This window comes from Nocardia sp. NPDC004415 (assembly GCF_053602435.1).
This window is the reverse complement of record NZ_JBSGDP010000056.1, coordinates 1-42419: the sequence shown is the minus strand read 5'-3', so window position 1 is coordinate 42419 and position 42419 is coordinate 1. Positions and strand designations below refer to the sequence as shown.

Genomic DNA, 42419 nt, shown 5'->3' with positions numbered 1-42419 from the left:
GATGTTGTCCTGACAAGACGACTCGGCTCGTCAAGGCGATCGGAGTACTGCAGGACCGCGAGCGTCAGGCCGAGGCAGCAGGATGAAAAAGGCTCAGTGATGACCGACATCGCTGTACCCACCATCTACAAGGGCCTGGCCGGAGTCGTGGTCGACACCACCGCGATCTCGAAGGTGGTGCCGGAGACGAACTCGCTGACCTATCGTGGCTACGCCGTGCAGGACCTGGCCGCGCACTGCTCGTTCGAGGAGGTGGCCTACCTGCTGTGGAACGGGGAGCTGCCCGATCACCGCGAGCTGGAACGGTTCTGCCAGCAGGAGCGCGCCTCGCGCCGGGCCGACCGGTCGCTGCTGTCGCTGGTGGCCAAGATGCCGGACAACTGCCACCCGATGGACATCGTCCGCACCGCCATCAGCTATCTGGGTGCCGAGGACCCGGCCGAGGACGACAACTCGGCCAAGGCCAACCGCGCCAAGTCGCTGCGGATGCTCGCGGTGCTGCCGACCATCGTGGCCGCCGACCATCGCCGCCGCCGCCGCGGACTGGACCCGATCCCGCCGCACTCGCACCTGGGGTACGCGGAGAACTTCCTGAATATGTGCTTCGGCAGTATCCCGTCGCGGGAGCTGGTCAAGGCCTTCGAGGTGTCGCTGATCCTCTACGCCGAGCACAGTTTCAACGCCTCCACCTTCGCCGCGCGCGTGGTCACCTCGACGCTGTCCGATATCTACAGCGCGGTCACCGCCGCCATCGGCGCGTTGAAGGGTCCGCTGCACGGCGGTGCCAACGAGGCGGTCATGCACGACATGCTCGAGATCGGCGATCCCGCGCTGGCCGAGGAATGGCTGCGTAACAAGCTGGCGCACAAGGAAAAGGTGATGGGCTTCGGCCACCGGGTCTACAAGAACGGTGATTCCCGGGTGCCCACCATGAAACAGGCGTTCCTCGATATCGCCGCCGCCACCGACGGCGACAAATGGGTGCGGATGTACGAGACGCTCGAACGCACCATGACCGAGGCCACCGGCATCAAACCGAATCTCGATTTCCCGACCGGCCCGGCCTATTACCTGCTCGGTTTCGATATCGAGGTGTTCACCCCGATCTTCGTGATGAGCCGGATCACCGGCTGGACCGCGCACATCATCGAACAGGGTGAGTCCAATGCCCTGATCCGTCCGCTGAGCGAATACGTCGGCGTGCCGCAGCGCACCGTCGTCGCCTAGCAGATCCCAGCTATCGGCGGCCCGCACCACCCGTGCGGGCCGCCGTTTCGTACCCGGCGCACCCTCGCTGACGCCCCGACTCGACAAGGTCGACATGTTCTCTCGAATCCTGGTAGCCAACCGTGGCGAGATCGCCATCCGCGCCTTCCGCGCCGCGTACGAACTCGGCGCGAGCACCGCCGCGGTGTTCCCGTACGAGGACCGCAATTCCCCGCACCGGCACAAGGCCGATCAGTCGTATCAGATCGGCGTGGAGGGTCATCCGGTTCGCGCGTATCTGTCGATCGAGGCGATTGTCGACGCGGCGAAATCCGCAGGTGCCGACGCCATCTACCCGGGATACGGGTTCCTGTCGGAGAATCCCGAACTGGCGGCGGCGTGCGCGCGCGAGGGCATCACCTTCGTCGGGCCCTCGGCCGAGGTGCTGGAAATGGCGGGGAACAAGGCCACGGCCATCGCGGCGGCGAAGGCGGCCGGACTGCCGGTGCTGACCTCGAGTGAGCCGTCGGCCGACATCGAGGAATTGCTCACCGCTGCCGCCGAATTGGAGTATCCGATCTTCGTCAAGGCCGTCGCCGGGGGCGGTGGCCGCGGAATGCGCCGGGTGGCGGAGCCCGAGCAGCTGCGGGAGGCGATCGAGGCTGCTTCGCGAGAGGCCGAGTCTGCCTTCGGCGATCCGACCGTGTTTCTCGAGCAGGCGGTGGTGAATCCGCGTCATATCGAGGTGCAGATTCTGGCCGACCAGTACGGCAATGTGATGCACCTGTTCGAGCGGGACTGCTCGTTGCAGCGGCGGCACCAGAAGGTGATCGAGCTCGCTCCCGCGCCGAATCTGGATCCGGCACTGCGCGAACGCATCTGCGCCGACGCGGTGGCCTTCGCCCGGCAGATCGGGTACGTGAACGCGGGCACCGTGGAATTCCTGCTCGACGAACGCGGCAATCACGTGTTCATCGAGATGAATCCGCGTATCCAGGTGGAGCACACGGTGACCGAGGAGATCACCGATGTGGACTTGGTGCAGGCGCAATTGCGGATCGCGGCGGGGGAATCCCTGGCCGAGCTGGGATTGAGCCAGGAGACGGTGACGATTCGCGGCGCCGCCCTGCAATGCCGGATCACCACCGAGGACCCGGCCAATGGTTTCCGGCCCGACACCGGGCGGATCACCGCGTACCGGACGCCGGGTGGTGCGGGGGTGCGGCTCGACGGTGGCGCCACCGTGGGCGCGGAGATCGGGGCGCATTTCGATTCATTGCTGGTGAAGCTCACCTGCCGGGGCCAGGACTTCCCGGCCGCGGTCGCGCGGGCACAGCGGGCGGTGACCGAATTCCGTATTCGCGGGCTCGCGACGAATATCCCCTTCCTGCAAGCGGTTCTGGACGATCCGGATTTCCGGGCGGGGAAGGTGAACACCTCGTTCATCGACGCGCGCCCGGATCTGGTGACGCGGCGGGTCTCGGCGGACCGGGCATCCAAGATTCTCGACTATCTGGCCGACGTGACGGTGAACAAGCCGCACGGGGAACGGCCCACCACGGTGTACCCGCACGACAAACTGCCCGCCATCGACCTGACCCCGCCGCCGCCGGACGGATCGCGTCAGCGCCTGCTGGCCCTCGGACCCGAGGGTTTCGCGCGCGCCTTGCGGGAACAGAAGGCACTGGCGGTCACCGACACGACGTTCCGGGACGCGCATCAGTCGCTGCTGGCCACACGTGTTCGGACCAGTGGCCTGCTCGGTGTGGCCGGGCATGTCGCGCGATTGACCCCCGAACTGCTCTCGATCGAGGCGTGGGGTGGCGCGACCTACGATGTGGCGCTGCGGTTCCTGCACGAGGACCCGTGGGAGCGGCTGGCCGCGCTGCGCGAGGCGGTGCCCAATATCTGCTTGCAGATGTTGCTGCGCGGGCGGAATACGGTGGGGTACACGCCCTATCCGGAACAGGTCACGCGGGCATTCGTGTCGGAGGCGGCGTCCACCGGTATCGATATCTTCCGGATCTTCGACGCGCTCAACAATGTGGAACAGATGCGGCCCGCCATCGAGGCCGTGCGCGAAACCGGCAGTGCTGTCGCGGAAGTCGCGTTGAGTTACACCGGTGATCTGCTCGATCCGAACGAGCAGCTCTACACCCTCGACTACTACCTCAAGCTCGCCGAGCAGATCGTGGACGCGGGTGCGCACGTCTTGGCGATCAAGGACATGGCCGGGCTCCTGCGCGCACCGTCGGCCGCCAAGCTCGTGACGGCATTGCGCAGCAACTTCGATCTGCCCGTGCACGTGCACACCCATGACACTCCCGGCGGTCAGCTCGCTACCTACCTGGCCGCGTGGCAGGCCGGTGCCGACGCGGTCGACGGTGCTTCGGCGGCCATGGCCGGTACCACCTCGCAGCCTGCGCTGTCGGCGATCGTCGCGGCCGCCGCGCACACCGAGCGCGACACCGGCCTGAATCTGCAGAACGTGTGCGATCTGGAGCCGTATTGGGAGGCGCTGCGGAAGGTATACGCGCCGTTCGAGTCCGGGCTTCCGGCGCCGACCGGGCGGGTGTACACGCACGAGATTCCGGGTGGTCAGCTGTCGAATCTGCGTCAGCAGGCGATCGCTTTGGGTCTGGGTGACCGGTTCGAGGAAGTCGAGGCCAAGTACGCGGCGGCGGACCGGCTGCTGGGTCGTCTGATCAAGGTGACGCCCTCGTCGAAGGTGGTCGGTGACCTGGCCCTGGCGCTGGTGGGTTCCGGTGTGGAGATCGAGGACTTCGCCGCTGATCCGGGTCGCTATGACATTCCGGATTCGGTGATCGGTTTCCTGCGTGGTGAGCTCGGTACTCCGGCCGGTGGCTGGCCGGAGCCGTTCCGTACCAAGGCGCTGGCCGGGCGCAGTGAACCCAAACCCGAAGTCGCGCTGACGGCCACCGATCGGGCCGGTCTCGACGGGTCGCCGGACGAACGCCGCGACACCCTCAACCGACTGCTGTTCCCCGGCCCGACAGCCGAATTCCGCGCTCACCGGGAGAAGTACGGCGACACCACGGGTCTGTCGGAGAACCAGTTCTTCTACGGATTGCGCCGGGGCGAGGAGCATCGGGTGCAGTTGGAGAAGGGTGTCACGCTGCTCATCGGGCTGGAGGCGATCTCGGAGCCGGACGAGAAGGGGATGCGCACGGTCATGTGCATCATGAACGGGCAGTTGCGCCCGGTCGCGGTGCGCGACCGTTCGATCGCCTCGGAAGTTCCGGTCGCGGAGAAGGCCGACAAGAACAACCCCCGCCAGCTCGCGGCCCCGTTCACCGGGGTCGTGACTCTCACTGTGGCCGAAGGAGATTCGGTTGCCGCCGGTGATTCGATCGGCACGATCGAGGCAATGAAGATGGAAGCGGCCATCACCGCGCCGCGCGCCGGTATCGTCGAACGGGTCGCCACGGCGAAGGTGCAGCAGGTCGAGGGCGGCGACCTACTCGTGGAATTGGGGGACGTCGATGACCGGTGACCGAGAGCCCGAGACGACCGGTGCGCCACCGGCATCCTTGCGCGCCCGCACCCGTTCGGTCGCGCAGCGCCTGCGCGACCACGGTGGCGGCCGCGTACCGTTCTCGGTCGAGTTCAACCCGCCCCGCGACACGGCCGGGGAGGCCCGGTTGTGGCGCACGGTCCGCGAATTCGAGCGCATGCACCCGGCCTTCGTCTCCATGACCTACGGCGCGGGCGGCTCCACCAAGGACCGCACGGTACGCATCACCGGTGAACTGGCCACCGAGACCACGCTGCTGCCGGTCGCCCACCTCACCGCCGTCGGGCACAGCATCGCCGAGTTGCGCTCGCTGGTCGGCTCCTACGCCGACTCGGGCATCCGCAACCTGCTCGTGCTGCGCGGCGACCCGCCCGGTGACCCGCTGGGCGCCTGGCGCAAGCACCCCGCCGGCGTCGAATACGCCGAGGAACTGGTGCGCATCGTGCGCGACCTGGGCGACTTCCACGTCGGGGTGGCCTCGTTCCCGCAGGGCCACCACCGCTCACCCGACCTCGACCACGACACCCGGTTCCTGGCCGCGAAACTCCGCGCGGGCGCGGACTATTCGATCACCCAGATGTTCTTCGACGTCGAGCACTATCTGCGCCTGCGCGACCGGGTGGTGGCCATGGACCCGGTCGAGGGCGCCAAACCGATCATCCCCGAGCTCATGCCCATCACCTCGCTGCGCACGGTGCGGCGCGCCGAGGAACTCAGCGGCCGCGCCCTGCCCCGATCGGTGATGGCTCGGCTGGAGAAGGCCGCGGGCACCGGGCCCGAGGAGGACCGGGCCGCCGTGCGCGCCGAAGGCGTCCGGATCGCCACCGAGATCGCCCAGCGCCTCATCGACGAGGGCGCCCCTTGCCTGCACTTCATCACCCTCAACTTCGCCAAGGCCACCCGCGAGGTCCTCACCAACCTCGGCTACGCCACCCACACCACCACCTCCGCCGTGGCCTGACCACCGATCAGCACGCTCCGGCCACGGCCGGGTAATTCACTCGACGGGTGATCGCGGCGTTGTTAGCGTGGTCGGCATGCACTTGTTCTTCCTCTGAGATTCCAGGGCCGCTTCCGCCTCGGCGGACAGCCGACGGCCCTCTCTTCGATGTTCCGTCGCGCGCTCGGCGCGCGTCCATCGACCAGGGCACCCCCTCCGTTTGTGACGGATGGTGCGGTGTGCCCGGAGGAAAACATGACCTCTCGAATTCGGCCTGCCCGTGCGCGGGCCCAACTGACCTGCACCGATATCCACCTCCAGCGCGGTGACCGCGTGGTGCTCGACGGCGTCGAGCTGACCGTCTCGCCCGGCGCGCGGTGGGCCGTCGTCGGCGAGAACGGGCGCGGCAAGTCCACCCTGCTCCACGTGCTCGCCGGAGAACTCGCCCCCGACCAGGGCACCGTCGCCCGTGTGGGCACGCTGGCGCTGGCCACCCAGGAGATGCCCGACCACGACGAACGCACCGTCGGCGCCGTCATCGACGAGCACCTCGCGGCCGCCCGCGCCGCCATGCGCGCGCTCGACGAGGCGACCGAAGCGATGACAGAAGGCCGTCCGGGCGCCGACGAGGACTACAGCGCGGCGCTGGACCTCGCCCAGTTGCTCGACGCCTGGGACGCCGACCGTCGCGTCGACATCGCCCTGGCCGGTCTCGGCGCCGTCACCGACCGCGACCGGCCGCTGGCCACCCTCTCGGTGGGGCAGCGCTACCGGGTGCGGCTGGCGGTGCTGCTGGCCGCCGGTGACGACTTCCTGCTGCTGGACGAACCGACCAACCACCTCGACCGGGCCGCGCTCGACTTCCTCACCGATCAGCTGCGCGCCTTCGCGGGCGGGGTCGTCGTGGTGAGTCACGACCGCGCGCTGCTCACCGATGTCGCGCAGTCGTTCCTCGATCTCGACCCCACCCGCGACGGCAGGCCCCGCGTCTACGGGGGCGGCTACGCCGGATACCGGGACGGGCGCCGGGCCGAGCGGGCGCGCTGGGCCGAGGACCACGACCAGCAGCAGACCGAACGCGCCCGCCTGGCCGAGGATCTCTCGGTGGCACAGAACCGCCTGGTCAGCGGCTGGCCGCCGGACAAAGGCACCGGCAAGCACGCCCGCGCCACCCGCGCGGGCTCGGTGGCGCGCGCGGTGCACCGGCGCCAGGACGAGCTGGAACGGCATCGCGTCACCGCACCCACCCCGCCCCAGCGGTTCGGGATGCCCGAACTGCCCGCACGGGCCGGGGTCACGCTGGTGCGCGCGGAGGACGTCACCGTGGACGGGCGGTTGCCGGGACCGGTCGCACTGGCGCTGGACTCCGGCGACCGGCTCGTGATCAGCGGAGCCAACGGCGCGGGCAAATCCACGCTGCTCGGCGTGCTGAGCGGGATCGTCGCGCCGTCGACCGGTCTGTTCCACCGGGCACGCAAGGCGCGAATCCACCTGCTGCGGCAGGAATCCCGGTGGCCGCTGCGGCGCCGGGCGCGCGAGGTGTACGAGACGCATCTCGCGGAGCTGGTCACCGCGGGGATGCTCGACGAGAGCGAACGGGTGGCGCTGAGCGCGCTCGGCCTGCTGACCGCGCACGAGGCGAACAAGCCGATCGGCGAGCTGTCCATCGGGCAGCAACGCCGCCTCGACCTCGCCTGCGCGCTGGCCGCCCGTCCCCATGCGCTGCTGCTCGACGAGCCGACCAATCACCTGTCCAGCGCGCTGGTCGACGAACTCACCGAGGCGCTGCGGGTCACCGAGGCCGCGGTGGTCGTCGCCACCCACGACCGGCAGCTGCGGCGGGATCTGCGGGACTGGCCCCGGCTGGAACTGGGCGCCACCTCCGCCGCACGATGCTGATCGGCGGGTGAACGCACCGGCCCCGGATGTCCGGGGCCGGTGCGCGGTCAGCCCCGCGCAGCCAGCGCGTCCACCTCGAACAGCATGCCGGGCAGGGCGAGCGCGGCGACGCCGAGCAGGGTCTGGGCGGGCGGCCTGTCACCCCAGATCTCGGCGATCTGCTCGCCGAGGACAGTCAGCTTGTCGAGATCGTGGTCGACGATGAAGGTACGCAGCTGGGCGACATCGGCGTAGTCGAGACCGGCCGAGCGCAGGGCCGTGCCGAGATTGGCGAACGCGCGCGCGACCTGTCCGGCGAAATCCTCGGTGGTGGTGTGGCCGTCGGCGTCGGAGTCGTACTGACCGGCGATCAGCACGAGCTCACCGGTCACCCTGGCGACGTGGCTGTAGCCGAATCCGGTCGGATCGTGCAGCTCGGCCGGGTTGCTGATGTGCACAGACATGGAACTCTCCTGATATCGATCGAATGGTCTCCCACGGTGGAGACGGGACACGCGGCCGGAGTGTGACAGGAGGGTCCGCCGATGTGGCGCGAGTGGCGGCGACGATACTGGGCGCAGTGCTCCATCTGAACCCGAAGCGGTAGGAGAGGAACTCACATGAGCGGCATCCGATCGGTCATGGCGGTGGTCGCCGCCGTCGGGCTCGGCGCCGGGGTACTCGGCGCGGCACCCGCCACGGCGGCCGAGCAGCCCACCGTCGTCCTGGTGCACGGCGCCTTCGCCGACACCACCAGCTGGGACGGGGTCGCCGCGAACCTGCGCGCCGACGGCTATTCCGTGGTGGTCCCGGCCAACCCGCTGCGCGGCCCGGCCAACGACGCCGCGGCGATCGAGCAGGCCATCGCCGGGATCGACGGGCCGATCGTGCTGGTCGGGCACTCCTACGGGGGCACCGTGATCACCAATGTGGACGATCCGGACGTCACCGCGCTGGTCTACATCGCCGGGTTCGCGCCCGTCGAGGGCGAGCCGGCGCAGCTGGCGCTGGACCCGATCCGGTTCCCCGGCAGCCGGTTGCTGCCGCCGGTCCTGCAGCTCACCGTCGTCGACGACAGCCACGGCGTGAACGGCAAGAACCTCGACGCGTATGTCGACCCCGGCTCGTTCCACGAGGTGTTCGCCGGTGACGTCAGCGATGCCACCGCCGCCGACATGATCGCCCACCAGCGCTCCATCGCCGTCGCGGCGAACATCGAACCTTCGGGCCCGGCGGCGTGGACGCGGCTGCCGAGCTGGTACCTGGTCTCCGGCGACGACCTGGTCATCCCGCCCGCCTCCCAGCGCTACATGGCCCAGCGCAGCGGCGCGCGGACCTCGGAGATCGCGGCCTCGCACGCCTCCCTGGTGTCCGAACCCGCGGCCGTCACCGCCGTCATCGAAACGGCTGCCGCGGGCTGAGTCAGCGCGCGGGGGCGGACAGCACCGTCGACATGGCCGCGCGCCAGTCGGCGAGCAGCTGGTCGCGGTGGTTGGTGCTGAGGATGGTGGTCAGGGCCAGGCCGCGGAAATAGGTGAGGGTCATCTCGAAGACGGTGTCGAAGTGCGCCGGGAGCGGGTCGGGGACCCGGCGCACGATCGACGCGCGGACGGTGGTGTGCAGATCGCGCTGATGACGCAGCAGGGCCGCGCGCAGGTCGGCGTCGGTGCGCGCCGCCACCCACAGTTCCAGCAGCGCGCCGAACAGGGGCGTGGCGAAACTGCGCCACAGCGCCGCCATCCAATCCGGTTCGCCCACAGGCTCTTCGGCGGTGCGCACCTCGATGATCTGCTGATCGGACAGGTGACGCACCGCGTCGACGAGCAGATACGCCTTGTTCGGGTACTGGTGCAGCAGCGCGCCGCGCGAGACGCCCGCCCTGGCCTGGATGGCGCCGATGCTGGTGGCGGCGTAACCGTCCTCGATCAGGCTGGCGACGGCGGCGGCGAGAATGCGCTCACGCGTGCTCTGGCTGCGTGCGGCGTCGCTGCGCCGCCGGCCTTCGGTGGGGGGAGCCATGCGGGTATCTTCGCAGGTCTTGACAACAGTCCGAGTGGACTGTTTCATTGCGGACATGACCGCCCCCACCGTTCTGGTCGAACGTGACGGCCCGCTCGTACTCATCGGCATCAACCGTCCCGAGGCGCGCAATGCCGTCGACGGGCCCACCGCCGCCGCACTCGCCGCCGCCTTCCGCGACTTCGACGCCGACCCCGACGCGGCGGTAGCCATCCTGTACGGCGTGGGGGAAACCTTCTGCGCGGGAGCCGATCTCAAGGCGATCGGCACCGAGCGCGGCAATGTCGCCGGGGTCGAGGGCGACGGCCCGATGGGCCCGACCAGGATGCGGCTGAGCAAGCCGGTCATCGCCGCGATCTCCGGCTACGCCGTGGCCGGTGGGCTGGAACTGGCCGTCTGGGCCGACCTGCGGGTCGCCGACGAGGACGCGGTCCTCGGCGTGTTCTGCCGCCGCTGGGGTGTGCCGCTGATCGACGGCGGCACCGTGCGCCTGCCCCGGCTGATCGGGGAGAGCCACGCCTTGGACTTGATCCTCACCGGCCGCCCCGTCGACGCCGCCGAAGCGCACCGGATCGGCCTGGTCAACCGCGTCGCCCCGCGCGGTCGGGCGCTGGTGGCGGCCCGCGACCTCGCCCTGGAACTCACCCGCTTCCCGCAGACCTGCCTGCGCCAGGACCGCCTGTCCATGCTCGAACAGGCGGGCCTCGCCGAAAACGACGCCCTGGCCAATGAATTCGCGCGCGGCATGACCTCGCTGCAGTCCGACACCCTCGCCGGTGCCGCCCGCTTCACGGCGGGCGCGGGCCGTCACGGCGACTTCACCTCGGAACGACAGGACTGATCACCCGCCCCCGACGAGGTGTGTACCTTGTCGGGGCGGGACGTTCGGCGGAGATCAGCCGAGCAGTTTCGCCTTCGCCGCGGCGAATTCCGCGTCCGAGAGCGCCCCGGCATCGCGCAGCTGACTCAGTTTCGTCAGCTCGGCGACCACATCCGTGCCGCCCGCGGGTGGTGCCGGGGGCGGGGGAGGCGGCGGCGCGTAGGCCGGTTGCGGTGGGGGCGCCTGCTGTTCGGCGTAGGCCTGCTGTTCGGCGGAGCGCCTGCGGGCACGATTGTTGACCGCGTTGGAGGTGGCTTGCGCGGTGCCCGCGACGACCGCGGTGCGGGCCACCGTGCCCAGCAGTCCCGGCCGCCCGACGCGGCCCATCCGAAGTGGCATCTCGATTCCTCTCTAGACGGTGGCCGCGGCGACGGCGGCCTCGACCGCGTCGCGCGGCACCTGCACGTGCAGGGCCACTTCCCCGTCGGCGCCGCGGACCGCGGCGGCCAGGCGGGTGGCCCAGGTCTCCTCGAATACCACCACGACGGCGGTGGATTCCGGTGCCATCGACGCGCGGACCACGGCGAGGTCCTCGTCGCTGACCAGGTCGATGTCGGCGGCGGTCAGGCCGGTCAGGCCCACCTGGTCGAGATCGTCGTCGATCTCGAGCTCGGTGACCGCGCCCGCGGCGTCCATCGACAGCACGATCAGATCGAGCAGCGTCACCGTGCCGTTGCCGACGACCTCGGCGAGCGCGTCGGTGACCGCCGCGTCGACGGAGGTGCCGGGAAAGGTCAGCACGATGAACTCGACCGGGCCGAGTACTGGAGTTGCTCCCATATCCGCATCGTGCGCGGGACGAGCCCGGCGCGCTTCACCCGAATCGGGTGAATCCTCCGCCCGAGTTCACCCGTCGCGGGTGAGGTGCGCGCCGCGACCACGACGAATACTGCGGAGGGGATCGTCTCGGCCTCGGGCCGGACCGCACAGTCTTCGTCGCCAGGAAAGGGAACCGATGAGCGGCCAGAACAGCGCGACCGACAGTATCCGACAGGGCAACGACAGCCTGCTGACGCGGCTGCCGTTCGACGACAGCCAGGATTTCGCCGACGCCGAACGCGGATTCGTCGCCGCGCTGACACCGGGGATCGTGAAGAACGACGCGGGCGAAGTGGTCTGGGACAGCGACGGCTACGCCTTCCTCGACGAGGACTGCCCGCCCACGGTGAACCCGAGCCTGTGGCGTCAGTCGAAGCTGTGCGCGATGCAGGGGCTCTACGAGGTCACCGACGGGATCTACCAGATCCGCGGGCTCGATCTGTCGAACATGACTCTCGTCGAAGGCGAGACGGGCGTGATCGTCGTCGACCCGCTCATCTCCGCCGAGACCGCCGCCGCCGGACTGGCCCTCTACCGTGAACATCGTGGCGAGCGCCCGGTGACCGGGGTGATCTACTCGCACTCCCACATCGATCACTTCGGCGGCGTGAAGGGCGTGACCACCCAGGAGGCGGTCGACGCGGGCAACTGCCCGATCATCGCGCCGGTCGGGTTCACCGAGCACGCCGTCGAGGAGAACGTCTACGCGGGCACGGCGATGGCCCGGCGCGCGGCCTACATGTACGGCGCCGCCTTGCCGCGTGGCCCGCTGGGCGCGGTGGGCGCGGGTCTGGGACCCACCACCTCGACCGGCACGCCGACGCTGATCTCGCCGACGGTGTACATCGACCACACCGGCCAGACCGTCACTGTCGACGGCGTCCAGATCGAGTTCCAGATGACCCCCGGCACCGAGGCTCCCTCGGAGATGAACTTCTACTTCCCCGCCCGCCGGGCCCTGTGCATGGCCGAGAACGCCACCCACACCCTGCACAATCTGCTGACGCTGCGCGGCGCGCTGGTGCGCGACCCGCACGTGTGGGCGAAGTACCTCACCGAGGCGATCAACCGCTATGCCGCGCGCGCCGATGTCGTGTTCGCCTCCCACCACTGGCCCACCTGGGGCACCGAGCGGCTCACCGAATTCCTCTCGGTGCAGCGCGATCTCTACGGCTACCTGCACGATCAGACCCTGCGCGCACTCAACAAGGGCGCCACCGGCATCGAGATCGCCGAGGACATCCAGCTGCCACCCGCGATCGAGAACGCCTGGTCGACGCACGGCTACTACGGCTCGGTGAGCCACAATGTCAAGGCGATCTACCAGCGCTACATGGGCTGGTTCGACGGCAATCCCTCGACGCTGTGGCAGCATCCGCCCGCCGAGGGCGCGCGCCGCCACCTCGAGTACATGGGCGGTGCCGACGAGGTACTGACCAAGGCGCGAAAGTCCTACGCCGAGGGCGACTTCCGCTGGGTCGCCCAGGTGCTGAACTACGTGATCTTCGCCGACCCGGGCAATGCCGAGGCCAAGGCGCTGCAGGCCGACACCCTCGAGCAGCTCGGCTTCGGCGCCGAGAACGGCACGTGGCGCAACTTCTTCCTGATGGGCGCCTACGAGCTGCGCCACGGCAGTGTCGGCACCCCCACGGTCGCCGCCGCGCCCGACATCATGGCCGAGCTGTCGGTGGAGCAGGTCTTCGACGCCATCGCCCTGCGCGTCGACGGACCCAAGGCCTGGTCGGCGTCGATCGTGCTGGACTGGCGGATCACCGACACCTCGACCGTGCACCGCACCCAGTTGCGCAACGGTCTGCTGGTGCACTTCGACGTGGACACCGACCTGCCCGAGCCCGACGCCACCTTCGCCCTCACCGCGGCCGATCTGCGCGCCGCGTTGCTGGGCGGCCAGGGCCTGCAGCAGATGATCGCCGACGGCCGCGTGAAGGTCACCGGTGAGGCGGGCAAGCTGGCCGAACTGGTCGGCTACCTGGACGTTCCCGACCCGGATTTCGCCATCGTGACGCCCTGATCCCGCTCCCGCCGGCCGGCTGATCCAGCCCGGCCGGCGGCCGGCCGAAGGAGCGTGCGATGCGAAACCCCTTCGCGGGACAGCGCATGACCAAAGCCGACGTCGGCGCCGGCGTGCCCGGTGCCATCGCCGGGGTGCCCGACGGCATGGCATCGGGTCTGCTGGCGGGCGTGAACCCGGTGCACGGGCTGTACGCGAGCATGGCGGGCCGGTTCTTCGGCGGGTTCGGGACGAGTACGCGGCTGATGGTCGTCACCACCACCAGCGCGTCGGCGCTGGCCGCGGGTTCCACGCTCACCGAGATCGCGCCCGAGGACCGCTCCGCCGCGCTGGTGCTGCTCACCCTGGTCGCCGGAATCGCCATGATCGTCGCGGCGGTGCTGCGGCTGGGCCGCTACACCCGGTTCGTCTCGCACTCGGTGATGACCGGGTTCCTGCTCGGCATCGCGGCCAATATCGTGCTCGGGCAGCTGCCGGTGCTGCTCGGGGCGCCGTCGGAGGGCTCGGTGGCGGCGCTGAAGGCACTACACGTGCTGACTCATCCCCGTGGGATCGACTGGCGTTCAGCGCTGGTAGGGGTCACCGCGATCGTGCTGTTGGTGCTGCTGAGCCGGGGCCGGCTGCGCAGCGTCGCCTCGCTGGGTGCGCTGGTGGTGCCCACCGCGGTGGTCCTGGCGTTCGGGTGGGACGAGGTCGCCACCGTCGCCGACGCGGGCGCGATCCCGACCGGCGTCCCGCTGCCGCACCTGCCCGATCTGAGCGTGTTGTCGCCGTCGCTGCTGGCCGGTGCGCTGGCGGTGACCGTCATCGTGCTGGTCCAGGGTGCCGGTGTCGCCGAATCGGCACCCAACCCGGACGGTTCCCGGTCCCGGATCGACCGCGACTTCTGCGCGCAGGGCATCGGCAATATCGCGGCGGGACTGTTCCGGGGGATGCCGGTGGGCGGATCGCTGGGGCAGACGGCCATCAATGTCACCTCCGGCGCGCGCACCCGCTGGGGCTCGGTGTGGTCGGGGCTGTGGATCCTGGTGATCCTGGTGGCACTGACCGGGCTGGTCGGCAAGGTCCCCATGCCGACGTTGGCCGCCATTCTCATCGTGGCCGCCGCGGGCGCGTTCGACATCGACCGGCTGGTGGCGATCTGGGGCAGCGGCTCGATCTCGCGCACCGCGCTCGGCGTCACCTTCGTCGCCACACTGCTGCTGCCGGTGACCGCCGCGGTCGGGGTCGGAGTGGGACTCTCGCTGCTGCTGCAAATCAATCAGGAAGCGATGGACCTGAAGGTCGTGCGGTTGCGGGTGGAGGGCGACCGGCTGGTCGAGGACACCCTGCCGAAACGGCTGTCCGACAACGAGATCGTCATCATGGACGTCTACGGCAGCCTCTTCTACGCCGGGGCGCGCACCCTGCAGACCCGGCTACCCGACCCGGCCGGGGCCCACGATCCCATCGTCATCCTGCGATTGCGCGGCCGCACGAGCGTCAGCGCGACCTTCCTGCACGTGCTCGCCGACTACGCGCGCCGCCTCGACGAGGTAGGCGGGCGCCTCTACCTCAGCGGCGTCGACCCGCACGTCCGCGCCGTGTGGACCGATCAGCTGCTTGCCGGACAGGGCGTCTCGATCGAGTTCTTCCCCGCGACCCACACCCTGGGCGAATCCACCCTGGCGGCCTACGCCGACGCCGAGATCAGGCTGCACGGAGAAGGGGGCACACAGAACAGTCCCCGGTAGTCTCCATCGAATCCATGAATCGCAGTCGTCGCTGCGAATCCGGTACTCGACTGGCTTGCCGGGGGCCTGGACCAGATCCTGAAAAACAATCACTCGATGGGCAAACGTCTCTGTCTACCGTGTGGTTCTCTTCCGGTGCTCTGGTGTATATCCAGTGTGCTCCGGATTTGCCAGGAGTCAATACCCCGACCACACAAATCTTCGGAAAACGCCCATACCCACCATTCCGAGTCGAATCAGCGCCGCCCATGGCCGGATCTCACGGTCCGGGGGTTGGTGGGGGAGAGGTGGTTGTTACACGTGGGGCGGGTCGGGGTGATCCGTGCGCAACAGGATCTCCTTACGGTTCCGGATTGCCGTAAGTGCGGTGAGGTGGAAACGGCAGGCTCGCAGAGGTCGGGGCTGAGGAGGTCGGGTTTCGTGGCGGGTGATGGGCTTCGTGGGCGATCCGCAGCTGCGCCACATAGACTGCTCGATGTGTCGAATCTGCGGATCAGTGAAGTAGCAACTCTCATGGGTGTCAGTGATGACACCGTCCGGCGGTACATCGACCTGGGCAAGCTCGCGGCGATCCAGCTCGACAACGGCCGCAAGGGCGTCGAGGGACGCGAACTCGCCGAATTCCTGCAGCGGGAGCGCGAGGCCGTGCCACCCGGTGCCGCCGTGGCCACCTCGGCGCGCAACCGGATGCAGGGCATCGTCACCCGGGTCGTCAAGGACACCGTCATGGCGCAGGTGGAGATGCAGGCGGGCCCGTTCCGGCTGGTGTCGCTGATGAGCCGCGAATCCGTCGACGAGCTCGGTCTCGAGGTCGGCAGTGTGGCCGTCGCTTCGGTGAAGTCCACGCACGTTGTTGTTGAAATCCCGGAAAGTTGATGAGGTAGAACATGATTCGCACACTTCGCGCGGCGGCGATCGCCGGTGTGATCGCCGTGGCCGCGGTCGGCTGCGGCAACGACACCGACGCGGCGCCCGCGGGTGATCAGGTCGGCGGCACCGTCACGGTGTTCGCCGCCGCCTCGCTCACCGAGACCTTCACCGAGCTGGGCAAGCAGTTCGAGGCCGCGCATCCCGGCACGAAGGTGGTGTTCAACTTCGGGGCCAGTTCGGCGCTGGCCGAGCAGATCAAGCAGGGCGCCCCGGCCGATGTGTTCGCCTCGGCGGCGCCGAGGAACATGCAGCAGGTGGTCGACGCGGGCGAGATCACCGCCGCGCCGGTGGTCTTCGTGCGCAACCGGCTCGAGATCGCCGTGCCCAAGGGCAATCCGAGCCAGATCACCGGCCTCACCGATTTCGCGAATCCCGACGAGAAGATCGCGCTGTGCGCCGAGCAGGTGCCGTGCGGCGCCGCGGCCAAGACCGTGTTCGAGGCCGCCGGGATCACCCCGCAGCCCGACACCCGCGAGTCCGATGTGAAGGCGGTGCTGACCAAGGTGACTCTCGGTGAGGTCGACGCGGCGCTGGTGTATCGCACCGATGTGCAGGCGGCGGGTGACAAGGTCGACGGGATCGACTTCCCCGAGTCCACCAAGGCGGTCAACGATTATCCGATCGCTCCGCTGGCGAAGGCACCCAACAGTGCCGCCGCGGCGGCTTTCGTCGAGTTCATCGGCTCGGACAAGGCCCGCGCGGAGTTCGCCGAAGCCGGTTTCGACACCCCGTGACCGGCATCGCGCGGCGGCGGGCGGTCCGGGGTCGGCGACCGCTGATCCTGGTGCTGCCCGCCGTCTGCGCGCTGGCCTTCCTGATCCTGCCGATGATCGGCCTGCTGGTGCGGGCGCCGTGGCGCACCCTGCCGGAGCGGCTGATGAGCGCGGAGGTCGGGCAGGCGCTGCGGCTGTCGCTGGTGTGCGCGACCTCGGCCACGGCGGTGTGTCTCGTGCTCGGCATCCCCCTGGCGTGGCTGCTGGCCCGCGGTGAGGTGCCGGGCCTGGGCATCGTGCGCGCCCTGGTGACGGTGCCGCTGGTGCTGCCGCCGGTGGTCGGTGGTGTGGCGCTGCTGCTCGTGCTCGGCAGGCGCGGACTGGTCGGCAGCTATCTCTACGACTGGTTCGGTTTCTCGCTGCCGTTCACCACCGCCGGGGTGATTGTGGCCGAGGCGTTCGTCGCGATGCCGTTCCTGGTCATCTCGGTGGAGGGCGCGCTGCGGGCGAGCGACCCGCGATACGAGGAGGCCGCCGCGACCCTGGGCGCCTCGCGCTGGCTGACCTTCCGCCGCGTCACGCTGCCCGCGGTGATGCCCGGCGTCGTCGCCGGAGCCGTGCTCTGCTGGGCCAGGGCGCTGGGCGAATTCGGCGCCACCATCACCTTCGCCGGAAGCTTCCCCGGCACCACCACGACCATGCCACTGGCGGTCTACCTCGCCCTGGAGACCGACCCCGCCGACGCGATCGTGCTGAGCCTGGTGCTGCTCGCGGTCTCGGTCGCCGTGCTGGCCGCCCTGCGCGACCGCTGGACTCGAGGACCGTTGTGAGCCTGGACGCCGAACTGCGCATCGCCCAGGGCGATTTCACCATCGACCTCGCCTTCACCGTGGCACCGGGCGAGGTGGTCGCCCTGCTCGGCCCCAACGGCGCGGGCAAGACCACCGCCCTGCGCGCCCTGGCCGGGCTCACCCCCCTCACCGGCGGCCGCCTGCGGCTCGACGAGCGGATCTGGGACGAACCACCCGCCCGCTTCGTGCCCGCCGAGCACCGGTCGGCGGGTGTGGTCTTCCAGGACTATCTGCTGTTCGCGACCATGAGCGCCCTGGACAATGTGGCCTTCGGATTGCAGGCGCGCGGGATGCCGCGCAAGCTCGCCCGGCAGCGCGCGGCGGGCTGGCTGGACCGGGTCGGCCTGGCTCAGCACGCCTCGGCCAAGCCGCGTTCGCTGTCGGGCGGACAGGCCCAGCGGGTCGCGCTGGCCCGCGCACTCGCCACCGATCCCGCGCTGCTGCTGCTCGACGAACCGCTGGCCGCCCTGGATGCCAGCACCCGTCTGCAGGTGCGCGCCGAACTCGGCCACCACCTCGCCGACTTCCCCGGCCACACCGTGCTGGTGACCCACGACCCGCTCGACGCCATGGTGCTGGCGGATCGGCTCGTCATCATCGAGAACGGCCGCGTCGTACAGGAGGGCCCGCCTGCCGAGGTGGCCCAGCGGCCCCGCACCGACTACGTGGCCAATCTGGTCGGATTGAACCTGTATCGCGGTGTCGCCGAAGGTACTTCGGTGACGCTGGCCGGGGGCGGAACGCTCACGATCCCCGAATCCACCACCGGCCCGGTCCATCTCGCGTTCCCGCCGAGCGCGGTCGCCCTGTATCCCGAACCGCCCGTGGGCAGTCCGCGCAACACCTGGGAGACCACTGTCGCCGGGGTCGAGCAGCACGCCCATCTGACCCGCATCCGCCTGGCGGGCAGCCCGGCGGTGCTCGCCGAGGTCACCCCCGCCACGGTCGCGGATCTGCGGGTGCAGAGCGGTATGCGGCTGTGGGCCTCGGTCAAGGCGACCGAGATCCGCACCTATCCGGCCTGAGCCGTCCGGCCCGGCGCGGCGGCCGCCAGCACGTACACCCACGCCTCGTCGCCGGACCGCAGTGGCAGCAGCACGCGGGTGTAGTCGTCGACCTCGTAGGCGTCGGCGGCCAGCAGATCGTCGTCGCCGACCTCGAACGCCGTTCCCGGCACGCCCGCCGCCGGGTCCGCGGGCACCAGCACCGGATGCACCGCCGACCCGCTGGTGGCGATCACCGCCGGATCGGTGATGGTCACCTCGGCCAGCGCGAACCCGGCGATCTCGGCGGCCCGCCCGCGCAGCAACCGCCCGAACACGGCCCGCTGGACCTCGGGCTGACGCAGGGTGCCGTAGGAGAACAACAAGGACTCGGTCATACCGGGGAATCGAACGCATCCGCGTCGCGCACCGCAAGGTGATCTATCCCTCATCGGCCTGTGCCGGGGTCGTGCCACGGCTCGCGTCCGGGCGGTTCGTCGCGCTGACCTGGGGGTTACGGCTGTCCATCGCGAACGCACAGCACTCCGTAACTGCGGGTGAGATATCGGTGATCAACCGGCAATTGCGGAGACACTGTGGGGCAATAACCGAAAATGAGGATATTTCCATGGTTGGAGGTGGTGGGTTGACCGAGATCGTGCCCGGTGCTGCGGAGGTCGCGCCGGCGGTGCCGTCGGCTGTCTATGTCTCGGTCCTGAGCCTGTCGCGCATCCTGCGCCGCGGCCTCGCGCCGCTCACCCCGGTGACCAGGGTGCTGGCCGACGCGGTCGGCGCGACCCTGGCCGCCCCGCTGGTGGCGACCGCGGCCGAGCCGCCGATGGACGCCGCCGCCCTCGACGGCTACGCGGTCAGCGGTCCCGGACCGTGGTGGACCGTGCGCCCCGAGCGCGTGCATCCGCGCATGGCCGCCCTCAACGACGGTGAGTCGGCGCGCATCGCGCACGGCACGCCGACGCCGATGGGCGCGACCGCCGTCATGCGCGCCGAGGACGTGATGTTCTCCCGGGTCTCGGGCCGCGTCGTGCTGATGCGCGCGCCGCACGCGCCCCTGCGCGACGACACCCGCGTGCGCGGCGAGCAGTGGCACGCGGGCACGGTGCTCGCCGCCGCGGGCACCCGGGTCGGTCCCGCGGTCGTCTCGGTGGGGTCGAGCGCCGACATCGTCACCGCCACCGTGCGCGGGCCGGTCTCGGCCGACGTGCTGGTCACCGGCAGCCGGTTCGCCCCCGGCCCACGCGGCGAGGACGCGGTGACCCCGGTCGTGGCCAGCTTCCTGGCCGCGGGCGACATCCGCTGCCGCAAGGTCTGGCAGATCGCCGACGGGGAACTGCTGCGCGCCTGGTTCGCCATGCCCGCCGACGCCGAACTGGTGATCGTGGTGGGCGCGCTCGACGAGATGCGCTGTCTGCTCACCGAGGTCGGCGCCGAGATCGTGGTCGACGGCGTGATGATCCGGCCCGGCGGCGAACAGCTGATCGCGCGGCTGCCCGACGGCCGCACCCTGATCGTGGTGCCCGCCAACCCCTTCGAGGCGATCACGGCATTGATGGTCACCACCCGCTGCGTGGTCGACGCGCTGACCGACCGGGTGCCCGGCAAGATCCGCGGCAGGCTCGTCGACCGGTCCTCCCCGCCGGGCCAGACCACCGACATCGTCCCGGTGACCCAGGTCGACGGCGGGGTGTGGCGGGCCACCGGCGCCGTCGGCATCCCGCACCTGGCGCACCTGGTCACCGCCCAGGCGCTGGCGGTGCTACCACCGGGAAGCGCGCGCGGCACACTGGCCGAGCTGATCCTGCTCCCGCGATGAGCGGCACCGAGACCGTGCGCACGGTGTGCTCCTACTGCGGCGTCGGCTGCGGCATCGCCCTCGAGGTCGGCACCGGCGCCGACGGCGCCAAGATCGTGCGCAAGGCGCCGGGCGACAAAGCGCACCCGGCCAACGGCGGACGGCTGTGCACCAAGGGCGGCAGCCACGCCGACCTGCTGAAGGCAGGCGAGGGCAGGCTCGGCACCGCCCTGGTCCGCGCCACCCGCGGCACCGAGCCGATCGCCACCGCCGTGGACAAGGCCATCGCCGAAACCGCTGCCCGCCTGCGCGCGATCATCGACGAGCACGGCCCCGACGCGGTGTCGTTCTACGTCTCCGGCCAGATGACCCTGGAAGCCCAGTATCTGGCGAACAAACTGGCCAAGGGTTTCGTCGGCACCAACCAGATCGAGTCGAACTCGCGGCTGTGCATGGCCAGCGCGGGCAGCGGCTACAAGCTCTCCCTCGGCGCCGACGGCCCGCCCGGCTCCTACGAGGACTTCGATCACGCCGAGGTCTTCTTCGTCATCGGTGCGAACATGGCCGACTGTCACCCGATCCTGTTCCTGCGCATGATGGATCGGGTCAAGGCGGGCGCGAAACTGATCGTGGTCGACCCGCGCCGCACCGCCACCGCCGAGAAGGCCGACCTCTACCTCCAGATCACCCCCGGCACGGATCTGGCTCTGCTCAACGGCCTGCTGCACCTGCTGGTGGAGGCCGGGCATGTCGACAGCGAGTTCGTCGCGGAGTTCACCGAGGGCTACGACGGCCTGCCGGAATTCCTCGCCGACTACGACCCCGCCACGGTCTCGGCGCTGACCGGCCTGGCCGTGGAGGACCTGCGCGCGGCCGCCGAGCTGATCGGCACGGCGAAGGAGTGGATGAGCTGCTGGACGATGGGCCTCAACCAGTCCACCCACGGCACCTGGAACACCAACGCCCTGGTCAACCTGCACCTGGCCACCGGGGCGATCTGCCGGCCGGGCAGTGGCCCGTTCTCGCTCACCGGCCAGCCCAATGCCATGGGTGGGCGCGAGATGGGGTACATGGGCCCGGGTCTGCCCGGCCAGCGCGCCGTGCTCTCCGACGCCGATCGCGCCTTCGTCGAGGACCGCTGGAACCTCGCGCCGGGGACGCTGCGCACCGAGGTCGGGACCGGCACCATCGACATGTTCTCGCGCATGGCCGAGGGACAGATCAAGGCGTGCTGGATCATCTGCACCAATCCCGTTGCCACGGTGGCCAATCGCAAGACCGTGCTGGCCGGGCTGGAGGCCGCGGAGCTGGTGATCACCCAGGACGTGTTCGCCGACACCGAGACCAATGCCTACGCCGACGTGGTCCTGCCCGGCACGCTGTGGATCGAGCACGAGGGGGTGATGATCAACTCCGAACGCAATCTCACCCTGGTGCAGAAGGTCATCGACCCGCCCGGTGACGCCCTGCCGGATTGGCAGCTCATCGCCCGGATCGCCTGCGCCATGGGCTATGCCGACGCGTTCACCTACGACGGCGCCGAGCAGATCTTCGAGGAGATCAAGGGCTTCTGGAACCCGCGCACCGGCTACGACCTGCGCGGAGCCACCTACGAACGGCTGCGCGAAGGGCCACTGCAATGGCCGGTCGCCCCGGACGGTCCCGCCCGCAACCCGATCCGCTACCGCAACGACGGCATCAGCCAGGAGTTGCGCACCCGCGAGGACGGCACCACCCCGCGCCTGTGGTTCCCGACCGCCTCCGGCCGCGCGGTGTTCTTCGCCCGCCCGCACCTGGAACCGGCCGAACTCCCCGACGACGACTACCCGTTCCTGCTCAACACCGGTCGCGTGCAACACCAATGGCACACCCTCACCAAGACCGGCCGCATCGCGAAACTCAACAAACTCAACCCCGGCCCGTTCGCCGAGATCCATCCCGAGGACGCCGCCCGGCTGTCGGTGGCCGAGGGCGACTGGCTCGAGATCGCCTCCCGGCGCGGCCGGGCGGTGCTGCCCGCGGTGGTCACCGACCGGGTGCGGGTGGGTGATGTGTTCGCGCCGTTCCACTGGAACGACCTGTTCGGCGAGTACAAGGCCGTCAATGCCGTCACCAACGATGCGATCGACCCGATCTCGCAGCAGCCGGAGTTCAAGGTGTGCGCGGTCCGGCTCGCCAAGGTGCCCGCGCCGATCGTCATCGAACCGCAGGAGCCGCGCGCGGTCGATGCGCCGCCGACCGTGAGCGCGCCGCCGGTCGAGGTCGGCGGATCGGTTCCCGCGCCACGGCCCGCGGTGCCCGGCCTGGCCCACACCGCGGCCGACCTGCTCGGTCTCGGGAGCCTGGCCACGCCGGAACTCTCGGCCACCGAACAGGGGTACCTGGCCGGATTCCTGGCCGGTGTGTCCCGGCACGAGACGGCCGTGGTCCCGGTGCTGCCGCCCGGCAATCCGCTGCACCCGGCGACCGCGGCCTGGATCGACGGCATGCTCGCCGGTGTCTTCGGCGCCCATCAGCCGATCCCGCCCGCCGTGGTCTCGGCGGCACCCTCGACCACCACGCCGCCGGCGACAGCGGGTGCGCCCGCCGTGCGTCCGCTGCTCGTGCTGTGGGCCTCGCAGACCGGCAACGCCGAGGATTTCGTCACCGGCACCGCCGTCCCCGCCCTCGGCGCGGGTGGGCGCGAACCGGTCCTGCGCGCGATGGACGGCATCACCGTCGCCGAGATCCCCACCGACGCCGACCTGGTGATCGTGTCGAGCACCTTCGGCGACGGCGACGCCCCCGACAACGGCGCCGCCTTCTGGGAATCACTCACCGGTGCGGGCGAATCCGCCCTCGCGGGACGACGTTTCGCGGTCCTGGCCTTCGGCGACTCGAACTACGACGCGTTCTGCGGGCACGGCCGCCGCCTCGACGAACGGCTGGCCGAACTCGGCGCGCAGCGGCTGATTCCCCGGGTCGACTGCGAACCGGACTTCGAGGAGGCGGCCGGGAGCTGGCTCACCGCACTGCTGCCCGCGCTGGCCGCCGATCAGCCCGGTCCGGTCGCCGCGCCCCAGGCGGGCTCGACACCCGCGCGACCCGCACCCGCCGCGACCATCTCCGCCGCGCCGGTGAACCGAACCGGTGCCGCCGCACCGGGTTCCGCGGCGACGGCGGTGCGCGCCGAGACCCCCACCGGGCGGCTCGTCGGCAACCGGCTGCTGAGTCTGCCCGGCGCGCAGAAGGAAGTCCGCCAGTTCACCTACGACCTGGCCGGTTCGGACCTGACCTACGACGTCGGCGACGCGCTCGGTGTCCGCCCGGCCAATGACCTGGGCCTGGTGTGGGAGTTCCTCGCCGTCACCGGCATGGACCCGGCCACCACCGTGGAGGTGCCCAAGGCAGGCGCCATGCCGTTGTCGATCGCGCTAGAGGGCTACCTCGACCTGACCAGGACCACCACCGAACTGCTGCGTTTCGTCGCCGACCACACCGGCGACCGCACCGTGAAGACCCTGCTGCGCCCGGACAACAAGGGCGAGCTGGCCAAATGGCTGTGGGGGCGCCAGCCCGCCGATATCGCCGCCGAGTTCGCGCTCACCGCCCAGGCGCAGGAGTGGGTCGGACTGTTCAAGCGGCTCCAGCCCCGGCTGTACTCGATCTCGTCGAGCCCGCTGGTCGACGCGACGCGCGTGTGCACGACGGTCTCGGTGATCCGCTACGAGAGCGTCACCGGGCGGGCGCGTGGCGGGCTGTGCTCGTCGTATCTGGCCGACGCCGAACCCGGCCAGCCGCTGGTGCTGCACGTGCAGTCGGCGCCGCACTTCCGGCCGCCCGACGACCCCACCGTCCCGGCCGTCATGATCGGGCCCGGCACCGGCGTCGCGCCCTTCGTCGGTTTCCTCGAGCACCGCCGCGCCCGCGGCGACCAGGCCGCCAACTGGCTGTTCTTCGGCGAACAGCACGAGGCCACCGACTTCTACTACCGCGACGAACTCGAACAGCTCCAGCGCGACGGCGTGCTCTCGCGACTGGATGTGGCCTTCTCCCGCGACCAGCGCGCCAAGATCTACGTCCAGGACCGGATGCGTGAACACGGTGCGCAGCTGTGGAAGTGGATCGCCGACGGCGCGCACTTCTACGTCTGCGGAGACGCTTCCCGCATGGCCAAGGACGTCGACGCCGCGCTGCGCGAGATCGTCGCCCACCACGGGAACATGGCCGAGGACGACGCCGACGCCTACGTCAAGAAACTGTCCACCGACAAGCGCTACGTGCGCGACGTCTACTGAACGGCGAAAGCCCGTGCCCCCGGCAGGAGGGCACGGGCTTTCCGGCGGGGATCAGGCCGCCTCGACCACCTCGCGCTTGGGCGCGGTCTTGTAGTGGGTCATGTAGATCATCAGACCGGTGAAGAACAGCCCGCCGACGATATTGCCGAGCACCGTCGGCAGCTCGTTCCAGACCAGGTAGTCGGCCCAGGTGAAGTCCGCGCCCAGCAGGATGCCGACCGGGAACAGGAACATGTTGACCACCGAGTGCTCGAAACCCATGGCGAAGAACAGCATGATCGGCAACCACATCACCGCGATCTTGCCCAGCACGTCCTTGGCCAGGAACGCGCCGACCACTCCGGTCGACACCATCCAGTTGCACAGCACACCCCGCACGAACACCGTGATCCAGCCCGCCACACCGTGATCGGCGTAGCCGAGCGTGCGGTCCGAACCGATGTGCGACAACTTCTGCCCGTAGGCCGCGAAGGCGTTGGCCGCGTCGGTGATCGGGGTGTCGAAGCAGTAGGTGACATACACCGCGGTGAGCAGCGCGACGGTGAAGGCGCCCGCGAAGTTGCCCAGGAACACCAGCCCCCAGTTGCGCGCGATGCCGCGCAGCGTCACGCCCGGCCGCTTGGCCAGATACGCCAGCGGGGTGAGCACGAAGACACCGGTCAGCAGGTCGTAGCCGAGCAGATACAGCAGGCAGAAACCCACCGGGAACAGCAGCGCGCCGATGATCGGCTGGCCGGTGTCCACGGTCATCTTCACCGCGAACGCGGCGGCCAGGGTCAGCAGCGCACCGGCCATGTAGGCGCGGATCACCGTGTCCCTGGTCGACATGAAGATCTTCGACTCACCCGCGTCGATCAGCGCGTGCGCCAGCTCCGACGGTTTCACATAGGTCAACGGTGCCTCCTACGACAGCGGTCACCATCGCGGTGACCGCTGAACAACGTAGAGAGCGGGTGTTTCGCCGGTGCGAACAAAATAGTTTGCCGGGTTAAGGACTGCTCGCAGCCCGGGGCGCTGTGACGGTGAGGTGCGGGCTCACTTGCCGAAGCGGCGCTGCCGTCCGGCGTAGGAGCGCAGCGCGCGCAGGAAATCGATCCGCCGGAACGCGGGCCAGTAGCAGTCCAGCCACTGCATCTCGGCATAGGCCGACTGCCACAGCAGGAAACCGGACAGGCGCTGCTCACCGGAGGTGCGGATGATGAAGTCGGTGTTCTCGCCCGCGGGGGAGTAGAGGTGGCGGGAGATGTCGTCGACGTCGAACTTGTCGATCAGGTCCAGCGGGTCGCCGCCGGTGCCGATGTGCTGGCGGAACGCGCGCTTGACCGCGTCGACGATCTCGCGCCTGCCGCCGTAGCCGACCGCCACGTCCACCTTGGTGCCGCCGCGCCCGGTGGTCTCGGCGGCGGCTTCCTTGAGCACCCGCGCGGTGTCACCGGGGAGCAGATCCAGCGACCCGATGACCTGCACCTCCCACGGGCGGCCCGCCGCGGAGATGTCACGCACGGTCGCCTCGATGATCTCGATCAGCGGCCCGAGCTCCTCGGACGGCCTGCCGAGATTGTCGTCGGAGAGCATGAACAGGGTGACGTGCGCGATGTCGGCGGCGGTGCACCACTCCAGGAACTCCACGACCTTGGCGCCCCCGGCCTTGTAGCCCTCCCGCACGTCGTCGTGCCCGGCTTCGCGCGCCCAGCGCCGATTGCCGTCGAGCATGATCCCGATGTGCTGCGGCCGCGGGAGCCCGACCAGGGTCGTCGCGAGGCGACGCTCGTAGACCGTCTCCATCGGCTGACGCAAGAACAAGGGCAGAAGCTTCATTCAACTCTTCTTAATGTCGCGGTTTTCCTGACAGCACCTCGAATCGGGGCAGTATAGCGAGGAGCAGGCCGGACGAAGAGTCGGGCCGGTTCAGGGCAGGACGTTGGGGATGAGGTGCGGCGCCTGCTGCGCGAGCGCGGTCCCGATCATGGCACCTGCGTAGTACCCGGCATAGGTCCCCGCGACACCACCGACGATGCCGCCCGCCACCGCGCCGACGGGCACGGCCAGACCACCGGTCGGGACGGCCAGCGGCGTGGCCAGCGCGGTGCCACCGAGCACGCCCAGGGTGGCGCCGGTGAGCCCGCCGATGACCTGTCCGGCGGTGGAGCCGAGGTAGGTGGCGTTCTCGATCGGGCTGGCGATCGGGGCGGCGGTGGCGATGGGATCGGCGGCCGGTGCGTGCGCGGCGGCGACCGGCTGGGCGTGTGGCCCGTCCGCCGGTTCGGCGTACGGCGTGACGACCGAGTGGGCGTGCGCTGCGATGCCCGGCTCGGCGTGGGGCGCGGCTTCGGTCGTGAGCCGCGCGTCGGCCGTGAAGTCGTCAGTGGTGGAGATCAGCTGTGCCACACGGTGTTCGGTGGCGGCGTCGACCGGGACGGGCCGGGTGGAGGGGTGTGCCGCGACCCGATCCTGTTGCGCGGCACCGCCGTACTGCCGCGCGGCCACATCGAACTGCTGGGCGTCGACCGAGGAGTGCGGCCCGGCGGCATACCGCGACTCTTGCGCGGCCGTGATGTCCGGCAGGTCGGCGTCGGTGACCGTCTGCGCGGCCTGCGCCACTCCCGGACCGACGCCGAAGGCGATCGCCGCGGGCAGGGCCACCGCCGCGGGCAGCCCGCGCAGGGCCTTGCGCTGCTTGCTCACCGCGCGATGTCGTCCAGCCATGTCCAGTCCTTCCGCAGTCCGGTCTGTCGCCTGGCTCATCGCCACCCGATCGCCCGGCGCTACCCGGGTGTGATCTGTTTCGCCCCGGCGGTGATCGGCTATGACACTCCGCCACCGTTCCATTCGTCCAAGCCCCGGCCTCACCACCGCTCCTAGCGTGGGCCTATGACGACCTCCACCGACACCGCCCTGCTGACAGTCCTCGACGACTGGCAGATCGCCATCGTCGCCAACGACGCCGACGCCATCGCCACCTTCATGACCGACGACTGGATCATCGTCTCCGAAACCGGCATCACCCCCGCCGCCCGCTTCCTCGCCCTGGTCCGCTCCGGCGCCCTCACCCACTCCGCGATGCAACGCGAAGGCGAACCCCACATCCGCCACCACGGCGACACGGCCCTGCTGACCACCCGCGTCACCAACACCGCCCACTTCCAGGGCCGACGCTTCGACGCCGACGAATGGACCACCGACGTCTTCGTCCGCACCGACAACCACTGGCGCTGCGCCCTCACCCACATCACCACCCGCAAGCCGGACTGAACGGACGCACCCGACATTCTTCGTGACCGACGGAACATGTTGCGAGCACGCTGAATTGGGTGCCGAGGCGTAGGCTCGGACTGCTCGTCACGCACTCCGCGAGCCGAGCGGCACGGGGGTGTGTTGATGGGGCGGAATCTCAGCGAACGGCCGGTGGACGGCGCGGCACCGATCGGGCAGACCCGCTTCGACGGTTGGCCCGTCTTCACCACGATCACGGCCCTGCTGGGGATGATGACCCTGGTGGTCCTGGCAGTGGCGGGATGGGACACCGATGGCTACCGGCTGCTCATCCGCTCGACCGCCAGAACCTCCCTGGTCCTGTTCCTGTCCGCCTTCCTGGCCCTCGCACTGCACACGCTGCGGCCCGCCGAGCCGACACGCTGGCTGGTGCGAAACCGTCGCTACCTGGGCTTGTCCTTCGCCATGTCGCACGGCATCCACCTCGCCGCGATCATCGCCCTCGCCACCACCGACTCGCCCACCTTCTGGACCCTGGCCTCCGCCCTGTCGATCATCGTCGGCGGCTTGGGCTACCTCGCCATCGTGTTCCTCGTCGCGACGTCGTTCGACCGGGTCACCTCCTGGTTCCGCACGGACCGCTGGCACTCCGTCGTCGGCGCGGGCGCCTGGCTCATCTGGTTCCTCTTCGTCTACATCAACGCCAGTCGCATCCCCGGAAACCCCTGGTACGCAATACCTGTCGCGATCCTGATCGGCGCCCTCGTGGTGCGTATCGCCGCACGGCGATCCTCCGGCGACAGGCGCGGTGCGGCCGCGTGAACCACGCCGCGGCTTCGCGTCGCCGGGGGATCTGAGCTGCCCGGAAATCTAGCAGCGCTAGACATGATGACGAACGGGTGTTACCGTTGCTCTAGCTTCTAGCACCGCTAGAATTCGGAGAAGGGAAACCGAAATGCTCATCGTCACCGGCCAGATCGTCGCCGTCGCCGCTGTTCTCGCCAATGCCGTCGTCTACGGCACCGATGTCTGCGGGGCCGTGATCACACGGTCCGTCTATCGCAAGCTCGACGACGCGACCGTCACCCTGAGTGCGGGGTGGGGGCACTACTACGGCGACAAGCGGATGCCGGTGGTCGGTGCGGGTGGCGTGGTCGCCGCGGTGCTCACCGTGGTGATCGCGCTGGTGGCCGGGCAGATCGGCGCGGCGGTGGCGGCGGGGATCGCGGTGGCGGCGCTGCTCACCTGGCTCGCTTTCTATGTGCGCGTGGCCAAGCCGATCAACACCCGGCAGACCGCCGCCGCCCAGAGCGGCATCATCCCACCGGATGCCCGTGCGCTGCAGGACAAGTGGGACAGCATCCTGAAATACCGCGTCGCCCTCCAGTTCATCGCCCTCGCTGGACTCTGCGTCGCGCTCATCCTGTTCTGATCCCCGCCCCGACCTCTCTCCGAGGAGTACCCGACATGACCTTCACCGCCAATGAGCAGCAGTTCCTCGGCGAGGCCGGAATCGGCCGCCTGGCCACGGTGTCGCCCGACGGGATCGTGCAGAACAACCCGACCGACTACCGGGTCAACGCCGACGGCACCGTCGACATCGGCGGCATGCGGATGCGTGCCAGCCTGAAGTTCCGCAATGTCGCAGCGGGCAGCCGGGTCTCGTTCGTCATCGACCAGCAGGTCTCCCTGGACCCCTACGTGATCCGCGGCATCGAGATCCGCGGCACCGCCGAGACCCTCGACGACGAAGAACCCCCGTTCCCACCGCAGGAACGCACGATCATCCGCATCCACCCCGAACGCATCATCTCCTGGGGCATCGACGGCGGCTCCTTCGACTTCACCGGCCGCGCCGCGGGGTAACCGCGCGATCGCCCCCATCGGAGCATCACGGCCGAGGGCGCCGGGCTCAGCCGGGGGCCCGGTGCGGTGTCGCCGCGCTCCGCAGGACTCCCGATGCGCGACACATGTGGTCGCTGGTTGATTGCTGATGACAGTTTCGGTCTCTGTTCGATGTCAGGTCGACCGCTCGACCATGTCTGTGAATTACCGTCTACTTACCGGTTTCGGATGCGTTGATCAGCACGGATGCGGAAGGGGTCGGAGATGGACGAAGTGGGATCGTTTCATTCGCCAGGGAGATGCCAGCATGCCGTTCGGGTGCGGTCACGGCGGCCTCTGGGCGTGGTGGAGCTGGTGACCGGAGCGATGCTGCTCACCGCGGCCGGTGCCGGGATGCTCGGCCCGCTGACCGCCGCGATCCTGATCCAGCGCAGTGGCGCCACCGAGGACGGCACCGCCGTCGGCGCTTCGCTGACGCTGGCGATCCTCGCCGTGGCGGTGACCCTCGCTGTCGCCGCGGCACTGTTCGTCGTCGCGTGGCAGCGTAGTCGCGGCACGCCGAGCCCGGCGGACGCGGAGCTGTCGCCGCATGTCTCCGCGGAGGAAGTCGCTGTCTCGCCCAGGAGTCCTCGTTCGGCCCTGCTGACGCGGGTGGGATACCCGGCGGGTGTGGCGAGGCCGGCCGTCGTGCGGGTATCGCGATGACCGATTCTCAACACGGGCGACCAGTGCCGGACCGGGTCGCGACAGCGGCGGGGTTTGTCGGTGCCACTCGGTAATCTGCCCGCGACGAGAGGACGTGCGGGCACGCATGGGGGCCAAAGAGAATTGGATCGCGGTGCGGGGGAAGTCCGCCGAGCTGGTCTTCGCGGAGATGGGACTGCGGCCCACCGGGGAACGCTCGGAGTTTCCTGACGTCGGAACCTGCTCGGCGGCAATGCTGCCGGGCGGGTGGTTGCTCATCGCGCAGGGACACGACAGTCAGGAACTCTTGGCGGCAACCGATCTCCCGCGGCTCTCGCGCGGGTGTGACCTGGTCACGTGTTCGCTGCTCGAGAATGTCGCGTGGAGCAAAGCCACCGGATGGTCGGACGGCCGCCAGACCTGGTCGATCACCTACCATCCCGAATCGACCGGCGCGATGGCCGAGGGCGAAGGCGACCTTCCCCCGGGCTTCCCGGCGATCTGCGAACGCCTGTGGCCGACCGGAGACTTCTGGCAGATCCCGGTGGACATGGCCGAGGAACTCACCGGCTATCTGTACTGCCGGATGGCGGAAACAGACAGTGACGAGCCAGCTTTCGAAGGTCTCGTCCCTGACGGCACGTCACCCGATTTCGGCGATGCCGTGGACGTGGTGGCAGCGGGGTTGGGCGCGGCCGGGTTCACACGCGTCTCACCGCCGGACGGCGCCGGGCCGACCGATTTCGCCGCCGACACCGCGATCCCCGGAGTGCGCGCGTACGTGGTCGCGGACCGGCCGTTCCACGACTACGGCCGGATACTGGTGGACGGTGACCTCGAACTGGTCGCTCCGGAGGTCGGACAGGTACTGGCCACCATGCCTGCCGAAGTGTGGGGCGGCTCCCCGGCGCCTGACGCACTTCAGGGCCGTCTCGACACCGTGCGCCTGGCGCTTTTCGACACCACCACATGGGCCGATGGTGGCGGCTTCGAGCCCGCCGCCTTCGTCACCACGGCAACCGGCGACGCGGCCGTGGAATGGCTGCGCACCCGAGCGGACCCGGCCCGACTCACCGCCCGAGCGCGTCACCGAGGCACCGCCGACCTCTTACGCGCGGTCGTCGTGCTGGACCTGCTGAACGGCCGCACCGAGCAAGCGCGCGCGTCGATGCGCTGGTACCGATGGCGCGGATGGCTCCGCTTCTCCGACACCCGCGCCCAGTTCAAGGCTTTCGACCGCGCCCTGCGACAACGTTTCCCCGACCACGCAGCCCGTCGGTGAGCTGCTGCCAAGGGACCGGCTCCGTCATTCGGGATCGGGTGCCCAGCCGAGCCGGTGGAGACGTTCCATCGCGACGTCGAGCACGCCACGGCCCGGCGAACCCTCCCGCCACCACACCGACCACATGACGTCGATCGACAGCGAAATGGTCGTGTAGTGGCCTTCGTCGTCGGTGATGCCGGATACCAGCCCGTCCCGCACGGCGACGACCGAGATCGGCGTCCGGAATCCGGGGTCGGGTTTGCCGACCCATGCTCCTCCGTCTCGCCGTTGCACAGAAACGCGCAGGTCGCGACAGTTGTTGTCGAAGTCGTCGACGATGAACGCATCGCCGGTCGGTGCCAAGGAGCCGGGCAGCCGGGCGAGCGTGTCGTGGACGTGGATCTCGCTCCAGCCGGACCATCGGCGCGTGGACCCCTCGTCGAATTCCGTCAGCTGATCGTCGACCATCGTCGTCATGGTCGACGCGTCGACGGTCTCGACCTCGATGACCACCGCGTCCGCGCAGATCGGCTCCGGTTCCCTGTCCGGTGTGTTCAGGTACCAGTAGTCGTTGTTCTCCGGTCTGCTGGTGATCCACGCGCCATCGTCATCGTGTGTCACGCACCGGAACATCCCGAACTCCAGCGGAAGGAACAGATCGCGCGACAACTCCAGGATCGCGTCCACCGCATACCGCGCCGCGTCCCGCTCGCGCTCCACCGGAAGGACATGCGGCTCGCGCGGCCACTCGAGCTCGCGATAGACCCGAGGCGGCCCGAAGGGCGATTTGTAGATGTGATGTCCGGAGTTGTCGACCTGCACCGGATCAGCCTGCCGCGCAAGCGGTTCCCGCGGCAACGGAGTTGCCGAGGCTACAACGAGAATCAGCTGTCCAGCAAGCCGGTTCTGCGGATCGCCGCCAGGGGATACGGGGTCTGTCTGCTCTCGAAACGGAACTCGCGGTAGTAGTCGGTCATCACCGCGGCGATCGGGGCGTGGCGGAGGAGGATCGCGGCGATCGGCGCCGGAATCCCGGACGGCGGTTCCCCTCGGGCGCAGGCGCGCACGAACGCGACGCGCTCGTCGCGCCCGTACCCGTACAGCGCGGTGGCGAGCCACTGGACCAGGTGGGTGCGGGTGTAGGCGTGGTCGTAGGACCGGTGTGCCGCGAAGAAGTCGGACTCCTGCTTCGACAGGTCGAACCCGGAGGAGATCGCGAGTCCGTAATCGGTGAAGAACAGGCGCTCACCGTCGGTGAGAATGTTCTGGAAGTGGGCGTCGAAATGCAGCAACCCGCGGGCGTTCATGAACGAGACTCCGGCCTGGAGCTCCCTTTCCACCATCGCGCACGCCCGCGCGGCCGTCTCTCCACCGGCCTTCACCCGGGTGTCCAGCCAGTCGTGCAGGTTCTGCGGGATGTACTCGAGGAACAGAGCGATACACGCCGAGGAGTCCCGGATCGCCTCGAGCCGGTGACGCACCTCTGCGCCGTCACCCCAATAGGCGACGACGTTGTCCACGTCGGCCAGTTCCTCGGGCAGCATCGGCCCGGCGTGCGGCAACATCCGCCAGTGATACATCAGGGGAAAGCCCGCATGATCCTGCGCGAGAACCCAATTCGTCGTCATGGTGTGCACGGCCAGTTCCCGCCATGCTCCCCACCCCGGGCTGCCGGGGATTCCGAGACCGAAGTGCAAGAAGCTAGGGAGGCCGAAGAGATTCGCGGTGGACCCGATGTTGTCCGGCTGCCGCTCCAGATCGGTCAGCGGCAGCCGCTTGACGAAGACCGGGGTTCGGTCGACCTCCAGCAGTTCCGAAGTCCCGCCGATCCCGGAACCCCATGGCGTCGCGGTCTCGAGCAGGTCGCCCAGTTCGCGGTCACTGCACCGCGCCAGTGTGGACGAGACGGCACTGTAGGTAGCCGAGCGCGCACCAGCCGACATGTCGAATCCCGGGTCCGCCGCTGTCAACTGTGCTCGTCCCACTCCAGACCCAGTCGAAATGCTTGGAGATCCGCGGTGGTGGGTGACATCCAAGCGCGGAAACGCAATTGACGGCCCGGCTGGGTGACGCCCCCGGCGCGCACCGCCGCCTTGGTGTCGGCGGCGATCTCGAGCCCGGAGTTCCGGGCGTGGGGATACATCCGGGCGCGTAGTTCGCCGTCCTCCCGGATCTCCAGACGGTGTGCGGCGTAGGCGCAGAACCAGCCCTGCACGAGCCAGTCCGGGCGATCGGGGATGGTCAGCTGCCAAATGACATACGTCGCATGTGGATACAGCAGGGGAAGGTCCCAGTTCAAGGAGTCGAACAGGGCATCGAGTTCCGATTCGAACCGGGCGAGATCGGTGGTCGTCGGCTCCTTGGCGCCGATGACTCCGACGTCGTAGCGGCGCGACTCGTCCGGCCACGCCAGCCAGCGGCAGTACGGCTCCCACGTTCCCTGCCATGACGCCGTGTGGTCGGCTTCGTCACGGGCCGCCGTCGGCTCGATGGTCACCTGCACCGAGCTCGGGTCGAGCCTGCGATACAGGATGAAGGTTCTCCCGTCGCGACGCCAGATGGCCCTGGCCTCCGGGCCACCCACCAGGTCCGGGGCGCCGAGTAACTCGACGCAAGCGCTGAGAGCGCCGATGAACATCGAGTCCCGCTGCTCGTGCGGACAGGTGAAAGTCAGTTCCAGACTTCGGAACTCGCCGAATCCGAACTTCTCGTCGGCGCTGTCAGCCTTGATGGCGGTGAGTCGCGCATCGGCGGCCTCCGCCAGGAGATCTCCGGAATCCGTGACGGTGGGCGACCCGACGGCGGTCATCGGCTTTTCCATGTCGGCCCGCGACCAACGGCCGAAGTCCGCTCGGAGCAGCGCGGGAAGGATGTCGGCGAGCGATCCGAGGTCCACGGGTCGGCCCCAATTGTCCGCCCACCACGCGGCGAGCTCTCGCTCGGCCGACTCGTGTTCTGCCCCAACCGGATTCGCTAGCTCGCTCACGGGCTGCAGCCTACCGGTCCCGATCAGACGACTTTCCGCTTCGACCGAGTTCGGTCAGCCCTCGGCGCGAGGGGGTCGATACGTGTTGCCGTGCAACACATCTGCGCGACCGTCCCGGTCTACTCAGCCGAGGGGTGAGGTGTGGGCCAGGTCCTGCGCGGCTGATAATCTCCGGTCGGCCCGCGACCGGCGGGAGTGTGTGAGGGGGATGCCCGATGCGGGCTGTGTACTGGCTGCTGTTCGGTGTGGCGATCGCGATCGGCGGCATTTCGAACGGATTCGACAAACTGACCGAGACCTCTGTGTCGTGCGGCCACGAGCAGATGAGCCGCGGCGACCGCTGCCAGGAGATCGGCTCGTCGGTGCAGGTGCGCAGCTACGCCGAGCAGCGATCGGCCAATCGGGAAGAAGGTCTGGTCTCGCTGGTCGTCGGCTTCGTCGCGGCGGTGGGATGCCTGATTTTCCTGGTCATCGTGATCAGCCAGTACCTCGAGTCCCGTCGCAGGACCTGACACGATCCGCTCGGCGAGGGACGCCTGATCCGCGAGACAACCGTGGACGTGCCCCCACCCGCGGTGGGAAGCTCGAAGGAGTGGATCCCTAGACCCGAGGGAGCGTGCGACATGGTGGAGCGGACGAACGGGGCGCGGCGACCGGAGAGCATCCGGAATGTGGCGCTGGTCGGCAGCAGCGGCGCGGGGAAGACGACGCTGGTCGAGGCGCTGGCGTTGGCGACCGGGACGGTGAACCGGGCAGGCCGGGTGGAGGACGGGACGTCGCTGTCGGACTACGACGAGGTCGAACGGCACCAGCACCGGTCCGTGCAGGTGTCGGTGGTGCCGGTGCTGTGGGGCGGGGTGAAGATCAATCTGATCGATACGCCGGGATGCCCGGATTTCGTCGGCGAACTGCGGGCCGGGCTGCGGGCGGCGGACGCGGCACTGTTCCTGGTCTCGGCGGCCGACGGTGTCGAGGGTGTGGCGGGGGCGACGCGGGAACTGTGGGCCGAATGCGCGCGGGTGGGGATGCCGCGAGCGATCGTGATGACACACCTGGACACGGCCAGGGCCGAGTACGCAGACCTGGTCCAGACCTGTCAGGCGCTGCTGACCGACGCGGCGGGCGACACCGTGGTGCCCCTGCACCTGCGGGTCTACGGACCGAAGAGCGCCGACGGGCACCGGCCCGCGATCGGACTGCTGGAACTGCTCGAGCGCCGGGTCGCCGACTATCGCAGCGGCAAACGCGAGCGCACGGAACCGTCGGCCGAACAGCTCACCGAGCTCGACCCGGCCCGCGATCGGTTGATCGAGGCGATCATCGCCGAGAGCGAAGACGAGACGCTGATGGACCGGTACCTCGACGGCGAACCCGTCGAACTCGACACCCTGGTCGATGACCTGGAACGCGCCGTGGCGCGCGGCAGCTTCCATCCGGTGCTGTTCGCGGCCCCGGCGCCCGAGGACGCCGAACAGGGCCTCGGCACGCTCGAACTGCTGGAACTGATCACGGGCGGGTTCCCGACACCGCTCGAACACCCGGTCGCGGCCGTGTCGCGCGGCAACGGCGCCACACCCACCGCACTGCGCTGCGATCCGGCGGGCGAACTCGCCGCGGAGGTCATCCGGACCTCGTCGGACCAGTACGTGGGCCGGATATCGCTGGTGCGGGTGTTCTCCGGCACCCTGCACAGCGAGGACACCGTCCACGTCTGCGGACGCGAACACGATGCCGACGACCGGGTCGGCGGAGTCAGCGCACCGTTGGGCAAACAGCAGCGGACCCTGAGCGAGGCCGTCGCCGGCGATATCGCGTTCGTGAGCAAACTCGGCCACGCCGAAACCGGCGACACACTGTCGAGCACCGGGCAGCCCCTGCTGATCGAGCCGTGGCAACTGCCGGAACCGTTACTGCCGGTGGCCATCCGGGCGCAGGGGAAGGCCGACGAGGACAAGCTCTCGCAGAGCCTGACCCGGCTCGTCGCCGAGGACCCGACACTGCGGCTGGAGAACAACGAGCACACCCATCAACTGGTGCTGTGGTGTCTGGGGGAGGCGCACCGGGAGGTCGCGCTGGAACGGTTGCGCGGGCGGTTCGGGGTGCGCGTGGACGTGGAACCGTTCCGGGTGGCATTGCGGGAGACCCTGGCCGCGCCGGCCGAGGGCAACGGCAGGCTGGTCAAGCAGTCCGGCGGGCACGGGCAGTACGCGGTGTGCCGGGTCCAGGTGGAACCGCTGCCGCAGGGGACAGGTTTCGAGTTCGTCGACCGGGTGGTCGGTGGCGTGGTGCCGCGCCAGTTCATCGGATCGGTGGAGAAGGGGGCCAGGGCGCAGGCCGCGCGCGGGGTCACGCCCGGGTATCCGCTGGTGGATGTGCGGGTGACCCTGCTGGAGGGAAAAGCGCACTCGGTGGACTCCTCCGACGCCGCCTTCCAGACCGCGGGTGCCCTCGCCCTGCGCGACGCGGCCGACACGGCGGGCACCCGGCTGCTCGAACCGGTCGCCGCGGTGCGAGTCACCGTGCCCGACGAGCACCTGGGCGCCGTCCTGGGCGACCTGTCCACCCGGCGCGGCCGTATCCTCGGCACCGAACCGGCCGAGACCGGCCGCACCCACATTCGCGCCGAGGTCCCCGAACTCGAACTGAGCGGGTATGTCGTCGACCTGAGGTCACTCACCCACGGCGCGGGATCGTTCACCCGCGAGTACCTGCGCCACGAGCCGATGCCTGCCGCCGCCGCGCAACGGGCACGCAAGGAAGGCGCCGAGGCCCCCGCCTGAATCGCCGGGCGACAGCGACAGTGGCTACGATCCCCGGGTGAACACGGATGTGCAGGTGATTCCCGGCCGAATGAGCGAAGTACCGACGGCGGACGCGACCGGCATGGACCGGCGGGCATTCGGCGAATTCGTCGGGCCGCAAGGCGAACTGGCGTCCTACGCGCTGGGCTGGACCACCGGCTCCGATCCGCACGCCGGCCGCATCACCATCGGCATCGGCGCGGGCAACCCCGGCGGCGCGACCTTCCACGCCGTGGTCTTCCCCCACCAGGGCTCCCACGCCTACGCCCTCGTCGACGACCCCTTCGAGCAGGTGCCACAGGGCGGCCCGGACCTGACCGCCGCACAGGCACGCGCGCACGAAGACCTGCCGTTCATCTGGTGGGTAGTCGACCGGGTGATGGAACGGGACACCCGCGCCTGGTGGATGCGCCACTGGGTCGTCGGCACCCAGTCCGTCCAGACCTCCCAGGTCTTCGAACAACAGGAACCGATCCTGCACGTCGCCCACGACGAGGCCGGCTCCTGGCACCTGACCGGCCCATCCGACCCCGGCCCCGACGCCAAGACCGGCCACCTGTGGCACGCCATCGACGAAGACCCGACCCTCCAGTCCGTCCTGGACCTCCCCGCAGGCACCTGCGCCACCCGCGAAGCACCCACACGGACGTGGACCACGACCTCCTAGAAACGGTCGGGGCGGGTATGTGGCGTACGTCCTCGCGGGGCCGCTCGAATTCACCTACCGTGTGTGGCAGCTGCGCACTGCGCCGCCACTGACTCGGGGGCAGTCGACATGCTGACGACCGAAAGGAGCTTTTCCAGCGCGCGGTGCACGTGGTCCTGCACATCGGCTGGGTGGGCGACGTCGGCGGTGGATACCACGGGCAGATGGCGGTGCTGGTCAAGCCCAACGGTCTGGTCGGCAAAGTGTATCTGCGTTTCATCGACCCGTTCCGGCGGCTGTTCGTTCTGCCGTCGCTGATCCGCACCATCGGCAAGCAATGGCAGATCACCACCACCTGAACTTCGCGACAATTCGGCCCCGGCGCCGATCGAGTATCGCGTCGGGGTACCGGCCGGCGATCAGGAGTCGTTGCGGCGGTAGACCGTTGGCTTCCCTCGGCCACCCTCTTGTTCGATGAGGTCGGCAGTCCGCAGGCTGTCAGCCGTGCGCAAATGTCACTACGCGACAGTTGTATTTGCGGACGCTCTGGTTACATTTACGGTGTCCGACCCATGGGATCCGGTGGTTCCGGGCGACTCACGACTGCGCAATGGGGACCTGGGTTGAGAGGCAACCGCGCCCCGGTGCCATCGAATTGTGTCGGTGGCACCGGGGCGCGGAACGGTGAATCAGCCCAGGTCGGGGTGGCCGACCCATTCGACGATCGTCCAGCCCTTCTGCGGGTTGCCCTCGAGGACGACGCGGCCGCCGTTGCGCATCGGGTCGGTGCCGAGCTTGTTCTTGTCGGCGTTGTCGGCATTCATCATCGACCAGAACATGATGGTGCCGCCGTGCGAGAAGATCACCGGGTTGACGCAGCCACTGCGTTGCACATCGAGCAGCGCCTGATCGACGCGCCCGTCGAACTCGTTGCCGTCGATGGAGCCCGGAATCCGGGCGTTCAGGTCGCCGGAGAGCCACTTGATCGGCGCCTGCAGGTACCCGGACAGCGCGTCGGCCTCCGGGGTGCCCTCGTACTCGCCCGCCTCGATCTCCCGGAAACCGGGCTCAATGCCGAGGCTCAGGTCCTGCTCGGCGACGGTCGGTGCCGCAGTCTGCTCGGTACGCACCATATTGGACGCGAAGGCGCAGTCGTAATTCTTGCCGGCCAGCTGAACGGCCAGATTGTCGGCCTGGGTCCGGCCGCGTGCGGAAAGGTCGGGTCCGGGCACCTTGGTGTCGATCAGGCCGGAAGTATTACCGAGGGACTCGGCATGGCGCACCAGGGTGATGACCATGTCGCCGCCGCCGGAGCTTCCGAAGTCGATATCGGCGGACGCGACGCCGGTGGTAGCGGTGGTGGCCGCAGCCGCCATGACTGCAATGGACATTCGACCGAATCGAATACGGGGCTTCCCATTCATCGGGATCTTTCGCGCCATGGACCGCGCACGGTCGGCATCATCGGCGAGCACCAACTAGCACGACGGCTTGCACAAGGCACTCGGCCTTACGGTGCGTCCAGCCGATCTCGGGCCAGCACGGCCACTTGGCTTTTCGCGGGTGCGCGCTTGCTCGGTGGTGGCCGACGGCCGTAATACTTGTCGGGATGAGGTGGATTCGTGACTTCTACGCAGAGGAGGGCATCTGGCTCCTGATCGAACTCGATGACGATGGCCGTCCGAACCGGCACATCGATCTGTGCGGTGCTGACGGTGAGCCGGTCACGGCCGCGTCGCTGGCGGAGGTGACATATGCACGAGACCACTGGGGACTCGCTGCGGTTCAGGTGTACGAACGCAAATACGGTGTGCTCGCGGAGGGCAGCGCTGACGATTGGGATGTCGAGGCCAGTGCCCTCGAGCAAATAACGGCCGAGGAATTCGAAACGGCCTGGATGATGGCTCGTCAAACGATCGAGCACCGGTTTCCTGCAGATAGCTGAGCGGATCCGCTGGGCGACAGCCCGCTCGGTCATCGGCAGGTGCGGACGTTCGAGACCGCCCGCCGAGCGGCACTGGCCTGCGTTCCACGATCTGCCGTGGCCGGCTCTAGTCGTCGGGCATTCCGAAATGGCGAGCGATTGCAAGTAGACGCTGCTCCGGTACATCCGGTGCAACCCAATTGTGCCTCTTTACATGGTTGATGAAGTCCGTCGGCGGCGCGGCGCGACGATACTCGACATAGGCACGAACGGATCTTCGATGATCCCTGTTGCTGCGACGATGCACTCAGCCGACCGCAGGTAACCGAGCAGCAGCCTGGCCTCACCCTCTGACAGTGTGTCCGGTGCGGCCTCGAAACCATCCTGCGTCATCGCAGCCATCGTCGGATCGGTAGGGCGCAGAGACTCTTGGCATTTCGTCCTCGATTTTCGCGAGCTCAGCCGGGTTGTCGCCCCGGCAGAACATCAGTAGATCAGCCCTCCTGCCCACGCTGGCATGGGCATGAGCGTGCATCAAGTCCGTGCAGTACGGCTGGGCGGCGTTGCCGACTACGCCGATTCCGGTGGCGATGCAGAGCTCGGTCCGGAAGAAGACGTGCGCACGGCTCACGCACGTCTTCCAGCAATATGTGATCGAGCACGATCGAATACATATCGCGAAACGCAGTGCGCACCGCTCATATACGAGCTGCTGCGTCGGTTCTGTGGCGCCTTTCCTCAGGGCCGGGGGAGGGCTCCCGATGCTCGGATCGGTACTCGGTTCCGCCATCCAGGCGCTGATTTGTCTGCTGGTCCCGACGGCGACGGGCGGATCCCCGCCGCTCGTCGTGCTCAGGTGAGCGCTGCCATTCGCGGGCTGTGATCTCTGGTATCGAGAACTACGACCCTCGCGCCACTGGTGTCCTTGATACCCCATGGGGTATGAAAATTACCCCCAGGGGTATATAGTGGGTCGCCGGTCCGCGGTTTCAGCCGTCCAAAGGGGCGGCTCCGCGTGAACCCCGGTGGTGAACTGCGCCCGTTTGAATACCCCCACCCGTATAAGGAGACCTCCGAAATGACCAGCAAGGACGCTGTCGCCGACGATCGGTTGGCGGTGATGACAGGGCAGAAGCCAGCAGGCGGCCCGCCCATAGGGGGCGGCGTGCTGGCGCGCATAGGCGCGACCATGGCCACCCATGCGAAGTGGGTTTTCGGGATGTGGCTGATCGCGCTGATCGCGCTCGGAGCTGCGGCCCCGAGCGTCTTCAGCTCGTTGGCCGGCGCCGGTTGGCAGGCCAACGGCTCGGAATCGGTGCAGGTCCGCGAGTTGGCTCAGCAGCATTTCGGCGGGAACTCCTCCGCCGCGGTGCAGGTCGTTGTGCATTCGGACACCCTCACCGTCACGGATCCGCAGGTTCGGGAAGTGCTCACCGACGTCACCGCGGTGTTCGCCGACGACCCGCGATTCGGCGAAGTCATCGCACCCCAACCCGGCATGTCGATCAGCCCCGAAGGACACACCGGCATCCTGATCGCCGGGGCGAACGCGAGCACCGACGACATGGTCAAGGCCGTCGACGAACTCAAGGGCGAACTGGGCGCACTGTCCACCGCCGACATCGAGGTCTATCCCACCGGTGCATCGGCGCTGTGGAGTGACTTCAACAAGGCCAACCACGACGCGATGATCCAGGCCGAGATGCTTTCCTGGCCGGTCACTCTCGCGATCATGGTGCTGGCGTTCGGCTCCCTCGTCGCCGCGGGACTGCCGTTGCTGCTCACCCTCGCCGGTCTGGTCGCGTCGGCAGGTGGCCTGGTGCTGCTCAACTCCGTCACGCCGATCTCGGTGTGGGCCATGAACTTTGCGATGATGTTCGCCCTCGCTCTCGGCATCGACTACGCCCTGTTCATCGTCGCGCGGTTCCGGGACGCGCTGGGCAAGACCGGAGACGCCCGCGCCGCCGTCGCCGAGGCCATGGATACCGCAGGTAAGGCTGTCGTCCTGTCGGGTCTGACCGTGCTCGTGTCCTTGTCCGCGGTGCTGCTGGTCCCTGCCCCCGCCGTGCGGACCATGGCCGTCGGCATCATGCTCGCGGTCACGTTCGTTCTCGCCGCCACCTTGACCCTGCTGCCCGCCGTGCTCGGCAAGCTCGGGCGGAAGGTCAACGCCGGCGCGCTCCCGATCGCCAAGCGACAGCAGCATCGATCCCCGCTGTTCGAGGCATGGGGCCACCTGCTGCACAAGCATCCGTGGCCGTTCGCCATCGGATCGTTGCTGGTGCTGATCGCGCTGTCGATCCCCGTGCTGGGGCTCAAGGTCGCGATGCCCTCGATCGAGGTCGTGCCCAGCGACGCCCCGGTCCGCCAGGGCTACGAACTGGTCCAGGCGCAGATGGGCGAGGGTGCGCCGGGCATGCTCCAGATCGTCGCCCCCACCGCCGAGGCCG

At 69.1% G+C, this 42419-nt stretch carries 39 protein-coding genes; 26 read left to right on the top strand and 13 right to left on the bottom strand.

All coding sequences use genetic code 11. The features are described from left to right. Positions 1-99: 99 nt before the first annotated feature. The 4 genes from ACWEMY_RS23055 (at position 100) to ACWEMY_RS23040 (ending at position 7580) form a co-directional block, all read left to right on the top strand. Positions 100-1227, top strand: coding sequence for a bifunctional 2-methylcitrate synthase/citrate synthase (locus ACWEMY_RS23055; protein WP_452391683.1), 1128 nt, complete (start codon positions 100-102; stop codon positions 1225-1227). 94 nt (positions 1228-1321) lie between these two features. Next, on the top strand, positions 1322-4720 hold the full coding sequence (locus tag ACWEMY_RS23050) for a pyruvate carboxylase (protein ID WP_452391682.1): 3399 nt from the start codon (positions 1322-1324) through the stop codon (positions 4718-4720). Then, entirely contained in the window at positions 4710-5702 is a 993-nt protein-coding gene (locus ACWEMY_RS23045) for a methylenetetrahydrofolate reductase (protein ID WP_452391681.1), read from the top strand. Before ACWEMY_RS23050 ends, ACWEMY_RS23045 begins: the two co-directional genes overlap by 11 nt. A 234-nt stretch (positions 5703-5936) precedes the next feature. Next, positions 5937-7580, top strand: a complete 1644-nt coding sequence (locus tag ACWEMY_RS23040; RefSeq protein ID WP_452391680.1) for an ABC-F family ATP-binding cassette domain-containing protein — start codon at positions 5937-5939, stop codon at positions 7578-7580. Positions 7581-7627: 47 nt separating this feature from the next. Here the strand turns inward: ACWEMY_RS23040 and ACWEMY_RS23035 are convergent, their stop codons facing one another. Next, positions 7628-8023 (bottom strand): RidA family protein, encoded by a 396-nt coding sequence (locus ACWEMY_RS23035; protein ID WP_375937033.1) that lies wholly within the window; start codon positions 8021-8023, stop codon positions 7628-7630. Positions 8024-8179: 156 nt separating this feature from the next. Between ACWEMY_RS23035 and ACWEMY_RS23030 the strand changes: the two genes are divergently transcribed. Further along, the gene (locus tag ACWEMY_RS23030) at positions 8180-8980 is read left to right on the top strand and encodes an alpha/beta fold hydrolase (RefSeq protein WP_452391679.1); all 801 of its coding nucleotides are present in this window, start codon (positions 8180-8182) and stop codon (positions 8978-8980) included. A 1-nt stretch (position 8981) separates the two neighbouring features. On the opposite strand, the gene ACWEMY_RS23025 is transcribed toward ACWEMY_RS23030, so the two are convergent. Beyond that, entirely contained in the window at positions 8982-9578 is a 597-nt protein-coding gene (locus ACWEMY_RS23025; protein WP_452391678.1) for a TetR/AcrR family transcriptional regulator, read from the bottom strand. Positions 9579-9633: 55 nt separating this feature from the next. Here ACWEMY_RS23025 and ACWEMY_RS23020 point away from each other — a divergent pair, with 55 nt between their 5' ends. Beyond that, the gene (locus tag ACWEMY_RS23020) at positions 9634-10419 is read left to right on the top strand and encodes a crotonase/enoyl-CoA hydratase family protein (RefSeq protein WP_452391677.1); all 786 of its coding nucleotides are present in this window, start codon (positions 9634-9636) and stop codon (positions 10417-10419) included. 54 nt (positions 10420-10473) lie between these two features. Here ACWEMY_RS23020 and ACWEMY_RS23015 read toward each other — a convergent pair whose 3' ends face one another. Both ACWEMY_RS23015 and ACWEMY_RS23010 read right to left on the bottom strand, forming a co-directional pair. Continuing rightward, complete coding sequence (locus ACWEMY_RS23015) at positions 10474-10797, bottom strand: SHOCT domain-containing protein (protein ID WP_452391676.1); 324 nt, start codon at positions 10795-10797, stop codon at positions 10474-10476. A gap of 12 nt (positions 10798-10809) precedes the next feature. Then, the gene (locus ACWEMY_RS23010; RefSeq protein ID WP_452391675.1) at positions 10810-11238 is read right to left on the bottom strand and encodes a DUF6325 family protein; all 429 of its coding nucleotides are present in this window, start codon (positions 11236-11238) and stop codon (positions 10810-10812) included. A gap of 175 nt (positions 11239-11413) precedes the next feature. On the opposite strand from ACWEMY_RS23010, the gene ACWEMY_RS23005 reads away from it, so the two are divergent. The 6 genes from ACWEMY_RS23005 (at position 11414) to ACWEMY_RS22980 (ending at position 18561) form a co-directional block, all read left to right on the top strand. Further along, the gene (locus ACWEMY_RS23005) at positions 11414-13309 is read left to right on the top strand and encodes an alkyl/aryl-sulfatase (RefSeq protein WP_452391674.1); all 1896 of its coding nucleotides are present in this window, start codon (positions 11414-11416) and stop codon (positions 13307-13309) included. A gap of 59 nt (positions 13310-13368) precedes the next feature. Further along, complete coding sequence (locus ACWEMY_RS23000; RefSeq protein WP_452391673.1) at positions 13369-15042, top strand: SulP family inorganic anion transporter; 1674 nt, start codon at positions 13369-13371, stop codon at positions 15040-15042. 477 nt (positions 15043-15519) lie between these two features. Next, positions 15520-15918 carry a TOBE domain-containing protein gene (locus ACWEMY_RS22995; RefSeq protein WP_336083579.1) on the top strand — a complete coding sequence of 133 codons (399 nt, stop codon included), beginning with the start codon at positions 15520-15522 and terminating at the stop codon, positions 15916-15918. 11 nt (positions 15919-15929) lie between these two features. After that, positions 15930-16706: a molybdate ABC transporter substrate-binding protein gene (gene modA / locus ACWEMY_RS22990; RefSeq protein ID WP_452391672.1), complete on the top strand. Its 777-nt coding sequence runs from the start codon at positions 15930-15932 to the stop codon at positions 16704-16706. Beyond that, a complete protein-coding gene (gene modB, locus ACWEMY_RS22985; protein ID WP_375937001.1) occupies positions 16703-17515 on the top strand; it encodes a molybdate ABC transporter permease subunit in 813 nt (270 codons plus the stop codon). The genes modA and modB overlap by 4 nt, the downstream gene beginning before the upstream one ends. Next, positions 17512-18561: an ABC transporter ATP-binding protein gene (locus ACWEMY_RS22980; protein ID WP_452391671.1), complete on the top strand. Its 1050-nt coding sequence runs from the start codon at positions 17512-17514 to the stop codon at positions 18559-18561. The genes modB and ACWEMY_RS22980 overlap by 4 nt, the downstream gene beginning before the upstream one ends. On the opposite strand, the gene ACWEMY_RS22975 is transcribed toward ACWEMY_RS22980, so the two are convergent. Next, positions 18549-18917: a gamma-glutamylcyclotransferase family protein gene (locus ACWEMY_RS22975; RefSeq protein ID WP_452391670.1), complete on the bottom strand. Its 369-nt coding sequence runs from the start codon at positions 18915-18917 to the stop codon at positions 18549-18551. The genes ACWEMY_RS22980 and ACWEMY_RS22975 overlap by 13 nt on opposite strands. A 230-nt stretch (positions 18918-19147) precedes the next feature. Between ACWEMY_RS22975 and ACWEMY_RS22970 the strand changes: the two genes are divergently transcribed. Further along, entirely contained in the window at positions 19148-20350 is a 1203-nt protein-coding gene (locus tag ACWEMY_RS22970; RefSeq protein ID WP_452391669.1) for a molybdopterin-binding protein, read from the top strand. After that, positions 20347-24606 carry a molybdopterin-dependent oxidoreductase gene (locus tag ACWEMY_RS22965; RefSeq protein ID WP_452391668.1) on the top strand — a complete coding sequence of 1420 codons (4260 nt, stop codon included), beginning with the start codon at positions 20347-20349 and terminating at the stop codon, positions 24604-24606. Before ACWEMY_RS22970 ends, ACWEMY_RS22965 begins: the two co-directional genes overlap by 4 nt. Before the next feature lie 51 nt (positions 24607-24657). Here the strand turns inward: ACWEMY_RS22965 and ACWEMY_RS22960 are convergent, their stop codons facing one another. From ACWEMY_RS22960 to ACWEMY_RS22950, 3 genes are all read right to left on the bottom strand, one after another. After that, the gene (locus ACWEMY_RS22960) at positions 24658-25500 is read right to left on the bottom strand and encodes a formate/nitrite transporter family protein (RefSeq protein WP_375936986.1); all 843 of its coding nucleotides are present in this window, start codon (positions 25498-25500) and stop codon (positions 24658-24660) included. A gap of 141 nt (positions 25501-25641) precedes the next feature. Then, the gene (locus ACWEMY_RS22955) at positions 25642-26424 is read right to left on the bottom strand and encodes an isoprenyl transferase (RefSeq protein WP_375936983.1); all 783 of its coding nucleotides are present in this window, start codon (positions 26422-26424) and stop codon (positions 25642-25644) included. A gap of 90 nt (positions 26425-26514) precedes the next feature. Next, positions 26515-27312 carry a hypothetical protein gene (locus ACWEMY_RS22950; RefSeq protein WP_452391667.1) on the bottom strand — a complete coding sequence of 266 codons (798 nt, stop codon included), beginning with the start codon at positions 27310-27312 and terminating at the stop codon, positions 26515-26517. Between the two features lie 165 nt (positions 27313-27477). Here ACWEMY_RS22950 and ACWEMY_RS22945 point away from each other — a divergent pair, with 165 nt between their 5' ends. The 6 genes from ACWEMY_RS22945 (at position 27478) to ACWEMY_RS22920 (ending at position 31630) form a co-directional block, all read left to right on the top strand. Beyond that, positions 27478-27858: a nuclear transport factor 2 family protein gene (locus ACWEMY_RS22945; RefSeq protein ID WP_452391666.1), complete on the top strand. Its 381-nt coding sequence runs from the start codon at positions 27478-27480 to the stop codon at positions 27856-27858. Positions 27859-27984: 126 nt separating this feature from the next. Next, positions 27985-28641, top strand: a complete 657-nt coding sequence (locus ACWEMY_RS22940) for a hypothetical protein (RefSeq protein WP_452391665.1) — start codon at positions 27985-27987, stop codon at positions 28639-28641. 133 nt (positions 28642-28774) lie between these two features. After that, the gene (locus ACWEMY_RS22935; RefSeq protein ID WP_375936971.1) at positions 28775-29251 is read left to right on the top strand and encodes a DUF1772 domain-containing protein; all 477 of its coding nucleotides are present in this window, start codon (positions 28775-28777) and stop codon (positions 29249-29251) included. 35 nt (positions 29252-29286) lie between these two features. After that, positions 29287-29685 carry a PPOX class F420-dependent oxidoreductase gene (locus ACWEMY_RS22930; protein ID WP_452391664.1) on the top strand — a complete coding sequence of 133 codons (399 nt, stop codon included), beginning with the start codon at positions 29287-29289 and terminating at the stop codon, positions 29683-29685. A gap of 333 nt (positions 29686-30018) precedes the next feature. After that, positions 30019-30369, top strand: a complete 351-nt coding sequence (locus ACWEMY_RS22925) for a hypothetical protein (protein ID WP_452391663.1) — start codon at positions 30019-30021, stop codon at positions 30367-30369. Between the two features lie 169 nt (positions 30370-30538). Then, positions 30539-31630 (top strand): hypothetical protein, encoded by a 1092-nt coding sequence (locus ACWEMY_RS22920; protein ID WP_452391662.1) that lies wholly within the window; start codon positions 30539-30541, stop codon positions 31628-31630. Positions 31631-31654: 24 nt separating this feature from the next. Here the strand turns inward: ACWEMY_RS22920 and ACWEMY_RS22915 are convergent, their stop codons facing one another. The 3 genes from ACWEMY_RS22915 to ACWEMY_RS22905 all read right to left on the bottom strand — a co-directional run bounded on the left by ACWEMY_RS22915 (position 31655) and on the right by ACWEMY_RS22905 (position 34421). After that, entirely contained in the window at positions 31655-32434 is a 780-nt protein-coding gene (locus ACWEMY_RS22915) for a hypothetical protein (RefSeq protein ID WP_452391661.1), read from the bottom strand. A gap of 62 nt (positions 32435-32496) precedes the next feature. Beyond that, positions 32497-33555, bottom strand: coding sequence for a protein kinase family protein (locus ACWEMY_RS22910; protein WP_452391660.1), 1059 nt, complete (start codon positions 33553-33555; stop codon positions 32497-32499). A 23-nt stretch (positions 33556-33578) separates the two neighbouring features. Beyond that, entirely contained in the window at positions 33579-34421 is an 843-nt protein-coding gene (locus ACWEMY_RS22905; protein ID WP_452391659.1) for a hypothetical protein, read from the bottom strand. A 401-nt stretch (positions 34422-34822) separates the two neighbouring features. Between ACWEMY_RS22905 and ACWEMY_RS22900 the strand changes: the two genes are divergently transcribed. The 4 genes from ACWEMY_RS22900 to ACWEMY_RS22885 all read left to right on the top strand — a co-directional run bounded on the left by ACWEMY_RS22900 (position 34823) and on the right by ACWEMY_RS22885 (position 38404). After that, on the top strand, positions 34823-35110 hold the full coding sequence (locus ACWEMY_RS22900) for a hypothetical protein (protein WP_452391658.1): 288 nt from the start codon (positions 34823-34825) through the stop codon (positions 35108-35110). A gap of 111 nt (positions 35111-35221) precedes the next feature. Further along, positions 35222-37378, top strand: coding sequence for an elongation factor G-like protein EF-G2 (locus ACWEMY_RS22895; protein ID WP_452391657.1), 2157 nt, complete (start codon positions 35222-35224; stop codon positions 37376-37378). Positions 37379-37415: 37 nt separating this feature from the next. Beyond that, on the top strand, positions 37416-38066 hold the full coding sequence (locus ACWEMY_RS22890) for a hypothetical protein (RefSeq protein ID WP_452391656.1): 651 nt from the start codon (positions 37416-37418) through the stop codon (positions 38064-38066). A gap of 143 nt (positions 38067-38209) precedes the next feature. Further along, positions 38210-38404: a DUF2867 domain-containing protein gene (locus ACWEMY_RS22885; protein ID WP_452391655.1), complete on the top strand. Its 195-nt coding sequence runs from the start codon at positions 38210-38212 to the stop codon at positions 38402-38404. Positions 38405-38734: 330 nt separating this feature from the next. Here the strand turns inward: ACWEMY_RS22885 and ACWEMY_RS22880 are convergent, their stop codons facing one another. Beyond that, positions 38735-39436, bottom strand: a complete 702-nt coding sequence (locus tag ACWEMY_RS22880; RefSeq protein ID WP_452391685.1) for a histidine phosphatase family protein — start codon at positions 39434-39436, stop codon at positions 38735-38737. 218 nt (positions 39437-39654) lie between these two features. Between ACWEMY_RS22880 and ACWEMY_RS22875 the strand changes: the two genes are divergently transcribed. Continuing rightward, on the top strand, positions 39655-39990 hold the full coding sequence (locus ACWEMY_RS22875) for a hypothetical protein (RefSeq protein ID WP_452391654.1): 336 nt from the start codon (positions 39655-39657) through the stop codon (positions 39988-39990). A gap of 189 nt (positions 39991-40179) precedes the next feature. Here ACWEMY_RS22875 and ACWEMY_RS22870 read toward each other — a convergent pair whose 3' ends face one another. After that, positions 40180-40371, bottom strand: coding sequence for a hypothetical protein (locus ACWEMY_RS22870; RefSeq protein ID WP_452391653.1), 192 nt, complete (start codon positions 40369-40371; stop codon positions 40180-40182). A gap of 718 nt (positions 40372-41089) precedes the next feature. Here ACWEMY_RS22870 and ACWEMY_RS22865 point away from each other — a divergent pair. Then, positions 41090-42419 (top strand): MMPL family transporter (locus ACWEMY_RS22865; RefSeq protein WP_452391684.1); only part of this gene is annotated, 1330 nt, incomplete at its 3' end.

Excerpts from the sequence above, each read along its gene's own strand:
- ACWEMY_RS23025 (WP_452391678.1), bottom strand. The coding sequence starts at position 9,578 with ATGGCTCCCCCCACCGAAGGCCGGCGGCGCAGCGACGCCGCACGCAGC.
- ACWEMY_RS22965 (WP_452391668.1), top strand. The coding sequence starts at position 20,347 with ATGAGCGGCACCGAGACCGTGCGCACGGTGTGCTCCTACTGCGGCGTC.
- ACWEMY_RS23045 (WP_452391681.1), top strand. The coding sequence starts at position 4,710 with ATGACCGGTGACCGAGAGCCCGAGACGACCGGTGCGCCACCGGCATCC.
- ACWEMY_RS23005 (WP_452391674.1), top strand. The coding sequence starts at position 11,414 with ATGAGCGGCCAGAACAGCGCGACCGACAGTATCCGACAGGGCAACGAC.
- ACWEMY_RS22950 (WP_452391667.1), bottom strand. The coding sequence starts at position 27,312 with ATGGCTGGACGACATCGCGCGGTGAGCAAGCAGCGCAAGGCCCTGCGC.
- ACWEMY_RS23020 (WP_452391677.1), top strand. The coding sequence starts at position 9,634 with ATGACCGCCCCCACCGTTCTGGTCGAACGTGACGGCCCGCTCGTACTC.
- ACWEMY_RS22935 (WP_375936971.1), top strand. The coding sequence starts at position 28,775 with ATGCTCATCGTCACCGGCCAGATCGTCGCCGTCGCCGCTGTTCTCGCC.
- modA (WP_452391672.1), top strand. The coding sequence starts at position 15,930 with ATGATTCGCACACTTCGCGCGGCGGCGATCGCCGGTGTGATCGCCGTG.
- ACWEMY_RS22940 (WP_452391665.1), top strand. The coding sequence starts at position 27,985 with ATGGGGCGGAATCTCAGCGAACGGCCGGTGGACGGCGCGGCACCGATC.
- ACWEMY_RS23040 (WP_452391680.1), top strand. The coding sequence starts at position 5,937 with ATGACCTCTCGAATTCGGCCTGCCCGTGCGCGGGCCCAACTGACCTGC.
- ACWEMY_RS22880 (WP_452391685.1), bottom strand. The coding sequence starts at position 39,436 with ATGTCCATTGCAGTCATGGCGGCTGCGGCCACCACCGCTACCACCGGC.
- ACWEMY_RS23030 (WP_452391679.1), top strand. The coding sequence starts at position 8,180 with ATGAGCGGCATCCGATCGGTCATGGCGGTGGTCGCCGCCGTCGGGCTC.
- ACWEMY_RS22875 (WP_452391654.1), top strand. The coding sequence starts at position 39,655 with ATGAGGTGGATTCGTGACTTCTACGCAGAGGAGGGCATCTGGCTCCTG.
- ACWEMY_RS22910 (WP_452391660.1), bottom strand. The coding sequence starts at position 33,555 with ATGTCGGCTGGTGCGCGCTCGGCTACCTACAGTGCCGTCTCGTCCACA.
- ACWEMY_RS22920 (WP_452391662.1), top strand. The coding sequence starts at position 30,539 with ATGGGACTGCGGCCCACCGGGGAACGCTCGGAGTTTCCTGACGTCGGA.
- ACWEMY_RS22955 (WP_375936983.1), bottom strand. The coding sequence starts at position 26,424 with ATGAAGCTTCTGCCCTTGTTCTTGCGTCAGCCGATGGAGACGGTCTAC.
- ACWEMY_RS22970 (WP_452391669.1), top strand. The coding sequence starts at position 19,148 with ATGGTTGGAGGTGGTGGGTTGACCGAGATCGTGCCCGGTGCTGCGGAG.
- ACWEMY_RS22930 (WP_452391664.1), top strand. The coding sequence starts at position 29,287 with ATGACCTTCACCGCCAATGAGCAGCAGTTCCTCGGCGAGGCCGGAATC.
- ACWEMY_RS23035 (WP_375937033.1), bottom strand. The coding sequence starts at position 8,023 with ATGTCTGTGCACATCAGCAACCCGGCCGAGCTGCACGATCCGACCGGA.
- ACWEMY_RS23050 (WP_452391682.1), top strand. The coding sequence starts at position 1,322 with ATGTTCTCTCGAATCCTGGTAGCCAACCGTGGCGAGATCGCCATCCGC.
- ACWEMY_RS23055 (WP_452391683.1), top strand. The coding sequence starts at position 100 with ATGACCGACATCGCTGTACCCACCATCTACAAGGGCCTGGCCGGAGTC.
- ACWEMY_RS23000 (WP_452391673.1), top strand. The coding sequence starts at position 13,369 with ATGCGAAACCCCTTCGCGGGACAGCGCATGACCAAAGCCGACGTCGGC.
- ACWEMY_RS23010 (WP_452391675.1), bottom strand. The coding sequence starts at position 11,238 with ATGGGAGCAACTCCAGTACTCGGCCCGGTCGAGTTCATCGTGCTGACC.
- ACWEMY_RS22945 (WP_452391666.1), top strand. The coding sequence starts at position 27,478 with ATGACGACCTCCACCGACACCGCCCTGCTGACAGTCCTCGACGACTGG.
- ACWEMY_RS22905 (WP_452391659.1), bottom strand. The coding sequence starts at position 34,421 with ATGACCGCCGTCGGGTCGCCCACCGTCACGGATTCCGGAGATCTCCTG.
- ACWEMY_RS23015 (WP_452391676.1), bottom strand. The coding sequence starts at position 10,797 with ATGCCACTTCGGATGGGCCGCGTCGGGCGGCCGGGACTGCTGGGCACG.
- ACWEMY_RS22975 (WP_452391670.1), bottom strand. The coding sequence starts at position 18,917 with ATGACCGAGTCCTTGTTGTTCTCCTACGGCACCCTGCGTCAGCCCGAG.
- ACWEMY_RS22895 (WP_452391657.1), top strand. The coding sequence starts at position 35,222 with ATGGTGGAGCGGACGAACGGGGCGCGGCGACCGGAGAGCATCCGGAAT.
- ACWEMY_RS22870 (WP_452391653.1), bottom strand. The coding sequence starts at position 40,371 with ATGGCTGCGATGACGCAGGATGGTTTCGAGGCCGCACCGGACACACTG.